The organism is Vibrio sp. Vb0304 (assembly GCF_033338995.1).
Lineage (GTDB): Bacteria > Pseudomonadota > Gammaproteobacteria > Enterobacterales > Vibrionaceae > Vibrio > Vibrio alginolyticus.
In genome coordinates, this window is record NZ_JAWOTT010000028.1 from 1 (window position 1) to 50285 (window position 50285).

Annotated in this window: 47 protein-coding genes and 3 tRNA genes; 31 read left to right on the plus strand and 19 right to left on the minus strand. The window is 44.9% G+C overall.

All coding sequences use genetic code 11. The features are described from left to right. Positions 1–2: 2 nt before the first annotated feature. The 6 genes from R7P35_RS21020 to lolB all read right to left on the minus strand — a co-directional run bounded on the left by R7P35_RS21020 (position 3) and on the right by lolB (position 4684). Positions 3–76, minus strand: a tRNA-Met gene (locus tag R7P35_RS21020). A gap of 284 nt (positions 77–360) precedes the next feature. Then, positions 361–1452 (minus strand): redox-regulated ATPase YchF, encoded by a 1092-nt coding sequence (gene ychF, locus R7P35_RS21025; RefSeq protein ID WP_005393178.1) that lies wholly within the window; start codon positions 1450–1452, stop codon positions 361–363. Positions 1453–1462: 10 nt separating this feature from the next. After that, positions 1463–2053, minus strand: a complete 591-nt coding sequence (pth, locus tag R7P35_RS21030) for an aminoacyl-tRNA hydrolase (RefSeq protein WP_042524127.1) — start codon at positions 2051–2053, stop codon at positions 1463–1465. A 151-nt stretch (positions 2054–2204) separates the two neighbouring features. Beyond that, positions 2205–3149, minus strand: a complete 945-nt coding sequence (locus R7P35_RS21035; protein WP_005393176.1) for a ribose-phosphate pyrophosphokinase — start codon at positions 3147–3149, stop codon at positions 2205–2207. Between the two features lie 27 nt (positions 3150–3176). Beyond that, on the minus strand, positions 3177–4049 hold the full coding sequence (gene ispE, locus R7P35_RS21040; protein WP_042524125.1) for a 4-(cytidine 5'-diphospho)-2-C-methyl-D-erythritol kinase: 873 nt from the start codon (positions 4047–4049) through the stop codon (positions 3177–3179). After that, a complete protein-coding gene (gene lolB, locus R7P35_RS21045) occupies positions 4046–4684 on the minus strand; it encodes a lipoprotein insertase outer membrane protein LolB (protein ID WP_017634843.1) in 639 nt (212 codons plus the stop codon). The genes ispE and lolB overlap by 4 nt, the downstream gene beginning before the upstream one ends. Before the next feature lie 134 nt (positions 4685–4818). Between lolB and hemA the strand changes: the two genes are divergently transcribed. The 8 genes from hemA to ybaK all read left to right on the plus strand — a co-directional run bounded on the left by hemA (position 4819) and on the right by ybaK (position 12674). After that, positions 4819–6075, plus strand: coding sequence for a glutamyl-tRNA reductase (gene hemA, locus R7P35_RS21050; RefSeq protein WP_005384104.1), 1257 nt, complete (start codon positions 4819–4821; stop codon positions 6073–6075). A 29-nt stretch (positions 6076–6104) separates the two neighbouring features. Beyond that, the gene (gene prfA / locus R7P35_RS21055; protein WP_005382222.1) at positions 6105–7193 is read left to right on the plus strand and encodes a peptide chain release factor 1; all 1089 of its coding nucleotides are present in this window, start codon (positions 6105–6107) and stop codon (positions 7191–7193) included. 3 nt (positions 7194–7196) lie between these two features. Then, positions 7197–8051 (plus strand): peptide chain release factor N(5)-glutamine methyltransferase, encoded by an 855-nt coding sequence (gene prmC / locus R7P35_RS21060; RefSeq protein WP_042524123.1) that lies wholly within the window; start codon positions 7197–7199, stop codon positions 8049–8051. A 40-nt stretch (positions 8052–8091) separates the two neighbouring features. Then, positions 8092–8475, plus strand: coding sequence for a SirB2 family protein (locus tag R7P35_RS21065; RefSeq protein WP_005382225.1), 384 nt, complete (start codon positions 8092–8094; stop codon positions 8473–8475). Positions 8476–8480: 5 nt separating this feature from the next. Next, positions 8481–9290 (plus strand): SirB1 family protein, encoded by an 810-nt coding sequence (locus tag R7P35_RS21070; protein ID WP_042524122.1) that lies wholly within the window; start codon positions 8481–8483, stop codon positions 9288–9290. A gap of 53 nt (positions 9291–9343) precedes the next feature. Beyond that, the gene (gene kdsA, locus R7P35_RS21075) at positions 9344–10195 is read left to right on the plus strand and encodes a 3-deoxy-8-phosphooctulonate synthase (RefSeq protein WP_005384095.1); all 852 of its coding nucleotides are present in this window, start codon (positions 9344–9346) and stop codon (positions 10193–10195) included. Positions 10196–10415: 220 nt separating this feature from the next. After that, positions 10416–12098 (plus strand): bifunctional UDP-sugar hydrolase/5'-nucleotidase UshA, encoded by a 1683-nt coding sequence (gene ushA / locus R7P35_RS21080; protein WP_005382230.1) that lies wholly within the window; start codon positions 10416–10418, stop codon positions 12096–12098. A gap of 102 nt (positions 12099–12200) precedes the next feature. Then, positions 12201–12674: a Cys-tRNA(Pro) deacylase gene (gene ybaK, locus R7P35_RS21085; RefSeq protein ID WP_005382231.1), complete on the plus strand. Its 474-nt coding sequence runs from the start codon at positions 12201–12203 to the stop codon at positions 12672–12674. Between the two features lie 64 nt (positions 12675–12738). Here ybaK and rluF read toward each other — a convergent pair whose 3' ends face one another. From rluF to R7P35_RS21100, 3 genes are all read right to left on the minus strand, one after another. Beyond that, the gene (gene rluF, locus R7P35_RS21090; RefSeq protein WP_042524120.1) at positions 12739–13896 is read right to left on the minus strand and encodes a 23S rRNA pseudouridine(2604) synthase RluF; all 1158 of its coding nucleotides are present in this window, start codon (positions 13894–13896) and stop codon (positions 12739–12741) included. A 94-nt stretch (positions 13897–13990) separates the two neighbouring features. Next, positions 13991–14572, minus strand: coding sequence for a DNA endonuclease SmrA (gene smrA / locus R7P35_RS21095; protein WP_005382233.1), 582 nt, complete (start codon positions 14570–14572; stop codon positions 13991–13993). Positions 14573–14704: 132 nt separating this feature from the next. Continuing rightward, complete coding sequence (locus R7P35_RS21100; protein ID WP_005382236.1) at positions 14705–14845, minus strand: DUF3149 domain-containing protein; 141 nt, start codon at positions 14843–14845, stop codon at positions 14705–14707. 259 nt (positions 14846–15104) lie between these two features. On the opposite strand from R7P35_RS21100, the gene R7P35_RS21105 reads away from it, so the two are divergent. Continuing rightward, a tRNA-Pro gene (locus tag R7P35_RS21105) sits at positions 15105–15181 on the plus strand. A gap of 186 nt (positions 15182–15367) precedes the next feature. Here the strand turns inward: R7P35_RS21105 and R7P35_RS21110 are convergent. Beyond that, positions 15368–15751: a hypothetical protein gene (locus tag R7P35_RS21110; RefSeq protein ID WP_005384085.1), complete on the minus strand. Its 384-nt coding sequence runs from the start codon at positions 15749–15751 to the stop codon at positions 15368–15370. Between the two features lie 151 nt (positions 15752–15902). Further along, positions 15903–16775, minus strand: a complete 873-nt coding sequence (locus tag R7P35_RS21115; RefSeq protein WP_005382001.1) for a TraB/GumN family protein — start codon at positions 16773–16775, stop codon at positions 15903–15905. 494 nt (positions 16776–17269) lie between these two features. Between R7P35_RS21115 and R7P35_RS21120 the strand changes: the two genes are divergently transcribed. Both R7P35_RS21120 and R7P35_RS21125 read left to right on the plus strand, forming a co-directional pair. Continuing rightward, complete coding sequence (locus R7P35_RS21120; RefSeq protein ID WP_065274243.1) at positions 17270–19921, plus strand: beta-N-acetylhexosaminidase; 2652 nt, start codon at positions 17270–17272, stop codon at positions 19919–19921. Positions 19922–20359: 438 nt separating this feature from the next. Next, a complete protein-coding gene (locus R7P35_RS21125; RefSeq protein ID WP_005382004.1) occupies positions 20360–21052 on the plus strand; it encodes an oligogalacturonate-specific porin KdgM family protein in 693 nt (230 codons plus the stop codon). 65 nt (positions 21053–21117) lie between these two features. Here the strand turns inward: R7P35_RS21125 and R7P35_RS21130 are convergent, their stop codons facing one another. After that, positions 21118–21567, minus strand: a complete 450-nt coding sequence (locus R7P35_RS21130; RefSeq protein WP_005382005.1) for a DUF411 domain-containing protein — start codon at positions 21565–21567, stop codon at positions 21118–21120. A gap of 21 nt (positions 21568–21588) precedes the next feature. Beyond that, the gene (locus R7P35_RS21135; protein WP_042522772.1) at positions 21589–24285 is read right to left on the minus strand and encodes a heavy metal translocating P-type ATPase; all 2697 of its coding nucleotides are present in this window, start codon (positions 24283–24285) and stop codon (positions 21589–21591) included. 477 nt (positions 24286–24762) lie between these two features. Here R7P35_RS21135 and chiP point away from each other — a divergent pair, with 477 nt between their 5' ends. The 4 genes from chiP (at position 24763) to R7P35_RS21155 (ending at position 29812) form a co-directional block, all read left to right on the plus strand. Beyond that, on the plus strand, positions 24763–25884 hold the full coding sequence (chiP, locus tag R7P35_RS21140; RefSeq protein WP_005382007.1) for a chitoporin: 1122 nt from the start codon (positions 24763–24765) through the stop codon (positions 25882–25884). A gap of 123 nt (positions 25885–26007) precedes the next feature. Continuing rightward, complete coding sequence (locus tag R7P35_RS21145; protein WP_170897213.1) at positions 26008–26604, plus strand: DUF2057 domain-containing protein; 597 nt, start codon at positions 26008–26010, stop codon at positions 26602–26604. A 177-nt stretch (positions 26605–26781) separates the two neighbouring features. Beyond that, complete coding sequence (gltX, locus tag R7P35_RS21150; RefSeq protein ID WP_005384075.1) at positions 26782–28209, plus strand: glutamate--tRNA ligase; 1428 nt, start codon at positions 26782–26784, stop codon at positions 28207–28209. Positions 28210–28849: 640 nt separating this feature from the next. Continuing rightward, positions 28850–29812, plus strand: coding sequence for an OmpA family protein (locus tag R7P35_RS21155; RefSeq protein WP_005382010.1), 963 nt, complete (start codon positions 28850–28852; stop codon positions 29810–29812). A 114-nt stretch (positions 29813–29926) separates the two neighbouring features. Here R7P35_RS21155 and R7P35_RS21160 read toward each other — a convergent pair whose 3' ends face one another. From R7P35_RS21160 to R7P35_RS21170, 3 genes are all read right to left on the minus strand, one after another. Continuing rightward, positions 29927–30433 carry a hypothetical protein gene (locus R7P35_RS21160; protein ID WP_005382011.1) on the minus strand — a complete coding sequence of 169 codons (507 nt, stop codon included), beginning with the start codon at positions 30431–30433 and terminating at the stop codon, positions 29927–29929. Positions 30434–30712: 279 nt separating this feature from the next. Next, positions 30713–30789, minus strand: a tRNA-Arg gene (locus tag R7P35_RS21165). Positions 30790–30964: 175 nt separating this feature from the next. Beyond that, positions 30965–32098 (minus strand): flagellar assembly protein FlgT, encoded by a 1134-nt coding sequence (locus R7P35_RS21170; RefSeq protein ID WP_005382012.1) that lies wholly within the window; start codon positions 32096–32098, stop codon positions 30965–30967. A gap of 169 nt (positions 32099–32267) precedes the next feature. On the opposite strand from R7P35_RS21170, the gene R7P35_RS21175 reads away from it, so the two are divergent. Both R7P35_RS21175 and flgP read left to right on the plus strand, forming a co-directional pair. Further along, complete coding sequence (locus R7P35_RS21175) at positions 32268–32906, plus strand: FlgO family outer membrane protein (RefSeq protein ID WP_005382013.1); 639 nt, start codon at positions 32268–32270, stop codon at positions 32904–32906. 9 nt (positions 32907–32915) lie between these two features. After that, positions 32916–33347 carry a flagellar assembly lipoprotein FlgP gene (flgP, locus tag R7P35_RS21180; protein WP_005382014.1) on the plus strand — a complete coding sequence of 144 codons (432 nt, stop codon included), beginning with the start codon at positions 32916–32918 and terminating at the stop codon, positions 33345–33347. A gap of 103 nt (positions 33348–33450) precedes the next feature. Here flgP and R7P35_RS21185 read toward each other — a convergent pair whose 3' ends face one another. The 3 genes from R7P35_RS21185 to flgA form a co-directional block, all read right to left on the minus strand. Next, a complete protein-coding gene (locus R7P35_RS21185) occupies positions 33451–33876 on the minus strand; it encodes a flagella synthesis protein FlgN (RefSeq protein ID WP_005382015.1) in 426 nt (141 codons plus the stop codon). A gap of 27 nt (positions 33877–33903) precedes the next feature. Next, the gene (gene flgM, locus R7P35_RS21190) at positions 33904–34218 is read right to left on the minus strand and encodes a flagellar biosynthesis anti-sigma factor FlgM (protein WP_005382018.1); all 315 of its coding nucleotides are present in this window, start codon (positions 34216–34218) and stop codon (positions 33904–33906) included. 116 nt (positions 34219–34334) lie between these two features. Next, positions 34335–35081, minus strand: a complete 747-nt coding sequence (gene flgA / locus R7P35_RS21195; RefSeq protein WP_005382020.1) for a flagellar basal body P-ring formation chaperone FlgA — start codon at positions 35079–35081, stop codon at positions 34335–34337. A 76-nt stretch (positions 35082–35157) separates the two neighbouring features. Between flgA and R7P35_RS21200 the strand changes: the two genes are divergently transcribed. The 14 genes from R7P35_RS21200 to R7P35_RS21265 all read left to right on the plus strand — a co-directional run bounded on the left by R7P35_RS21200 (position 35158) and on the right by R7P35_RS21265 (position 49778). Further along, entirely contained in the window at positions 35158–36084 is a 927-nt protein-coding gene (locus R7P35_RS21200) for a chemotaxis protein CheV (protein WP_005382022.1), read from the plus strand. An 11-nt stretch (positions 36085–36095) separates the two neighbouring features. Then, a complete protein-coding gene (locus tag R7P35_RS21205) occupies positions 36096–36923 on the plus strand; it encodes a CheR family methyltransferase (protein WP_005382024.1) in 828 nt (275 codons plus the stop codon). A gap of 303 nt (positions 36924–37226) precedes the next feature. After that, on the plus strand, positions 37227–37622 hold the full coding sequence (flgB, locus tag R7P35_RS21210; RefSeq protein ID WP_005382026.1) for a flagellar basal body rod protein FlgB: 396 nt from the start codon (positions 37227–37229) through the stop codon (positions 37620–37622). Between the two features lie 5 nt (positions 37623–37627). Beyond that, the gene (gene flgC, locus R7P35_RS21215) at positions 37628–38041 is read left to right on the plus strand and encodes a flagellar basal body rod protein FlgC (protein WP_005393132.1); all 414 of its coding nucleotides are present in this window, start codon (positions 37628–37630) and stop codon (positions 38039–38041) included. Between the two features lie 17 nt (positions 38042–38058). Beyond that, complete coding sequence (flgD, locus tag R7P35_RS21220; protein WP_065274246.1) at positions 38059–38769, plus strand: flagellar hook assembly protein FlgD; 711 nt, start codon at positions 38059–38061, stop codon at positions 38767–38769. Between the two features lie 30 nt (positions 38770–38799). Beyond that, a complete protein-coding gene (gene flgE / locus R7P35_RS21225; protein ID WP_005382030.1) occupies positions 38800–40113 on the plus strand; it encodes a flagellar hook protein FlgE in 1314 nt (437 codons plus the stop codon). Between the two features lie 331 nt (positions 40114–40444). Beyond that, on the plus strand, positions 40445–41194 hold the full coding sequence (flgF, locus tag R7P35_RS21230) for a flagellar basal-body rod protein FlgF (protein ID WP_005382031.1): 750 nt from the start codon (positions 40445–40447) through the stop codon (positions 41192–41194). A gap of 18 nt (positions 41195–41212) precedes the next feature. Next, positions 41213–42001 (plus strand): flagellar basal-body rod protein FlgG, encoded by a 789-nt coding sequence (gene flgG, locus R7P35_RS21235; RefSeq protein ID WP_005382032.1) that lies wholly within the window; start codon positions 41213–41215, stop codon positions 41999–42001. A 30-nt stretch (positions 42002–42031) separates the two neighbouring features. After that, entirely contained in the window at positions 42032–42811 is a 780-nt protein-coding gene (gene flgH / locus R7P35_RS21240; protein WP_005382033.1) for a flagellar basal body L-ring protein FlgH, read from the plus strand. 43 nt (positions 42812–42854) lie between these two features. Further along, a complete protein-coding gene (locus tag R7P35_RS21245; RefSeq protein ID WP_005393118.1) occupies positions 42855–43946 on the plus strand; it encodes a flagellar basal body P-ring protein FlgI in 1092 nt (363 codons plus the stop codon). Positions 43947–43962: 16 nt separating this feature from the next. After that, positions 43963–44889 carry a flagellar assembly peptidoglycan hydrolase FlgJ gene (gene flgJ, locus R7P35_RS21250; protein WP_065274247.1) on the plus strand — a complete coding sequence of 309 codons (927 nt, stop codon included), beginning with the start codon at positions 43963–43965 and terminating at the stop codon, positions 44887–44889. A 159-nt stretch (positions 44890–45048) separates the two neighbouring features. Beyond that, positions 45049–46989 carry a flagellar hook-associated protein FlgK gene (gene flgK / locus R7P35_RS21255; RefSeq protein ID WP_065274248.1) on the plus strand — a complete coding sequence of 647 codons (1941 nt, stop codon included), beginning with the start codon at positions 45049–45051 and terminating at the stop codon, positions 46987–46989. Positions 46990–47002: 13 nt separating this feature from the next. Further along, positions 47003–48196, plus strand: a complete 1194-nt coding sequence (flgL, locus tag R7P35_RS21260; protein ID WP_005382037.1) for a flagellar hook-associated protein FlgL — start codon at positions 47003–47005, stop codon at positions 48194–48196. Positions 48197–48623: 427 nt separating this feature from the next. Further along, positions 48624–49778, plus strand: a complete 1155-nt coding sequence (locus tag R7P35_RS21265; protein WP_005382038.1) for a flagellin — start codon at positions 48624–48626, stop codon at positions 49776–49778. The last annotated feature ends 507 nt before the right edge of the window (positions 49779–50285 follow it).

Consider the following 50285-nt stretch of genomic DNA (forward strand, 5'->3'; position numbering starts at 1 on the left):
GGTGGCTACGACGGGATTCGAACCTGTGACCCCATCATTATGAGTGATGTGCTCTAACCAGCTGAGCTACGTAGCCAAAACCATATTTTTTGTTCTCAACGCTTTGTTGCCTTGTCGTTGGGAACGGCGCGCATTATGCGAAGTTGAGTGAGATCCGTCAACAGTTTTTTTTAATAAATTTCGGAAAAAACCTCGTTCGCTTCCTTTTTAAACAAAGAGGCGTGTTTATGATCTAAAACTGGAAATAAATTAGCTTGTAGTTGCGTAATTTATTTTTGTTCATTTACTTAAGGTATTAAAAAAGCCAGCTTAACAGCTGGCTTTTAGTGTAAATGAAGTGTTTAGAATTCATTCATTTAATTAAACATTGAAGCGGAAGTGTACAACATCACCATCTTTTACGATGTAGTCTTTACCTTCTAGACGCCATTTACCTGCGTCTTTTGCGCCATTTTCACCATTGAATTGGATGAAATCGTCGTAACCGACTACTTCTGCACGAATAAAGCCTTTCTCGAAGTCAGTGTGGATCTTACCTGCCGCCTGAGGCGCAGTTGCACCAACAGGGATTGTCCAAGCACGTACTTCTTTAACACCTGCTGTGAAGTAGGTGTGTAGAGTCAGTAGTTCGTAACCAGAGCGAATTACACGGTTCAGACCTGGCTCTTCGATCCCCATATCTGCTAGGAATTCTTCGCGATCTTCATCTTCTAGTTCAGATAGTTCAGATTCGATAGCTGCACATACAGGTACAACGACATTGTTTTCTTTTTCTGCGAACTCACGAACCGCATCTAGATATGGATTATTTTCGAAGCCATCTTCGTTTACGTTTGCAATGTACATAGTTGGCTTCAGTGTTAGGAAGTTTAGATAGCCGATTGCTGCTAACTCTTCTTTAGATAGCTCAACTGTGCGTGCCATGCCGCCTTCAGTTAGTACTGGTAACAGTTTTTCTAGTACGGTTAGTTCAAATTTTGCGTCTTTATCGCCGCCTTTTGCCTTCTTCGCGTTACGTTGAATCGCTCGCTCACAAGAATCTAGGTCAGCCATTGCAAGTTCGAGGTTGATCACTTCGATATCTTCGATAGGTGAAACTTTACCTGAAACATGAACAATGTTTTCGTTTTCAAAACAACGTACAACGTGGCCAATCGCGTCTGTTTCACGGATGTTAGCTAGGAATTTGTTACCTAAACCTTCACCACGTGATGCACCAGCAACAAGACCAGCGATGTCCACGAACTCCATCGTCGTTGGAAGAACTCTCTGTGGGTTAACGATCTTAGCTAGTGCGTCTAGACGTAGATCTGGCACAGGAACCACACCAGTGTTTGGTTCAATGGTACAGAACGGGAAGTTTGCTGCTTCGATACCCGCTTTAGTTAGTGCGTTGAACAGAGTTGATTTACCTACGTTAGGTAGACCAACGATGCCACATTTAAAACCCATGATAGTAACCTTATTCAGCTTTGAACGTGTGGAGGCGATTTTGTGCTTTAGATAGGCCATCCTTAATCAGGATATCTAGACAACGAACAGCCTCATCAGCTGCTGCATCTAAAAGCTCTTGCTCTTTAGCTGGCGCTTTACCTAATACAAAACCCGCCACTTTATCTTTGTGTCCCGGATGACCAATGCCAATACGAAGACGATAAAAATCTTTGTTATTGCCCAGTTTGCTAATGGTGTCACGCAGACCGTTGTGTCCACCGTGACCCCCACCTTTTTTAAACTTAGCGACACCTGGCGGTAAGTCTAGCTCGTCATGAGCAACCATGATCTCTTCAGGTTTAATTTGATAAAATTTCGCAAGCGCAGCGATCGATTTACCTGATAGATTCATGAAGGTGGTTGGGATAAGCAAACGGAGATCCTGGCCATTGACCATAATGCGTCCTGTTAGACCAAAAAACTTTGGTTCGTTCTTCAGTGTAACGTTGTGAACGCGTGCTAATTCTTCTACAACCCAAGCGCCCGCATTGTGACGAGTTCTGGCGTATTCTGGTCCCGGATTAGCAAGACCAACAAGAAGTTTGATTGGTTGAGTCAAGGTTAGGATCTCTCTGGAATCTCAAAAAGCGCAGTATGATAGCACAGAATTCTCGCAGTGGGCGACCAAGGGATTTTCTGCCTATCGATACAAATAAAAAAACACCCCAAAGAGGGGTGCTTTTGAAATCAGTTTAACTGAAATGTTCGTATTAGTTGAACATTGCAGATATTGACTCTTCGTTGCTGATACGACGAATCGCTTCAGCTAGCATGCGAGATAGGCTTAGTGTTGTCACTTTACCTGTTGCAGCCATCTCTTTAGACAGAGAGATAGAGTCAGTCACGATAACTTGGTCAAGAACTGAGTTCTTAATGTTATCCGCAGCGTTGCCTGAGAATACTGCGTGAGTAGCGTAAGCGAATACACGCTTAGCACCGCGCTCTTTTAGTGCTTCAGCTGCTTTACATAGTGTGCCACCTGTGTCGATCATGTCATCAACGATCACACAGTCACGACCTTCAACATCACCGATTAGGTTCATTACTTCAGAAACGTTTGCACGTGGACGACGCTTATCTACGATTGCGATGTCGATGTCGCCTAGTGCTTTTGCTGTTGCACGAGCACGAACAACGCCACCTAGGTCAGGAGATACCACTACAGGGTTATCTAGACCGCGAGCCTGCATATCTTCAAGTAGCACTGGCGTGCCGAAGATGTTGTCTACAGGTACATCGAAGAAGCCTTGAATTTGCTCTGCGTGTAGGTCGATAGTTAGAACGCGGTCAACACCAACGTTAGATAGGAAATCAGCAACAACTTTTGCAGTAATTGGCACACGCGCAGAACGTACACGACGGTCTTGGCGAGCGTAGCCGAAGTAAGGGATAACTGCAGTGATACGGCCTGCTGAAGCACGGCGCATTGCATCAATCATAACAACCAATTCCATTAGGTTGTCGTTAGTCGGTGCACAAGTGGATTGAATGATGAAAACATCGCTACCACGAACATTCTCATTGATTTGAACTGCAACTTCGCCATCAGAAAAGCGAGAAACAGATGCATCACCAAGAGAGATGTAAAGACGATCAGCAATACGTTGGGCTAGTTCAGGTGTTGCGTTACCAGCAAATAGCTTCATATCAGGCACGGTGGAAACCTCGGGTTTGCGTCCAGTTTAAATAGGTCGGTGTGAGGCTGATTGGTATTCAGCCAAAGTCTCTTTTAATGGCGAAATATTGCGCCCTTGAGCGACAAATGCCGAGACTTTATCAGAGAGTTGTGCAAGGATAGTTTCTGCTTCAGATTTGCTCGAAAATTCAGCAAAAACGCAAGATCCTGTCCCCGTCAATCTTGACGGCGCGTATTGTAGCAGCCAAGAAAGTTGCTTATCAACCTCTGGGTAGAGCATTCGTACAATTTTTTCGCAATCGTTTACGCTTGGCGTATTTAAAAGTGTTTCTAGATCTCGTTTTGGGGTGTTTCGCGTTAGATCTGGATGACAAAAAACGTCGACGGTTGCGATAGATACATTCGGTCTGACGACTAAATACCACTTTTCTTCGGGATAAGCAGGAGAGAGTTTTTCACCAACACCTTCAGCAAAAGCTGCAAATCCGCGCACAAATACGGGCACGTCTGCGCCTAGTTTTAAACCTATTTCAGCCAGTTCGTCGTCAGTTAGATTCAGTTGCCATAAGTAATTCAGTGCCACTAATGCTGTAGCAGCATTCGATGAGCCCCCACCAATGCCTCCACCCATAGGCAGCACTTTCTGTAGCTCAATATGCGCGCCAAAAGGGCAGTTTGAGTAAGCTTGAAGCGCGGTTGCTGCTTTCCAAATTAAATTGTCTTGAAGGGGCACACCTTCTATGTCTGGAGAAATCGTAATATCACCAGAATGGTTCGCTTGAATGGTGAGCTCATCGCCGTGATCGACGAATTGGAATAACGTTTGTAACTCGTGGTAGCCATTCTCTGTACGGCCGTTGATATATAGAAAGAGATTCAATTTCGCTGGTGATGGCCAGCGTGTTGAAAGTTCAATCATTGGGTGATGTTCCATTTTGTGATCACTAGATTTATTTTGACATCAGCTGTGGTGAGTTTCAGCTTATTTGGCAGAGGGAGAGACTGTTCATGCCATTGAACGTCGCCATATCGTTGATATGCAATGCTCCAATCATTTAAACCAATTTGTTTGTTTAACGCTTGCAGTGTATTGGTTGGAGACAGTTGGAATTTGTCGGCATCGGTCGGTAGACCTAATAGCCAGTCAGGCATGTGATCGACGGGCATCATCAACCCTGTAAGACGGTAAATCAGCTGGTTAGCACTGCGAGAAGAAAGGACCTGATCGTCGTAAGTTTCTACTGTGGCGCCTTGTGGGGTGATGGTGAGCTTTAATGCCGTTTGTCCGAGAATCGTTGTTAAACGCAACTGGCTTAGTGCTGAAGAATGTTTCCAGTAGAAGTTTAAATTTTGTCTTTGGTCTGGGCCAATATAACCAAGTTTCCCCGTTGCTTGAAAATCTTGGATGGTTTCGAGTCGCTGCTCATGAGCTTGCCATTCAACGCTGGTAACACTTTCAGGAACGGACGAACAACCAGCGAGCAGTAAGCTCGACAAGAAAAAAAGAATAAAGGAGCGTAACGTCATGTTTGATGGCTTATTAATCAGTTTCATCGGGAATCGCTCACAACTATAGCATTGAAAAGTCGCACTTAGGAAAACAAATCCGGCTTACCCTTTCAATAAATGCGTGCTTACAGTAAAATTCTGGACCTATTTTATAACCTATCCCAGAGATACCACGTTAGATGTCCTTGCTTGCTATTGGAATTAATCACAATACAGCGTCTGTCGACTTGCGAGAGAAGGTGGCGTTTGGTCCGGATAAACTCGGCCCTGCACTCGAGCAACTTAGAGAGCACGAAGCAGTTAACGGCAGTGTGATTGTTTCAACCTGTAACCGAACTGAGTTGTACTGCGATGTTAAGCAAGGAGCGCGAAACAAGTTGATCGATTGGCTTGCTCAATTTCATCAAGTGAGCCGCGAAGATTTAATGCCGAGTTTGTATGTTCATGAAGAGCAAGCAGCAATAAAGCATTTGATGCGCGTATCGTGCGGTCTTGACTCTCTGGTGTTGGGTGAGCCTCAAATTTTGGGGCAGGTAAAGCAAGCATTTTCTGACTCGCGAGATCATCAAGCCGTCGATGCCTCGATTGATAAACTGTTTCAAAAGACGTTCTCAGTCGCCAAACGGGTAAGAACAGAGACAGATATTGGTGGTAATGCCGTGTCCGTGGCTTATGCGGCATGTACACTGGCAAAACATATTTTTGAGTCGTTATCAGATTCAACCGTGCTTTTGGTTGGTGCGGGTGAGACGATTGAATTGGTCGCGAAGCATTTAGCGTCCAACGGTTGCACAAAAATGATTGTCGCGAACCGCACTAAAGAGCGCGCGCAAGGCTTAGCGGACCAATTTGGCGCAGAAGTGATCAGTTTGAACGAAATTCCTGAACATTTGGCGAAAGCGGATATTGTGATTAGCTCAACGGCGAGCCCATTGCCTATTATTGGCAAAGGTATGGTCGAAACGGCTCTAAAGCAGCGCCGGCATCAACCTATCTTGTTGGTCGATATTGCGGTGCCGCGAGATGTAGAGTCGGAAGTCGGTGAACTGAACGACGCATATCTGTATTCTGTTGATGACTTGCAATCTATCATCGACAGCAACATTGAGCAGCGTAAAGTCGAAGCGATTCAAGCTGAAGCGATTGTTAGTGAAGAAAGCGCTGCATTTATGACATGGTTGCGTTCACTGCAAGCCGTCGATAGTATTCGCGACTATCGCAAATCAGCCAACGAAATTCGTGAAGAGTTACTGAGCAAAAGTTTGCAATCTTTAGCGGCAGGCGCAGATCCGGAGAAAGTGCTGCGCGAGCTGAGTAATAAACTCACCAACAAACTGATTCACGCTCCAACTCGCGCATTGCAAAGTGCAGCAGAGCAAGGCGAACCAGCAAAATTAACGATTATCCGCCAAACACTTGGCTTGGATGATCTATAACTCACGCTTTTTATTAAGAAAACGACACTATGAAAGCCTCTATTCTGACTAAGCTAGAAACGCTAGTAGAACGTTACGAAGAAGTTCAACATCTTCTTGGTGATCCTGATGTAATTGGAAATCAGGACAAATTCCGTGCTCTATCAAGAGAGTACTCTCAGCTAGAAGAAGTAACCAAGTGCTTCCAAGCTTATCAACAAGCACAAGAAGATCTTGTCGCCGCTGAAGAGATGGCAAACGAAGACGACGAAGAAATGCGTGAAATGGCGCAAGAAGAAATCAAAGAAGCGAAAGCGACGATTGAGCGTCTTACTGATGAGTTACAGATTCTTCTTCTGCCAAAAGATCCGAACGATGATCGTAACTGTTTCCTAGAAATTCGTGCAGGTGCGGGTGGCGACGAAGCGGGTATCTTCGCGGGTGATCTATTCCGTATGTACAGCAAGTACGCAGAAAAGCGTGGCTGGCGCATCGAAGTCATGTCTTCAAACGAGGCTGAGCACGGTGGTTACAAAGAGATGATCGCAAAAGTGAGCGGCGACGGTGCATACGGCGTGTTGAAATTTGAGTCAGGCGGTCACCGTGTACAGCGTGTTCCTGCAACTGAATCTCAAGGCCGTGTGCATACTTCTGCTTGTACAGTAGCAGTAATGGCGGAAATCCCTGAAGCGGATCTGCCTGAAATCAAAGCAGCAGACCTGAAAATCGATACGTTCCGTGCATCTGGCGCGGGTGGTCAGCACGTTAACACCACGGATTCTGCAATTCGTATTACCCACTTACCAACGGGTACGGTAGTAGAGTGTCAGGATGAGCGTTCACAGCACAAGAACAAAGCGAAAGCAATGGCTGTTCTTGCTGCTCGTATCGTTCAAGCGGAAGAAGAGCGTCGTGCCGCAGAAGTGTCTGATACACGTCGTAACCTTCTAGGTTCTGGTGACCGTAGTGACCGTATTCGTACATACAACTACCCACAAGGTCGTGTGTCTGATCACCGTATCAACCTAACCATCTATCGTTTGAACGAAGTGATGGAAGGTGACCTGCAGAGCTTGATTGATCCTGTGATTCAAGAGCACCAAGCAGACCAACTTGCGGCGCTCGCAGAGAACGGCTAATCGATGAGCCAAGTTCAATCGATTGAGCAAGCACTGAAAAGTGCGACGGCGAAACTGGCAGAAGGCGGCAAAGAGTCGCCTTCTCTCGATGCAGCTGTACTCCTTTGCCATGTCCTTGGCAAACCACGAACTTATCTACTGACCTGGCCAGAAAAAGCATTAGAAGCAGAGCAACAAGCAAAATTCGACGCTCTACTTGAACGACGTTTAACTGGTGAACCCGTCGCTTATATTATTGGTGAGCGAGAGTTTTGGTCTTTACCGTTCAAAGTTTCTCCCTCTACCTTGATCCCAAGACCGGATACAGAACGTTTGGTCGAAGTTGCACTCGATAAGACCTACGAGCAGACTGGGCCTATTTTAGATCTTGGAACGGGGACGGGGGCAATTGCTATCGCACTCGCATCTGAAATGCCAAAACGTCAAGTAATGGGCGTAGATCTCAAACAAGAAGCGAAAGCACTTGCAGAGTACAATGCTGAGCAGCTAAACATCAAAAATGTGACCTTTGCTCAAGGCAGTTGGTTTGAGCCTATTACAGAAGGTACGAAGTTTGCTTTAATTGTCTCCAACCCGCCATATATTGATGAAAAAGATCCACATTTATCCCAAGGTGATGTGCGCTTTGAGCCAAAATCTGCATTAGTTGCTAAAGAGAATGGCTTAGCTGATATTCGTCATATCTCGGATCTTGCTCGTCAGTATCTTGAAGTGGGCGGTTGGCTGGCATTTGAGCATGGTTATGATCAAGGTGAGGCGGTGCGTGAGATAATGCGTGGCTTTGGTTACCAACAGGTCGCTACGGAAAAAGATTATGGCGGTAACGATCGAGTAACACTTGGTTGTCTGGCCAGTTAATCATGGAAGTCAGCAAACACTAACTAAAAAGAGAAGAAAAATGTACGTAGCTCTAAAACACATACACTTAGTGACGATCGCTCTCAGCGCGACGCTACTATCGATCCGATTCGTGTTAATGATGATGAACTCACCGAAGCGAAATAATCGCTTTTTGAAAGTGTTTCCCCACATCGTTGATACTGCATTGCTAGTGTCAGGTATCGCGCTTATTTTCATTACTGGTTTCATCCCGTTTACCGATGCCGCACCGTGGTTAACAAACAAAATCACCTGCGTACTGGCGTACATTGCGCTTGGATTCTTCTCATTGAAACTTGCGAAAAACAACCTACTGAAGATATTTGGCTTTTTCGGCGCATTAGGTTGGTTGGTCATGGCTGCAAACATTGCTGTGTCTAAGAGCCCTACGTTATTTGGATAGACGTCATGTTAGAGTTTTTTGACGAAGATTTTGACAATATACCGTTGGTGGAAGGTGCGCTTGAGCTAAACAAAGCGATTAACCCAGAAACCAAAGTACATTGGGCGAAACAAGAGTTAGAGCGTCTTTACAAAGATGCAGAAGCCACGCTTGTTCATGAAACCGATGAAGAGCAACGATTTGATGCATTCCTACGACTGTTTTTCCACGAGTGGGGATTCAAAGGCGACGAGCAGGAATACTTTATTTCGGACAACAGCTTCATCGATAAAGTGTTGGAGCGCAGAAAAGGTATTCCTGTGAGCTTAGGTTCGATTTTGTTATACCTAGGCAAAAAGCTGGGGTTCCCGTTGAAGGGAGTTACTTTCCCTACTCAGTTCCTGTTAAAAGTCGACTGGATGCATAAGAAGCCAGACTACATCAACCCATTTAATGGTGAGTATGTAGGTGAAAGGATTCTTCAAGCTTGGCTTATTGGCCAGGAAGGACCGCTAGCTCAGCTAAAGGCTGAACATTTTGAGGAAGCTGACAACCCAACAATTATTGGTCGCTGGTTGGCATTGATTAAAAGTGCGATGTTGCGTGAAGAGCATTATACGCTGGCATTACGTTGTACAAATCTTGCTCTAACGTTTGTGCCAGATGACCCATACGAAATTCGTGACCGTGGTTTTATTTTCCAACAGCTAGAGTGCCCTCAAGTAGCGGTATCAGATTTTCAGTACTTTATTGACCAATGCCCTGACGATCCGGCTTCCGAGCTACTAAAATCACAAGTTAATGTGATGAGTGAAACGCACGTCACACTTCACTAATTTTATCGATGTGCCGAACTGTGGCGTATCGTGGACAGAAAAAGAGAATCAAAATGGAACAGAAAATCGTTAATATCGGCGACATTCAGGTTGCTAACGACAAGCCATTCACCCTATTTGCAGGTATGAACGTTCTTGAGTCTCGTGATCTTGCGATGCAGATCTGTGAGCACTACGTAAAAGTAACGGAAAAACTTGGTATTCCTTACGTATTTAAGGCGTCGTTTGACAAAGCAAACCGCAGTTCTGTTCATTCATACCGCGGTCCAGGTCTGGAAGAAGGTATGAAAATCTTTCAGGAGCTGAAAGACACTTTTGGTGTAAAGATCATCACGGACGTTCACACTGAAGCGCAAGCTCAACCTGTCGCTGACGTGGTAGACGTTATTCAGCTTCCTGCATTCCTAGCTCGCCAAACTGACCTTGTTGAAGCTATGGCCAAAACAGGTGCGGTTATCAACGTGAAGAAACCTCAATTTATGAGCCCTGGTCAAGTGGGAAACATCGTTGAGAAGTTCGCAGAGTGCGGTAACGACAAGATCATCCTATGTGAGCGCGGTTCTTGCCACGGTTACGATAACCTAGTTGTAGACATGCTTGGTTTTGGTGTGATGAAAAATGCTTCGAAAGGTAGCCCAATCATCTTTGACGTAACGCACTCACTACAAATGCGTGACCCATCAGGCGCAGCATCTGGCGGCCGTCGTGAGCAGACGGTTGAGCTTGCAAAAGCGGGTCTAGCGACAGGCATCGCAGGTCTATTTATCGAAGCGCACCCAAACCCAGACCAAGCGCGTTGTGATGGCCCATCTGCACTGCCTCTAGACAAGTTAGAGCCATTCTTAGCACAAATGAAATCGCTTGATGATCTGATCAAGAGCTTTGCAGATATAGATATCAAGTAAACGCCAGATGACTGGTGGTAACAAATACTATAGCCAACCGAGTGTTGGCTATTTTTTTATCTGAAAAGCCGTGAATTCTCAAACTTGTTACTGATGAATTTGTTATTGCTAAACAATGCATCATAATTATTAAATCAATGTGTTAGGGTGCACGTGGTTTTCAAATAGATCGAATGCTTAAAATGTGCTTCAGTAATCCCAATAAGAAAAAGGTAAATAAATGAATCAGCGTCTGATGATCAAAACTGTTTTGAGTGCCGCTATCTTGGCCTCGTTAGCTGGGTGTGCTACGCAACCTGCACCAGAATGGAATGCCGATACAACCTATAAATTGACCGTGTTGCACACTAACGATCATCATGGTCGCTTTTGGCAAAATCGATACGGTGAATATGGCATGGCGGCGCGTAAAACGTTAATCGATGATTTGCGCGAAGAAATACAGGCTGAGGGGGGCAGCGTGTTACTGCTTTCTGGTGGTGACATCAACACAGGAGTACCTGAGTCTGATTTACAAGATGCCGAGCCGGATTTTAAAGGCATGAGCAAAATTGGTTACGATGCGATGGCTCTAGGTAATCATGAGTTTGATAATCCATTGGACGTGCTATTCAAGCAGCAAGAGTGGGCAAACTTTCCGATGTTGTCTGCCAATATTTACGATAAAAATACTGGCAAGCGTTTATTCCAACCATATGCGATGTTTAAAAAGCAGGGCATTAAAATTGCGGTCATTGGCCTTACAACCGAAGACACAGCGAAACTTGGCAACCCTGAATTCATTGAACAAATTGACTTCCGTGACCCAAAAGAAGAAGCCAAGAAGCTGATTGCAGAACTGAAAGAAACAGAGTATCCAGATCTGATTTTTGCTGTCACGCATATGGGACACTATGAAAATGGTAATAGAGGCATCAATGCTCCTGGCGATGTGGCGTTAGCTCGTTATTTGAATGACGGCGATCTCGACATGATCGTTGGAGGACACTCACAAGAACCTGTGTGCATGGAAGGTCCAAACGTTATCAAAAAGAACTTTAAACCAGGTGATGAATGTCAGCCCGATAAACAAAATGGTACCTTTATTGTTCAGGCACATGAGTGGGGGAAATATGTGGGACGCGCCGATTACGAGTTTCGTAATGGCGAACTCTCGATGGTGAGCTACGATCTAATCCCTGTAAACTTGAAAAAGAAAGTTAAAGTTGATGGTCAGTCGCAACGAGTCTTGATCCAAGATGAGATTAAACAAGACGAAATGATGCTTGAGTTTCTTCGTCCTTATCAAGAAAAAGGTCAGGGCAAACTAAACGTGAAGATTGCAGAATCTAACGGTAAGCTTGAGGGTGACCGCAATGTGGTTCGTTACCAGCAAACAAACTTAGGTCGATTAATTGCAACGGCTCACATGGAACGTGCGAAAGCAGATTTCGCCGTAATGAATTCTGGCGGCGTTCGCGATTCGATTGCAGCAGGTGAGATTACCTACAAAGATGTGCTGACTGTTCAGCCATTTGGCAATATGGTCTCTTACGTTGATATGACGGGCAAAGAAGTATTGGATTACCTAAATGTCGTTGCAACTAAACCTGTCGACTCTGGAGCTTACGCGCAGTTTGCCGGCATTGCGATGAGTATCAATAATGGTGAGGTAACCAATGTGTTCATTGGTAATAAGCAACTTCGCTTAGATGGTAATTACCGCTTTACCGTACCAAGCTATAATGCTGCTGGTGGAGATGGTTACCCTAAAATCGACGATCATCCAGGGTATGTAAATACAGGTTTTACCGATGCTGAGGTTTTGAAGGATTATTTAGAAACACATAGCCCTATTGATGTTAATGAGTATGCCCCTTCAGGTGAAATCACGTATTTAGTTGATACGGCGATTGATCAGTAACCCAACAGATAAAAAGCGATTGACTCAAACTCGCTGATATCATTAACTAAAAGCGCAGATCCAATTCAATCTGCGCTTTTTGTTTTTATGAGGAGAATCTTGATGACTCCGGCCATTAATCTTGCGAAAAAGAAAAAAATTCCACACACGATTCATCAGTATGAGCATGACCCTAGAGCCGATAGTTATGGCTTGGAGGCTGCTGAAGTACTGGGGCAGGATCCGAAAACAGTATTTAAAACCTTGCTGTTCTGCTTGAACGGGGAGCCAAAGAACCTTGCGGTTGCGATTATCCCTGTTGATCAAAAGCTGAACCTAAAACTGGCGGCGAAAGCAGCGAAGGGCAAAAAGGCCGATATGGCTGATCCGGAAATCGCCCAAAAGACCACAGGTTATGTCGTTGGTGGAATTAGCCCACTAGGGCAGAAGAAAGCCTTACCTACTTTTTTGCACGAAAGCGCAGCAGAGCAAGACACAATCTGTGTGAGTGCTGGTAAACGTGGTTTAGAAATTGAGTTAGCCCCGAGAGATTTGCTGAGCTTAACTCGCGGTCAGTTTGCACCTCTTTGTTTGTAAACTCATGACAAATAAAAAGGACGCTCATGAGCGTCCTTTTTTGATCTTGCCTGTCAGTGAAGCGTTACTTCTTCAGACTCAATGTACCACCAGTGCGTTTAGCTGGTTTACTTGGTTTCGCGGCATTTGGGTTCATGTAATGCTGCTTGGGCTTACTCGGTGATTGAGGCTTGTTTACTGAATGCGTATTGCTTGATGCATCTGGTTTACGGTGTGATTTACCATGCTCGCCTTGCGGTCTGCTGCGTTCACCTTGTGGTTTCGCTTTGTAATGTTCTTTAGCTGGACGTCCGCCTTCATCATCACGCTGACGACGCTTTTGTTGACCTTTTTTCGAGTTTGGTGCATGACGGAATTCATCAGCATTGTTACCGCGGAAAGTTCGTGTCTTCTGGTTACGACGAGCAGTAGAATCTTGGTTTTCTTCACGGCTATCAAACAGCTTCGCGTCGGTCGCTTTACGAATGTTGCGACCTCTAGAGTCTGTTTTTGATGCTTCTTCTGTACCTACCGAGCCTTCACACATTGCTAGGATCTCTGCCACTTCTTCGTCACTTAGATAACGCCATTTCCCATTGGGAATACCATCAAGAGAGATATTCATGATGCGTACGCGACGCAGCTTGAATACTTCATAGCCCAGCGCTTCACACATGCGACGGATCTGACGGTTAAGTCCTTGAGTGAGCACAATACGGAAAGAGAATTTAGTTTCTTTCGTTACCTTACAAGGTAGGGTGACTGTGTCGAGAATCTTAACGCCACTCGACATCTGTTTGAGAAACTCGCCTGTAATTGGCTTGTCCACGCGTACGACGTACTCTTTTTCGTGGCTGTTGCCTGCGCGAAGGATTTTGTTCACGATGTCGCCATCGTTGGTCAAAAAGATCAGACCATCAGAGGGTTTGTCTAAGCGGCCGATCGGAAAGATACGTTTTTGGTGGCCGATGAAATCAACGATGTTTCCAGGGACGTCTCTCTCAGTTGTACAGGTGATGCCTGTTGGTTTATTGAGAGCGATGTAAATCGGCTTCTCTTTTGCTGCCACTGGCTTACCATCCACACAAACATCATCACCAGGTAGCACTTTTGTCCCCATTTCAGGTTTGTTGCCATTAATGGTGACACGGCCTTGCTCAATCAGTCTGTCTGCTTCACGGCGTGAGCAAAACCCCGTTTCACTGATGAATTTATTTAATCGTTTAGCGTTGTCTTGTGACATTTTTGTCTCCTAACGTTTCACAACGGCGAATGAAGCTCCCTTCCTTTAAGGGGAAGGAAGAATAAGGGCGGGCATTCTAGCATTAGGGTGAAATTTAGCCTAACCGTTTTTGGTGACGTTCGCGGGTTTCTAATTTCTTTTCCGCACTTTTTCTAAGTAGGACGTAAACGGCTCCAGTTCCACCGTGAAAGCGTTGCGCACTATGGACGCATTGGACTTCCTTTATTTGTCGTAGCCAACTGCTAACAAAGCTTTTCATCATTGCAGGTGGATTTGAGCGTTCTCCTCGACCATGGACGATAACGACCGTTCTAATGTCCATTGATAGGCATTGCTTTAAAAACGTCACGACTTCATCACGTGCTTCTTTCAATGTTTTACGGTGCAAATCCAAGCGAGCTTGGATTGGATACTTACCAAGGCGAAGTTTGCGGTAAACCCCGTCCTGTACACCATCACGTTTGAACTCAACAAAGTCCTCTGGCTTGAGCATTTCAGCGTGATCAAGTGATAGGTATTCTGGGTCATCTTCCGTTAACCAGATTGCTGCTTCTCGTTTTGCGAGCTGTGCTTCTGTTACTTGGTGTACTTTTTTGTGTTCGGTGGTGTCTTGAGTGATTGGCTTTACATCGCCCATCATCTGTTGAAATAGATCAAAATCGTCGTCGTGAGACATAGCAGTAATCTCATTAAGAACAGGGAAGAATAATAGGATTATATCAATGAGTGGTGCATTGAGATCAAATAAAAAACCGGAGTAGGCAAGTAACCGACTCCGGTGCAAAGCGTTTCTAGAGCTAAGCGAGATCTAGTGAGGAGATTTGTCGTTCATGATCTTGTATATGAAGAAACCGCCGTAAAATAACATCAGACCAATTGCCCCAAAAATTACTATCATTGACGATAGACCCACTGCATTACCAAATAGGAGATCAAGCCAAAAGTCCATACGTTTCCTCCAAGATGTTCCCGACAGGAATAAACTAAATGGCGGTGTCTTGTTGCACACTGATCTGGATCAATTATGTTGCTAAGGTTAATAAACTGTATTTTGTTGTGAGTTATCAGTCACATTTTACGTGCTAGTGTTCAGTTATTCATCAAACGAATTAAGACCTAAGGTTTTTTTGTAAAAAGCACTTGCGCCACAGTTCAGAATCCGTAATATACGCATTCGTTGACGGGGACAATTCCTCAGTTAAACATCTCGGTGAATAGCGCAGCTTGGTAGCGCATCTGGTTTGGGACCAGAGGGTCGGGGGTTCGAATCCCTCTTCACCGACCACTTTTAGAAAGCCTGCTCAATGAGCAGGCTTTCGTCGTTTTTAGCGCTAGTAATTTTAGACTTCAATAGTATCGAATCAAATTGGGGTTCGCCTGATGTTCGAATATGGCACTTCACCGACACGTATTGAGAGGAAGGCTCTACAGAAATGTAGGGCCTTTTCATTTTTTAGAGTGAGTAAATTTATTACTTGATGTCACACGAGATAGTATTGATAGGAGTTTCAGAAGTAGTGAAGCAGACATAAGCGGTCTTTGGGTGATTTGGACCAATCTTGACGTAACCCGCTTTTAAATCGTCTTCATCAAACGTTACTGAGTGAGATTTGCTTGTATTTCCATCATAGTAAACCGCTTCAAAGCCTTGGTTCATCATATGTGCAACGCGATTTCGAGTGTGGGCTGTTGAAAACGTGATGTTCGCGCAACGCATCATTGGTTTTTCGGTAATAAGAAATTGACCACTCTCTTTATCTAAAACACCGCCTTTTACTTCCGGAGTTATATCAATAGCTTGAAAAGCTTCTACGTTGCATGGCGGTTTAGCATAAGACAGCGAAGAAGTGAGCATAATTCCAATCGTGTATAGGAATAAATATTTAAATTTCATATGAGTTGTTTTGTATCCACTTAGCTTAACGGCGTTTTATAAGAAAGTTTGAATGAATTTTAAATGGTTGTATTTAAATAATTGTATTTAAATGGCATTTTTCAAACAATCACTAGATATCACAATTTGCTTGGCGCGTCTTACCCAGTGGTTTGATGTTAAATCCCCGATTTTTAAGCAGTTCAATCAGGTTATCTTTACCTACTAAATGCAAGCCACCAACAACAACGGTGTAACGACCCGATTGCTGAGGTAGAACACTGCCAGTGTCGAGTTTTTTAGCCCAATCTCGATTACGCTCGTATAAAAAGGCTTGGTTAAACTCTTCTGTTGTATGATCGGTCAAAGAGGCTTCGACCAACATGCTACCATCACCACTCTTCCAACTCTCTATCAAGCATTGAACCAACTCTTCTCCGCCATCATATTCTTCAATTGATGAGAGAAGTATCTCTTTACCGCCTTCTGATTGACCTGCGATTAAATCGATTTGGAATTGCACGGACTCCAGTGGAATGACCGGGATTTGCTTTTTATCAGCGAGTCCTATTAAGTGCATGTCGACCCCTTTATCAGAGACATACCCCAGTTTGTTGACTAAAGCGAGTTGGATGGTGAATGCTGCCATCCAAGGTGGGGAATTTAGGAGTTGAGTTTCTGGCAAACCTAAATCTTGGGCAATTTCAATTAAGTGGCGACGTTGAGCTCTGTCTAAAACATCTTTAGAAAGAATGGTTGTTTGTGGGTAAACCAAGCCTTCAGAATTCCTGACGTCTGCTTCAATAATCAACCCTGCGCTTTGGCTTAAATGCTGGATGACCGTTCTAGGGAGTGGGTACATCGTTTTATCCCCCACATGTACCGAGCCAATAATCATAAGTTCGGTTTCCCCTTTTTTCGCTAACCAATGCTGTGGCTCTGCATAAGAGGAAAAAGGAGTCAAAGTAACAAGTAGAGATGATATGAGCGTCAAGAGACGAAACATAGAATGGTCCTCAGATAAGATACCTTTAAACTTTATACGCAAAATAGCGTGAGGTTAAGTGCAATTTCTCCAGTGGGGTATTCGACAAAATCGTCATTTCTAAAAATATTGACGAGTTTTGACGACGAATAAATGAGAGTCACTTCACGAAAGGTAAATAGGTAATTCGCTTACTAATGGTTCACAAAATAATTAGGCGTGATCCAAATCTTACAAAATCAGTCGTAACTCATGAATATAAGTGACCTAGATCGCAGCAAACTCGTCAAAACAAGTTGTTCGATTTTGACGTGTATTGTAACTCCATGAAAATTAGATTTTTATTGTTTTTGCTGAGTGTCATTTTTTGAGCTGGATCACTTCCTATTTCTATTTATTTTACGCTTAGAAATAACAGGTTGTATGTTGAATGTAACGGTTAGATACCTCGCATTTGAGGGGCCGAGATTTTTATCATTGTCGTTTTGAACCACTGACTTTTTTGGGGAAGTAAGATGTTTAAACCTAGTCTGATTGCTGTTTCTGTTATCACTACATTAGCAGGTTGCTCTGCGCTGCAAAGCTCTGAACAACAAGTTGTAAATTCGTTGGCTAATAATCTTGATATTCAATACCAAGTGTTGACTAACCACGGTGCAAACGAAGGTCTTGCTTGTCAGGACTTAGGGGCTGAGTGGGCGTCTTGTAACAAGGTAAACATGACGCTGGTTAACCAAGGTGAAGCGGTTGACTCAAAAGATTGGGCTATTTACTTCCATAGCATTCGTCTGATTCTGGATGTTGAAAACGAACAGTTTAAAATCTCTCGCGTAACGGGTGATCTACACAAACTAGAACCAACAGATAAGTTTGATGGTTTTGCTGCGGGTGAAGAGGTTGTGCTTCCTCTTGTTGCTGAATACTGGCAGCTATTTGAAACTGACTTCATGCCAGGCGCTTTCGTTGCTGCACCAAATGCAGAGCCTAAGATGATCGCTTCTCTTAACACAGAAGACGTTGCATCTTTCGTGACTGGCCTTGAGGGTAACAACCTAAAACGTACGCCAGATGACAACAACGTATTTGCGAGCGCTGTGTCTCGTTTCGAGAAGAACGAAGATCTAGCAAAACAAGACGTATCAACCACGTTACTACCAACGCCAATGTCTGTTGAAGCAGGTAAAGGTACGGTAGATATCGCGGCGGGTATTGCACTGCCTAAAGACGCATTCGATGCGGCTCAATATGCAGCAATTCAAGGTCGTGCAGAAGTGGTAGGTGTGGATGTTCGTGGTGATCTTCCTGTAAGCATCACTGTTGTTCCTGCAGACTTCACCGGTGAATTGGCAAAATCTGGTGCTTACGAAATGAGCATCAAAGGCGACGGTATTGCGATTAAAGCGTTTGACCAAGCAGGTGCTTTCTACGCAGTACAATCTATCTTTGGCCTGGTAGATAGCCAAAATGCTGATTCTCTACCACAACTGTCTATTAAAGATGCGCCGCGTTTTGATTACCGTGGTGTGATGGTGGACGTGGCTCGTAACTTCCACTCTAAAGACGCGATTCTTGCAACGCTTGACCAAATGGCCGCGTACAAGATGAACAAACTACACCTTCACCTAACGGATGATGAAGGCTGGCGTTTAGAAATCCCGGGTCTGCCTGAGCTGACTGAAGTGGGTGCTAACCGTTGTTTCGATTTGGAAGAGAAAAGCTGTTTACTGCCTCAGCTTGGCTCAGGTGCAACGACAGACAACTTTGGTTCTGGCTTCTTCAGCAAAGCAGACTACGTGGACATCTTGAAGTACGCGAAAGCACGTAACATCGAAGTGATTCCTGAAATCGATATGCCAGCACACGCTCGTGCAGCAGTGGTATCAATGGAAGCACGTTACGACCGTCTAATGGAAGAAGGTAAAGAAGCAGAAGCGAACGAGTACCGCCTGATGGATCCTCAAGATACATCGAACGTAACGACGGTTCAGTTCTACAACAAGCAAAGCTTCATCAACCCATGTATGGAATCTTCAACTCGCTTTGTTGATAAAGTGATTTCAGAAGTAGCAGCAATGCACCAAGAAGCGGGCACGCCGCTAACAACATGGCACTTTGGTGGTGACGAAGCGAAGAACATCAAGCTAGGCGCTGGTCTGCAAGACATCAACGCAGAAGACAAAGTAAGCTGGAAGGGTAACATTGATTTGTCTAAGCAAGACAAGCCATTCGCACAGTCACCACAATGTCAGACGTTAATTGCAGACGGTACGGTAAGCGATTTTGCTCATCTACCAAGCCACTTTGCAGAAGAAGTGTCGAAGATGGTGGCAGAGAAAGGCATCCCAAACTTCCAAGCTTGGCAAGATGGCCTTAAGTACAGTGAAGGTGAGAAAGCGTTCGCAACAGAAAACACGCGTGTTAACTTCTGGGACGTTCTTTACTGGGGTGGCACATCATCAGTGTACGAATGGTCTAAGAAAGGTTACGACGTTATCGTTTCTAACCCAGACTACGTATACATGGACATGCCGTACGAAGTTGACCCGAAAGAGCGTGGTTACTACTGGGCAACGCGTGCAACAGATACTCGTAAGATGTTTGGTTTTGCACCAGAGAACATGCCTCAGAACGCAGAAACCTCTGTAGACCGCGATGGTAACGGCTTCACTGGTAAAGGTGAAATCAAAGCGAAACCTTTCTATGGTCTATCAGCACAGCTGTGGTCTGAGACAGTACGTAACGACGAGCAATACGAGTACATGGTATTCCCTCGCGTACTGGCAGCCGCTGAACGTGCATGGCACCGTGCTGATTGGGAAAACGACTACAAAGTGGGTGTTGAATACTCGCAAAACTCTAACCTAGTAAACAAAGCTGCGCTAAACCAAGACTACAACCGCTTTGCGAACGTACTTGGCCAACGCGAACTGGCTAAGCTAGAAAAAGCGGGTATCGACTACCGCCTACCTGTACCAGGCGCGAAAGTTGAAGAGGGTAAACTGGCAATGAACGTTCAGTTCCCGGGTGTGAAGCTTCAATACTCTCTAGACGGCAAGAACTGGCTAACTTACGTAGATAATGCTCGTCCAAATGTGAAAGGTGAAGTGTTTATCCGTTCTGTGTCAGCAACCGGTGAGAAAGCAAGTCGAGTGACCAGCGTGAAATAACTCGATTCTTGTAAGTTAATTTTTTGGCAAAGCCTCAACATCATGTTGGGGCTTTCTTTATTTTTTTAGGAAATTAAGCGTGATCGATGTCTAATTATTTTTCATTGATAAATAAGTTTTGGGTTGTAATGGTCAAGGTTATTGTGAACCGGATCGACTTAATCTGATAAATATCAATAAATTATCTGTTTACGATCACACTTCTATTTTTTGATAATTTTATAAAAATACGGTAAGTGCCTGTATTTTCCATGTTTTTATCAGGGTTGTTGAGCTTCGTTTTGAACAAGATCACTTTTTAAAATGTTTTATTTTCCATCGCGAATTAATTGAAACAATATTGCGAACGCCAAGGAGGCACATTCCAAAGTTTGCGATAAAAGGGAAGAGATGCCCTCTAAAACTATCGCATAACGTGAATAAATAAAGGCAGTAATTATGAAAAACATTTTTGCACTGAGTGCTCTTTCTCTCGCTTTCGCTTCTAGCGCTTTTGCTGGTTCTTCTTACGTAACAGGTAATGTTCAATTCCACGATGATGGTCGAATTCATGGTTCGGACGTTACGTCTACACTGGAAGCTGGTCATACTTTTGATAACCAATTCGGCGGCTTTACGGTTTACACCGAATTTGATGGTATTCAGTTGGGTAAACTGGAAACAGAAAACGGTGGCGCAGGTAACACAACACCAGCAATCACTGTGGGTGGTGAGCAGTCATTTAATATTACCGATCATTTATGGGTTGCCGCGGGTTACCAACACCTGTTCTCTGCTGGCGAGAATGTACAGTACCGTCCATTGGTTAAGATCGGTTACAACTTCGATAACGGCATCTCCTTAAGTAACCGTACTCGTGCGCACATTGATGCGACAGACGCAGATGCGGATACAGATTACCGCATGGACAACCGCATCGGTTACGTGATGAATGAGGATGTGACGCTAAGCTACAACAACGTCTACATGATTGAAGCGGAAACCATGGACCACGAGCTTCGTGCAACGTGGACTCGTAAAGGTGTTCAACCTTACTTTGAGTTCCGTAGTCAAGCACACGGTGCAGAAAACGCGAGTGGTGACAGCCTAGTGAATAACGCTTTTGTATTTGGTGCCTCTTACGGCTTCTAATTTTATATTTGTCTTAACTGTCCATTAAGAAAAAGCCCAGCGGTTTATCTCGCTGGGCTTTGTTTTTATTGGTCGTTGCCTTCGTGGTGGCTATATTCGAACACTTGGCCTTTTTCGTTAAAGGCGTAAACGGTGTAGCTGTCTTTTTTGTCGCCATATTCCATACCAGGGGAGCCCATTGGCATGCCTGGTACTGATAGGCCTTTTGCGTTACGTGGTGGATTTTTCAAAAACGCTTTAATGTCTTCGGCTGGAATGTGACCTTCAAACAGATAGCCGTTGATCTCTGCCGTGTGGCAAGAGTAAAGCTGTTCATTCTTGATGCCTAGATCGCGTTTGATGGCGTTCATGTCATCGTGCAATTTTTCTTCGACCGTAAAGCCGTTCTCTTCCATGTGTTTTGTCCATTCTCCACAACAGCCACAGTATGGCGATTTATGGTTAATGACATCGGCTGCCAATACGTTGGCGGACACGGTCGCAAGCATTGCAAAGGTCAATAGTTTCAACTTCATAATACCCTCAAAAAGAAGTGGTTATTTTACTGAAAACAGTCGTAGTCGATTTGCATTACTAACGACAGTAATTGAAGACAGTGCCATTGCCGCTCCTGCGACAACAGGACTGAGCAAAAATCCAAACGCTGGGTAAAGCACACCAGCGGCAACTGGAATACCCAACGAGTTGTAAACAAAGGCACCAAATAGGTTTTGCTTCATGTTCTTAAGTGTAGCGCGAGAGAGTTCAATCGCATGTACTACCGCCATTGGTGACGTGTTCAGGATGGTCATTTGCGAACTTTCAATGGCGACATCACTGCCGCTACCCATGGCAATACCTAGGTTGGATAACGCGAGAGCAGGGGCGTCGTTAATGCCATCCCCCACCATTGCCACGACATGTCCTTGAGATTGAAGTTGCTCAATGTGCTGAGCTTTCTCATCTGGCATTACTTGGGCAATCACTTCATCAATACCAAGTTCTTGGCCGATAGCATTGGCAACGTGTTGGTTATCGCCCGTCAGCATTACCGTTTTGATGCCTTGCGATTTTAATGCAGAGAGCGCTTGCTTCGCATCTGATTTGATCGGGTCGGCAATGGCGATCAGACCGATCAGTTCGCCGTTCAATGCCACAGCTACCGGAGTCCACGCATTTTTTGCGCATTCATCGATGGCAGGTTTTAGTGCGCTGGTCTCGACGTTCTCTGCTTGCATAAATTGAAGCGAACCAATGAGTAGCGGTTTATCTTGATACGTCGCCCAAATGCCGCGCCCGCGAACGTTCTCAAACTTGTCTAATGAGACATCCTTTGCGTCGTGTCGTTTGGCGTAATCACATACCGCTTTTGCCAGTGGGTGCTCAGACTGACGCTCTGCCGCATACGCTAAAGCCAATAGATCTTCTTGGCTGGTGGCGTGAGTAAACACTTTCTGAACGCTAGGTTTACCTTGGGTAAGCGTGCCAGTTTTGTCGAACACAACCGTGTCGACTTTGCTTGCCAATTGCAGGGCGTCGGCGTCTTTGATCAGAATGCCGAGCTCTGCGGCTTTACCCACTCCCACCGTGACAGAAAGCGGGGTTGCTAAGCCTAGAGCGCAAGGGCAGGCGATGATCAGGACGGTTGTGGTGACCACCAGCATATAACTCGCTTTTGGCTCTGGGCCAACGGCAAACCAAACGAGCGCGGCCAGTATTGCTATGCCAACAACGACAGGGACAAACACCGATGAAATCTGGTCTGCCAGTTTCGCGATGGCTGGCTTACTGCTTTGCGCTGTGCGCACCATGCGGATGATACGAGCCAGCATGGTATTTGCGCCAATGCCCGTTGCCTCAATGACTAATCCACCATCGGTATTTAATGTACCAGCAGACACTTGAGCCTCTTGCGCTTTTAACACTGGTACTGGTTCACCAGTGAGCATCGACTCATCAATGTATGATTCACCTTGAATCACAACACCATCAACAGGCACTTTCTCGCCTGGTTTGATACGCAGTTTCATGCCTAGCGTGATTTGCTCAACCGTTATTTGTTGATCGCCTTGTTCCGTGATTACCGTAGCTTGCTGAGGTTGCAGGTTAATCAGAGCTTGCAATGAGCGTGTTGTGTTTGCTTTGGCTTTTGCTTCTATATAGTGACCAAGAGAAATTAAGCCGATGATCATTGCACTCGCTTCAAAGTACACGTGGCGTGAAGCAAGAGGGAACCAGCCTGGGAAAATCACCACAAGCATCGAATAGAACCACGCTGCGCCAGTACCGAGCGCGACTAACGTGTCCATGGTGGCGCGCTTGTGAGTAGCAGCTAACCAAGCGTTACTGAAGAAGTGTTTCCCTGCTGTGGCAAGAAGGAGTAAACATACGATACCGATCACTCCCCAAGCTAATTGGTCGTTGGTGTTGCGAATCATCATATTGCCGCCAGCAACGCCCCAAATCATTAAAGGGGCTCCGACGACAAGGCCAGCAATAGCATCCAGTTTAAAGCGTTTTTGTTGCTGACGTTGTTGCTGTGCTTGCTTTTCTTGCTGGGTTGCGGCGTCTTGTAGGATCTCTGCTTGGTAACCGGCTTGTTTTACCGATTCAACAATTGCGTTAAGGAGGTCATCAGAGTCTTGGCTTGCGAATACTAGTGCGCTTTGTTCTGCAAGGTTGACCTGTGCTTTCTCAACACCTTCCACGTTAGTAAGTGCTTTCTCTACTGAAGATACGCAACTCGCACACGTCATGCCTTGAATCAGCATTTGCAATTGAATACTCGCTGGTGGCACCTGCGTATCTTTAATATTGCTTTGCTGTTCTACCTGTTCGGTCTCTGGTGAGCTTTCGTTCTCTACTTCAACAGAATCAAGGTTGGCGGTATAGCCGAGTGTTGCTATTAAGTCGATCACTTGTTGCTCGGAGAGGAGGGTACGAATCTCTAAGTGCGTTGTTGAAGCCTCAAAAGAAATAACGTCTTGATTAGATTCTAATAAAGATGAAAGTTTTTTGACGCAACCGCCACAGCTTAAGCCTGAAAGGTTTAGTTCGTAGTGATTTCCTGCTTGGTAACCAAGAGATTCAATCGACGAGACGAGCTCTTTAAGAGAAGACTCGGTTTTGACCTCTACTTGCGTCGGGGACAAATTGAGGATCTCCACATCGTGATTCGCATGTAAAGCATTCTCAACTTTTCTCGCACAGCCCATGCAGTTGAGCCCTGATAAAGGTATAACTAACTGATACATAATCTGCACCTCAATAGTAGTGATGCTATGAGCTTAAACCTTCCTGCAAGGGTAAGGTCAATACCCATTTGCTACTCACAACAATTTCGTCAAAATCTCTCGAATCCCACAAGTGCACGGTCATTTTACTTGCGAGTGATCTCAAGGTTTTTTCTCTTTGAATATAAAGTTCCGTTAAAACACCTAAAAGATGAATGAAGTCGCTCACGTTTTTAGATGCTCTCAATGTCAGTTCAGTGTCAAAACGTACTTTTAACGTTTTTTATTTTTTATATTTGATTTTAACTAATTGTTTTTTATTGATTTATTTTATTTTTGATCTTCTCATTTTGAAGTCGCTCAGATTGCTGTAGGGAAAGTTTTTTAGTGCGAAAAAAGTTTGTCATATTTGCCCCGTCCAAACACTGTTTCAAGTTCCTGCCATGTCCTAGTTAGTGAATTTGAAAATGGAAAAAACTAAAAATATAGGGGTTTATAATGTCTTACCTAAAGAAAAGCCTACTTGCCACGGCAATTACCGGCATGATGTTCAGTGGTGCTGCATTTGCTGATGGTGCAAACAGTGACGCAGCAAAAGAGTTTCTAACCAAAGATTCATTTTCTTATGAAGTTTACGGAATCATCGCGATGCAGGCCGCGTACCGCGATTACGATTCTGGCAGCAAAGCAACGGACGATGATTTGGGTGGCATGCAGCTAAACAACGAGTCTCGTATTGGTTTCCGTGGTAAAAAACAATTTGCTAACTTCGACCCTACTTTTATTTGGCAAATCGAAGGCGGTTATGTAGACCCTAGCTTTGGTGGCGAGGGCGCAGGTCTTGGTGAACGTGACACATTCGTCGGTTTTGAAAGTGCATCTTGGGGGCAAATTCGCCTGGGTCGCGTTTTGACACCTATGTACGAATTGGTTGACTGGCCAGCATCTAACCCTGGCCTCGGCGATGTATACGACTGGGGTGGTGCTATTGGTGGCGCCAAGTACCAAGACCGTCAATCAAACACTATCCGCTGGGACTCTCCAATGTTTGCTGACAAATTCTCCCTAGATATCGCAGCTGGTGCAGGTGATAAAGCAGGTCTAGGTGAAGGGGATGACTACTGGGGTGGTATCGCAGCACACTACAAAATTGGTCCTATCCAGTTAGATGCGGCATATGAAGGTAACCGTAATATCAAGATGGAAAGCCAAACGTGGGAAAACAACACGTACTTGGTAGGGGCACAAGGCTGGTTTGATAACGGGATCTCTTTCTTTGCGCAATACAAATACATGGAAGCAGACGCAAGCAATGGTGTGAGTGAAAAGCAAGATGCAATGTCTGCCGCTATCATGTACACCACGGGTGATTGGCAATACAAACTGGCTTACGCCGCTAACTTTGATCTCGAGCGTGATGGTAAGAAAATTAACGATACAGCGGACGATGTGTTATCTGCACAAGTTATGTATTTCGTAGACCCATCGGCAGTGCTGTACGTACGTGCTCGTACTCTAGACTTTGGCGACGGTGCGTCTCAATTAGATAAACCAACAGAAGCACGTTGGAAGTCTGCTGACTACGACGAGTTCTCTGTAGGTGTTGAATACTACTTCTAACTAAAGAAGCAGCTAAAAGGGCGGAAACGCCCTTTTTATCTTGATACTTATTCAAATAAGCCTTTGAAATGACTGGCCTGTAAATTTTAGAGGCTTATCTAAATTGGTATAAAGTGAGAAACCATGATGAAAAAAACAACGACACTTCTCGGACTTTGCGCAATGCTTTCGGCGCCAGCTTTTTCTGCTCAACTCACTCTGCAATCTGAATTAGTTCCTCGCGTTCTCAACGGCGAGTTCGTCTACCCTGAGTGGATATCCAAGAACAACAGCATCGAGTTAAAGGATGGGGAAAACCAATTGGCGGTAACGGTTGGACAAATCGTATTTGAAGATGGAAAGCGCCGTAAATTCGATTCGCAGCCGCTGGTATTAGAGTTTGATGCAGAAAAAGACACCGAGCTTTCTCTGACTTATCAAACATTCCGTACTATTGAAGAGGCGAGAGCGTTCGAACTCGATCCTAAAGTGGTATTGAAAGACAAAAACGGAAAAGAAGTGGCATTCTCTATGGTTCAACTTCGTAAAGGTGGTTTGCAAGGTTTTCGTGATTATGAACGAGAAGTTGCCGACTATAATAACGCAATGAATAAAGAATCGACTAAGGCAAGCATTGCGTCTTCTCCAGCGGAAACCAAAACAATCAAAGCATCGTTTAATGAATTGAGCCGTGAAGAGCAGCAAGAATTTATGCAATGGGCAATGCGTAACCTGAAGTAATTTCGTCTCGTGCTTTAACAGTAAATAGCAGGGCTGTGCCTTTTTGGTTCTGCCCTGTTTTTATTTCTGTTGTCAAACCGATTGTAGAATTGACTTACGGTGGTAAAATGTCGCCACTTTTATCCTTGACATTACAACGAGAGATCTCTCGTTGCTCATTACCCCTAAGGAACTCAAATGACGGTTAAAACTCGTTTTGCTCCTAGCCCAACTGGCTATCTACACGTTGGTGGTGCGCGTACTGCACTTTACTCTTGGCTATACGCTAAAAACCAAGGTGGTGAATTCGTTCTACGTATCGAAGATACAGACCTTGAGCGTAACTCTCAGGAAGCGGTTGATGCAATTCTTGAAGGCATGGAATGGCTAGGCTTGGAGTGGGATGAAGGTCCTTACTACCAAACTCAACGTTTTGACCGTTACAACGAAATGGTTGATAAGCTTCTTGCTGAAGACAAAGCTTACAAATGTTACGCGTCTAAAGAGCTGCTAGATGAAATCCGTGCAGAGCAAGAAGCAAATAAAGAAATGCCTCGCTACGATGCTAACCATCCAAAAATCAAAGCAGCAAACGAAGCGGCAAAAGATGGTGATCCATGTGTTATCCGTTTCCGTAACCCGAAAGAAGGCAGCGTAGTATTTGATGATCAAATCCGTGGTCGCATTGAAATCCGCAACGATCAAATGGATGACCTAATCATTCGTCGTACAGACGGTTCACCTACTTACAACTTCTGTGTAGTAGTGGACGACTGGGACATGGGTATCACTCACGTTGTTCGTGGCGAAGACCACATCAACAACACGCCTCGTCAAATCAACATCTACGAAGCACTAGGTGCGCCAGTACCTACATTTGCACACTGTGCAATGATCCTGGGTGATGACGGCGCGAAACTGTCTAAACGTCACGGCGCTGTATCAGTCATGCAATACCGCGATATGGGCTACCTGCCTGCGGCACTAAACAACTACCTAGTACGCCTTGGTTGGTCTCATGGGGACCAAGAAATCTTCTCTCAAGAAGAGATGATCAATCTATTTAGCCTAAACGCAGTATCTAAGTCAGCGTCTGCTTTTAACACTGACAAACTGCAATGGTTGAACAACCACTACATCAAGAACTCAGATCCTGCGTACGTTGCTGAGCATCTACAATGGCATCTAGACCAACAAAAACTAGACGTAACGAATGGTCCTGCTATTACTGACGTGATCAAGCTGGTGGGTGAGCGTTGCAACACACTAGTTGAGCTAGCTGAGCAAATCCGTTACTTCTATGAAGATTTCTCTGAGTTTGAAGCGGGCGCAGCGAAGAAACACCTGCGTGGCGTGGCTAAAGAGCCTCTAGAACTTGCATTAGCGAAAGTGGAAGCACTAACTGAATGGACGACAGCGAACATCAAAGATGGCGTTATCGCAGCAGTATGTGAAGAGTTGGAAATCGGCATGGGCAAAATCGGTATGCCATTACGTGTTGCTGTAACAGGCGGGGGTCAGTCTCCTTCTGTCGATGCAGTAATGGAGCTGGTTGGAAAAGAGCGCTGTATTGCTCGCATTAAGATGGCGCTTGAGTTCATTGCTGAGCGTGAAGCAAACGCATAATTGCTTTGAACTGAACGTTCTTTTGAATAAATAGTCACAAAGCCGCGGTGAGCAACCGCGGCTTTTTTGTATCTTCAATTTAGATAACGAGAAACTTTCTCTCATATTGGTGAATGAAGAGATGGTTTCACCTGTAATTTACCTCAATATGGATAAGATTTTTTAATCCAAATATCGTTGGCATGAATAAAAAACGAGCGATTATATATCAAATATCTGATTGATTTTTATCCATGTTCCTTAAAGTTCCATTTTATTTGTCTCATTTTTAAGAAAAATCTTTGCTTTAGCTATGTTGTTCCAAAAATTAAAGCAAACGTTTGCGTCGTGGTTGCGTGGGGATTTTTTTGCTTAAGATCACATGTTGTCGAGATTTTTGATGACAATAAATTGACAGAATTGGGATTTTTCTCGCGATTTCTTAGCGTTATAGTTCATCCCGTCAGCGATACCGAGATGGCGATATGTATCACTGAACAGGAAATGTACGTAAGTTGCTTCCATAAAAAAAATGCATGTGCATAAAAAGAAGCTGACTAAGTATCTCACTCAAGGAATGAATAAAAAGAATTGAAATACAACGTCAGTCAGACGGCGCATTTCGGCATCTAACAAAAGAACTTCTTTAGAGGAATCAATAATGAAAAAATTAGCAGCGGTAATTTCAGCGTCTCTACTTATGGCTTCAGCAGCACAAGCAGAAGTATACGTTGGTGGTAAGATGGGTAAGTCATGGATGGAAGACGCGTGTGTAGCGGGCCAGGCTTGTGACAAAGACGATTCTACTCTTGGCGCTTTTGTTGGTTACGAAATGAATAAATACTTCGCAGTAGAAGCGGGTTTCGACAACATCGGTGATTTTAACCAAACTTCTTTCGGTGGCCACGTAGAAGCGATCACTCTTGCTCCTAAATTTAGCCTACCAATCACTGAAGACATCGCACTTTACGGTAAAGTGGGTGGCGCTTACGTAATGTTTGATGGCAAAGATGATTACTCTTACCTAGGCGCAGCTGGTCTTGAATTCAACCTAAGCCAAAACGTAACAGCTCGTGCGGAATACCAAACACTGACTGACATCAGCAACGATGTAACTCGTGCGACAGGTAACACTGCAACACTAGGTGTTTCTTTCAAATTCGGCGGCAACGATGAGCCAGTAATCGTAGAAGAGCCAGTTGTTGTTGAAGAAGTGGTTGTAGAAGAAGTGGTAGAAGAGCCAGTTGTAGTTACGAAAACATTCGAAACTCAAACAATTGGTACAGGTAGCTTCGATCTAAACAGCACAACTCTAAAACCAGAGAGCGCTGCAAAACTTGATAACCTAGTTGCTTTCCTAAACGAGCACCCACAAGCGAACGTTGAAGTTGTAGGTTACACAGATACGTCTGGCCCAGCAGCTTACAACCTAAAAGTTTCTGAGAAACGCGCTGAGTCTGTTGCTAACGCACTCGTTGAAAAAGGTATTGATTCATCACGTATCCAAGCTCGTGGCGAAGGTGAAAACAACCCAATCGCTTCAAACGACACTCGTGAAGGTCGTCAACAAAACCGTCGCGTAGAAGTCGTTGTTCCAGAATTTGAATACCAAGTTCAGCAATAAGCTCCTATTCGACCGTAGTATAGAAGACTGAAGCTGAAAGCCCCAAAGAGTTCGCTCTTTGGGGCTTTTTATTTCTCTTTAAAAACTGACTGAAATGTTCAAAGTGGCCAGGTATTATTTAAGATCAATGCTGTTTAAACGCCCCATGAATGTCAGGATCTCCAAGTTATCTTTATGTGCTTCTAACAACGCTTTTTTGGTTTGCATGTAGGCGGCAAGTTTGCCGTACTTACTAATAGAGCGAACCACCGTTTTATATTTATACTCACCGTCATCATTGAACTCTCGCCACTTGGCGATGTAACACGTATCTCGGTTGTCAGGGTTTTCAAGAGTAGGGTTAGGCTTGTGAACGATTTTAGGCTCAACGCTATGTGGAAGCCTGGTCATTAGGTAAGGGTCTTTCAAAAGACGTCGCCAGAATTTGCCCCACATTTGCCGGCCTAACTCGTTTCTCAGCTTAATGGCTTTTTGTAAGCCTTTCTTTTCTCCAATACGAACAAATCCTACCGAGCGGTGTAGTACCGTATCCTCGGGGGTATGGATATGTATCTTAAAGGCTGTCTTGCCTTTAGAAATAAAGCGGTGTCCAGTGTTAGTTATTAAATTGCTCTTAGACATAGTGCTAACTAATAATTTTATTAATAGCTAAAAGGGTAAGCAAAACTCATAGATAATTAAAGTAATAAAATACAAAACTGTAAATAGGGCTTGTTGAAATGATTTCAAGGGGAAGAAGTCAGATCAGTAGAAGGGTTTATCCCGTAACCGAAACACCCGATCCGATCATATTGATTACTGGGAAGATTATCTAACACGGTGTACTAGGGGGAGCAGTGCGAGGCTTGAAATTGAAGATACAAAAAAGCCTTAGCTCAAGTGGGAGCTAAGGCTATGATATGGCGCCCCCAGTAGGATTCGAACCTACGACCTGTCCCTTAGGAGGGGACTGCGCTATCCAGCTGTGCCATGGGGGCGTAATACCAATAGTTGCAGTTCATTGCACTGTTTTACTGAGTTCAAATCTAGCAATCTACCAGATCTGTATCAGCATCACGTTGAACGATTCGCTACGGTCATTGGTATAATCAAATAAGATGCGCTGCCTATGATATTCAAAAGTGAGCATATCTCAAGACTTAATGTTTGCTTTTATAGGATCTTGTTCATTACGTCGCCAATTTGAACGCTAGATGCTAAATTTGGCTGATCAATCGTCAGTTCCGCTTCGTGTTCGTATATGCGTGATACCGTTAATGTAATTTCGCTTTGCGAGACTTTGTTTCTTGGCAATCCATTTTGGTCGATAAACGACGCGGTGTGCCAAAGCTGCAATTTGTCTCCCTCTTTTACGCCGTGCATACGGCCGAGATCCATCGTTACGGTATTACCGAAGACTGCCACAACCTCTGGCAGTGTAATTTTGCAAGATAGCTCCGACTCCAGATCCAACATAATATTGCGACTAACGCGAAGCATCATCTCGCCATAGGTCGATGCCCAAAAACGTGCACTACGAGTGTCCACTTGACTCGTCTTAGCAAATGGCCAACGCGCGACCTCACGGTAGGCTTTGTTGAAGATTTCATGGCCAGTTTTACCATCAAATACTTTCATTTCTAACGCAAACTGACGATTGATGATGTCATCTTGCAATAGTTGAGATTCGACCGTTGCAGTGAGATCGGTAATGACCCCTCCAATGATGTATTGTGCGCCATTGTCTTGCGCGATCATTTGAGTGCGAGCAGGATAGTTGCTGCTTATTGAGTAGTCCGTTGTACCAACAGACACAAAGCTGCGTGAGGTTTGATCAAGTTGACGGTTCACTACGTGGCTAAAATCGTCACCAACTTGATAAATTTGTCCCATCACTGCTTGTTGTGGTGATGCGACCTCAATATTGCCGACCAGCATTGTCTTTTTGTATTGATCGGTGTGGCAACCCGTTGCCGATGGATAAATATCAACGCGGATTTTTACCTCGACTTTACCGCGACGTTTGCGTTCAGACTCCACCAAAATGTAACGGACTTCATGATTGGTAAACTGGTATTCGTTGCGACTTTCTTCTAATAGCGGCATCAAGTTGCTAATACTGCCAATATCTGCGCCCGAAAAATTGACGGCTTTGAACAGCGCGTCTTCCAACGCATGGAGCCTTGCCGTCTCTTCTGAAGAAACGATGGTGGCAACGCCTGTGACTTCATACCAAGATGCCATTACCTTAAAAGGCACAAGCATCACTAAAGTGATTGAAAACAGACTGTTTAATATTTTTTTCATTGGTTACAACCGTTCGGGTATAAATATTGCTTTAACAAATTCAGTGAAGTTTGGTGGGTTTTTCTTCGTTAGGCAAACAAAGAAAAGCAAAGACTGTTCCAATATTCACTTTCTTGGAAAGGAATTAATAAAGAACGGTATCACCTAAGATTATCTGGAGAATCAAACCATGAAAAAGTGGCTTGTCGCTGCATCGATGATGACGCTTCTGACATCGTGCGCGTACTCACCGATTTACAATGGTAAAGAACCTTACTCGGGAAGCCAGTTCATGCTGATGGATAGTCCGCGTCATACGATGGACTTTTTCATTGAGAGCATGACAGAAGACCTGATGGTTTCTAATGTGGCAGTATCAGCGCGGACACCGATTGCGATTACCTCGTTTGTTGATCTACAAAATATGGATGCAACAAACTGGTTAGGTAACTCGGTCTCTGAAGGTTTTATCCATCAGTTTCAGCGCCGAGGGTTTAAAGTGGTTGATTTCAAAACTACGGGCTCTATTCAAGTGACGCAACAGGGCGATTTTGCTTTAAGTCGTGATTGGCAAGATTTAGCTCAAGAGCAGCAAATTCAGTATGTATTGACCGGAACGATGCTGCGCCAAGAGGGGGGAGTGCTTGTCAATGCACGCGTGGTTGGCATGCAAAGCCGTGTAGTTGTAGCGACAGCGCAAGGTTTCCTTCCGGCTGACCGTATTGGGCGTGACTTAGATACGTTAAATAGCATCCGCACACAAGATGGTGTGTTGATTCGTTCTGACCCTACCATTCGTCAGCCGTACACTGTGATTCTCCGTCCATAGGATAGAAGCATGAAGAAGTTATTATTTATTGTTGCCACACTGATATTGGTTGGGTGTCAGCCATTACAACAGATGCGTCAAGATGAAATCTTAGTGGCGGTGGGCTACGCCAGCGTCAGTGAGCAAACAGGCCGCACAGTAGAAGAAAAGCGTGTACGAGCAATGCGCGCATCAAAAATTGATGCTTATCGTGAGCTAGCAGAGCAAGTTTATGGCATGCGTGTTAGTGGACGTGCAGAGCTGCAAGACCAGCGTTTGGGTATTGAAAGCACCACTGGTGCCGTCGATGGTGTAATTCGTGGTGCAGAAGTTGTGCGTAGTTATCTTGTTGAAGACAGTTATGTGACTGAGCTGCGTCTGGATATCCGTAAGATGGATAAGCTACGTGATTATGGAGAAGTTCAGCAGGTACCTGAGAAGCGTCAGCAAACCTTGTTTTAAACCATTTCACTAGACAGATAATCTTTTTGAGCGGCTGATTGGTAACAATGAGTCGCTTTTTTTATATCTACGTGAGCGCGGGAATTGAGGGTAGGAGTGACGTTTAAGCTTTTATATTGGTGCCAAGCGTCGAGATGGTGTGGGTTTTTCCGCCCGCATTGTAGGTCATGCCAACTTTGCCATGAGTTCGCTGAAGCATGTTGTTGAGTTTATTGAAGCTCAGCTGTGCGCGACTAAGCGATTCGCCATTTACTTGGTTAACTTGTTGACAGTCGAGGACGATCGATTGGATTTGAGCAACAACCTGACTTAGGTGCTCATCTTCAGTAAGTTGATTGACGTGCGGGTGAGAGGCGATTCGCTGATCAGTTGTTCTGAGCTGATCAATGAGCGTCATCTTCTGTTTGGCAATGTTCTCAATCTCGGTAGAGACACGCGCCGTTATTGCTTGTGTTTCTTGGCGTAAAACAGCGGAAAGTGCCTTAGCATTTTCTAGCTGGAAATTAACGAGATCGACTAATGCTGCCATAAAATACTTACCTTCGGCCTAAGTCAGTTAGCTTTTGCCTTGCAATTCGTTTTCAAACTTAATCATGTTGTCAGCCAATTTTTCAGGATCGACTTTGTATGAACCGTTTGTGATAGCTTCTTTGATTGCTGCAACTTTGGCGCTGTCATATGCCGGAGAAGCTGCCATATCCTTCTGGAGTTTACTGACGGCTTTACTTTGCTGGCTGAGTGATACTGCGTCTTGTTGCGCTGGCGCCTTTTTTGATTCTGTCGTGCTGGTAGCATTGGAATCGTTACGTGCAGGTGCGCGACTTGTTGTCGTCATCATTTGCCCTGAACGTATATTATCTATACCTGCCATGTTTAACCTTTGCCTTGTATCGTAATACTGGTATCCAGACTATCGACCAGCGCAAAAATAACTTTAGTCATTTTTTGCATTTTTATTGATCAGTTTAAACACGCTACCAGTGGATATTAAAAATTAACAGTGATTTCCGCAATGTCAGTCACTATGCCTTCTATTATACGTTGTGACTTATCATTTTTCACTCTTACTTGATCGCCAGCTGAACCATCCTGCAATGCTGTGCCTTGCGTTGTGATCGTCATGCCAGAATTCACCGCTTTGATAATGACCTTTTCATTTCGGCATACCACACAAACATCATTTCTCTCTACGACATCGCCTAAACGAACATTACGCTTTAGCTTTGCCCCAACCACTTGATCGTAGCTAGAAAATCCATCTTTACGAAAGCGCTGTAGCTCGATCATGGAAGTGGTAACATCCGATGCGCTGACGATTTCTCCTCTCCCTAATGTTCGTGTCGCGACGATCATTGGTACTGATACCGAGATCCTCACAGGGACATAGACTTTCCAGTCATCCGGTTGGCATTCCACTAACACATTGATGTTACTTCTCGTGCTGCTGGTGGAAGAGGCAGATGTATCTAACGGAACAGGGCAATCCGTTGCTTTTATTCTCGAGTCGATCTCTGCCGCATTAACAGATAGCTCGCCACCATCAGGCTGATCAACCGTAGCAAGAATATGTTGTTCTGCTGCTGTTTTTATTTGCTCGATCTGATTATCTGAAGCTGAATGAACAAAAAAGCTAAACATACTGAGCAAAATGCCGATAGACTTAGCGTACTTTGTAATTAGCGCTCTACATATTGTCATAGTCAATGGTGTCGAAGTGAAAGTGAAATACGCCATACTGTCTCCCTGGTATCGTGCTTGCCAGTGGTAGAGTATCATTTAAAAACAAAAAGTTTGAGATGGAGATGAGCATATGACGGGGATTCTTGACTCGGTGAATCAACGTACGCAACTCGTCGGTCAGAACCGATTGGAATTATTGACCTTTCGACTGATGGGCCGACAGCGCTACGGCATTAACGTATTCAAAGTGAAAGAAGTACTACAGTGCCCTAAGCTGACTTCAATGCCAAATCTACACCCTCTGGTTAAAGGTATCGCTCATATCCGCGGCCATACCGTGTCCGTTATTGATTTGAGCCTGGCAATTGGTGGCCGCCCAACCACTGATTTAGATAAATGTTTTGTTGTTATTGCAGAATTTAACCGTACGATCCAAGCATTTTTGGTATCATCGGTTGAGCGTATTATCAATATGCATTGGGAAGCGATTTTGCCACCGCCAGACGGCGCAGGTAAAGCGCACTACTTGACTGCCGTTACAAACATTGACAATGAGCTGGTTGAAATCCTTGACGTTGAAAAAATCCTGGCAGAAATTGCGCCAGTTGATGAAACGATGGATTCCGCTATTGGCGAAGAAATCGCACAAGCAGAACAAGAAAAGCCTATTGTACGCCGCATACTGATTGCTGATGACTCGACGGTCGCGCGTAAACAGGTAGAGCGTGCGATTACATCCATCGGTTTTGAGGTCGTATCTGTCAAAGACGGCAAAGAAGCGTACAATAAGTTGATTGAAATGGCTCAAGAAGGCAATATCTACGATCAAATTTCGTTGGTTATTTCCGATATTGAAATGCCAGAAATGGACGGCTATACCTTAACGGCTGAAATTCGCAGACATGCCGATTTGAAAGACCTTTATGTTATCCTCCATTCTTCATTAAGTGGTGTATTCAACCAAGCTATGGTTGAGCGTGTAGGTGCCAACACCTTCATTGCGAAATTTAACCCAGATGAGTTGGGTAACGCGGTTAAATCTGCATTAACACAATAAAAGAGACATTAATGACTGCTATTACAATCAGTGATCAAGAGTATCGTGACTTTAGCCGTTTTCTAGAATCGCAATGTGGCATCGTGTTAGGTGATAGCAAGCAATACCTCGTGCGTAGCCGACTGAGTCCTTTAGTGACGAAGTTTAAGCTCGCATCGTTATCAGATTTGCTACGTGATGTTGTTACAGGGCGTAATCGAGAATTACGAGTCGCCGCTGTGGATGCGATGACGACTAACGAAACCTTGTGGTTTCGAGATACTTATCCGTTCACGGTTTTAGCTGACAAATTATTGCCAGAAGTAGCGGCAAGCAAGCGCCCAATTAAGATCTGGTCTGCTGCCAGTTCATCGGGCCAAGAACCGTATTCTATTGCAATGACGATCCTGGAAACGCAACAGCGCAAGCCGGGCTTGTTACCAAACGTGTCCATTACAGCCACAGATATTTCGGCAAGTATGCTCGAGATGTGTCGTGCAGGGGTGTACGACAACTTGGCTTTGGGTCGCGGGCTTTCACCAGAACGTCGTCGCACCTTCTTTGAAAATGCGGACGGTGGTCGCATGAAAGTCAAAGATAACGTCAAGCGTTTGGTGAACTTTCGTCCACAAAACCTGATGGACAGTTACGCACTGATGGGTAAGTTCGACATCATTTTCTGTCGTAACGTATTGATTTACTTTTCTCCAGAAATGAAATCTAAAGTGCTTAACCAAATGGCGAGCAGTTTAAACCCTGGTGGCTACTTGCTGTTAGGGGCATCAGAGTCGCTAACTGGTCTGACTGATAAATTTGAAATGGTGCGCTGTAATCCGGGCATCATTTACAAGCTTAAATAGCGGTATCTCTTCATTGATAGAAAAGCCTGACTTCGTGTCAGGCTTTTTTGTTTGTTACCTTTCTGCGCCGAGCGCTTCATGTATCACTCAATTAGTTGAAGCGCGTTTTTGCCTTGTGCCCTCAACACGGTGTATCTTTATTAAGTGAGCAAAGTGATACGACATGACATTCCAGTTACTTTGGCTCACTTATTGCTATTTCAATTCACGGTAACCACTAGGTTGGTGTAATGCTTTAGGTTTTGGCATGCTAATTGCTTTTTGGTTATCAATCACGGTCAGTTCTTAATTGTAGAGGCAAACATGGCTATATCTTTTGACAATGCACTAGGCATCCACCAGCACACGGTGGGCGTACGTGAGCGCAATGCAGAGGTGATTTCCACCAACATCGCACAAGCAAACACGCCTGGTTACAAAGCAAGAGGTTTAGACTTTGCGAAGGAATTGCAAGCGGCAACATCTGGGGCAAGCATTGGTCTTAGTCGCACAGATGGTCGGCATATTCCTGCCACTACAACGTTGGTTGGGGACAAGTTATATCGTCTTCCTACGCAACCAGATACGGGAGATGGCAACACGGTAGACTTGGATTTAGAGCGTAACTTGTTTATGCAAAACCAAATCAGACACCAAGCATCACTCGACTTTCTAGGCAGCAAATTCAAGAACTTAACCAAAGCAATCAAAGGGGAATAATTTAGATGAGCTTATTTAACGTTTTCAATGTGACAGGTTCCGCAATGAGCGCTGAATCCGTTCGTCTGAATACTACCTCAAGCAACTTGGCGAACGCCGACAGTGTCAGCAGCTCTGCGAAAGACACTTACAAAGCGCGTCATGCAGTGTTTGGTGCAGAGTTAAGTAACGCCATGCGTGGCGGTGATACGGTGCCAGTGAAAGTGATGGGTATTGTAGAAAGTGATAAACCGCTGAGTGCGGAGTACAACCCAGACCATCCCCTTGCAAACGAAGAAGGCTACATTTACAAGCCTAACGTCAATGTAATGGAAGAAATGGCAAACATGATTTCAGCTTCTCGTGCATACCAAACTAATGTACAGGTCGCTGATTCTAGTAAACAAATGCTGCTGCGTACGCTGCAGATGGGTCAATAAGGATAAGGGGGTAGCGTATGGCCGGAATTAACAACGTTGGTCAAAGCGGCTTGTCCTATATCGACCAGCTTAAAAGTCTACAAGAGAGTAACAAGAAAGCGGAAGAGAGCACGGGTAAGCAGGATCTAAAACAGGAAGACTTCTTATCATTGCTCACGAAGCAACTGTCTCAGCAAGACCCTTTTAAGCCGGTAAGTAATGACCAGATGATTGCGCAAATGGCTTCATTTGCGACCGTTGATGGCATTGGCAAGATGAACACTCAGTTTGAGAGTTTGAATTCGTCAATGACATCAAATCAAGCGTTACAAGCTTCCTCTTTGGTAGGGCGTGACGTATTGGTCCCAGGAGCAGCAGGTGTGAAGCAGGACGACGTGCCAATGGCGGCAATGGTTAAGCTTTCACAATCTATCGATAATCTGTTTGTTCGTGTAGAGGATGAAGCTGGCCAACTGGTTCGTACCTTTGAGGTAGGGGCGAAACCAGCCGGCGACACGCGTGTGCTTTGGGACGGTAAAGATGAAAGCGGAAATCCACTGCCAGCTGGCAAATACAAAGTGAAAGCGTCTGGCTTAGTTGAAGGGGAGTCGCAAGAGTTCCCAGTATCGACGTATGCCAACGTAAACAGCGTATTGCTTGGCAAAGGTGACGGAAACGTATTACTCAATCTGGCTGGTTTTGAATCGCCAGTTCGACTTGCAGAAGTATTGGAAGTCGGCAAAGCGTAGTCATAGCTCGCTAGATTAGGAGATTTTGGAATGTCATATGTATCTTTAAGCGGTTTGTCCGCCGCCCAACTGGATTTGAACACCACCAGTAACAACATTGCGAACGCCAACACTTACGGCTTTAAAGAGTCCCGTGCTGAGTTTGCTGATGTCTACTCTAACTCTTTATTTACTAACGCAAAAACCACACCGGGTGGTGGTGCGCAAGCAAGCCAAGTGGCACAGCAGTTCCATGAAGGCTCTAGCATTTACACCAACAACCCAATGGATTTGCGTGTTTCGGGGACAGGTTTTTTCGCTGTAGCGAAAGAGCGTCTAACTCCACAACAGAATGAACTGACACGTAATGGTGCATTTCACTTAAATAAAGAAAACTACATGGTGACCGCGAACGACGAGTTCTTATTAGGTTACCAAGTGGACCCAAGCTCTGGTGAGGTTTCTTCATACGAGCCACAACCCATCAATATTCCTGCTGAATTTGGTAAGCCAAAACAAACAGCAAACATTGAAGTGGGTGTGAACTTGCCAGCGAACGGCGATTTGAAAGATCCAACGCAGTTTGATTTTTCAGACCCAGATACATACAACCGTTCAACCTCTTCGACAATTTATGACTCGATGGGTCAGTCTTACAAGCTAACGACGTATTACTTGAAAGATCAGACTCAGCCAAATACATGGAACACTTACTACACCGTGACAGATAAAGAAGGTGAAAAGCCTTTAAATGTTGCGGCTGGTGATGCGCAAACGCCAACAGGTCATGTGGGGCATACCATGAAGTTCAACAACGATGGTACGTTGGCGAGCTTGAACAATGGTCAGCCAATCACTTCTGTGGCTCTGGGCGATCCGGCGACGAACACGACACCAGTCGATATGAATGGTGCCGATCCTGCGCAGACGCTTAACTTCGGCTTAGGCTCAGCAACACAGTTTGCGGCTCCGTTCGAACTGACTAAGTTTGACGAAGACGGTGCAACGACGGGCTTCCTAACCAAAGTTGACTTCGATGAAAACGGCAGCGTATTGGGAACTTACTCAAACGGTGAAAACGTTACATTGGGTCGTGTTGCTCTCGTACGTGTTCCAAACGAGCAAGGTCTGGATAAGAAAGGCGGCACTCAATGGGATTCAACGCAGTTCTCTGGTGACAAGATCTGGGGTGAATCAAATAAAGGCTCTTTCGGCACCATCAATAACGGTATGCTGGAACAGTCAAACATTGATATGACGCAGGAGTTGGTGGACCTGATCTCTGCTCAGCGTAACTTCCAAGCAAACTCACGTTCGCTAGAAGTACACAACCAACTACAACAGAATATCTTACAGATCCGCTAGAGCACTAGCTGGGTCATTCGATACTCTGCTTGAGTAAGCAATGGCGTGTGATTGCTTCTTAGTAATTACCGCTTTGTTCATTTTCATCATGACATTCATCTGATGCTTAGCCTGAATACACCTCACTCAGGCTAAGCATGCTTTGATCTACGATTTGCCGCTGTTGCCGCCGTATGGATCAAAACCTTGCCTCTCGTTACAGTTTTCTGCCTCTATTGACCTCTTTTCATTGTTGATTTTTAATTCAAAGTATTGATTAATAAGTCTATTTTTGTTTTGGCATAACTATTGCTTTCTACTCCGTGTACAGAGAGATTTTTTGGAGTAATTTATGGATCGCGCACTGTTTCTCGCAATGAGTGGCGCCAAGCAAAATATGCAGGCACTACAATTGCGCGCTAATAACTTGGCTAACGTAAGCACGACCGGATTTCGGGCTGATTTAGCACAGGCTCGCTCAATGCAGGCTTATGGTGAAGGCCATCCTTCACGTGTATTCAGCATGACAGAGCGTCCAGGGCATAACTTTGCTCAAGGTAGCGTGATTACAACAGGGCGTGATCTGGATGTGACGATTGAAGGCAGCGGTTGGATATCGGTACTCGATCATACAGGGAAAGAAGGGTTGACCCGTAACGGCAACCTAAAAGTCGATCAAAATGGCATGCTTACCAACGCAAGTGGTCATTTGGTGCTGGGTGAAAACGACGCGCCGATTACTTTGCCTATCCCTCTCTCCAAAATTGAAATCGGTCGGGATGGCACCATCTCTGTACTTCCTCAAGGTGCCCCGGCAGAAGAATTCCAAGCGGTTGATCGCATTAAGCTTGTTAAGCCTAATGATCAAAGCTTGTTTAAAGACACCAATGGCTTATTTCGCCATAAAACTCCAAACCAACCTTACGAAGCAGACGCGACTGTTAGCCTCCAGACGGGAGCGATAGAAGGCAGTAACGTGAATGCCGTAGGTGAAATGACCGCATTGATTGACTTACAACGTCAGTTTGAAATGCAAGTCAAGATGATGAGCACAGCTGAAGAAATGGATAAATCTTCAGATTCACTGCTTCGTATGAGTTAACAGAGTTAGAGGTTCACTATGCATCCAGCACTATGGGTAAGTAAAACAGGTCTAGACGCCCAACAAACCAACATTGCCACGATTTCGAACAACTTGGCGAACGCCTCTACTGTCGGCTACAAAAAGAGCCGTGCAGTATTCGAAGATCTGTTCTATCAGAACATCAACCAGCCTGGCGGCCAGTCATCTCAGAACACGGAACTGCCAAGTGGCTTGATGCTAGGTGCGGGTTCTAAAGTGGTTGCGACGCAAAAAGTGCACACGCACGGCAATGCACAGACAACGACCAACGCACTGGACATGATGGTGGAAGGCGACGGCTTTTTTCAAGTGACATTGCCGGACGGCAACATCGGTTATACCCGTAACGGTCAGTTCACGCTAAATGGTGAAGGCACGTTAGTCACGTCGGGTTCTGGCTACCCTGTAGAGCCTGAAATTGTGATTCCAGAAGATGCGATTTCTATTACTGTCGGTACGGATGGTGAAGTGTCGGTTCGCGTCCGAGGGCAGCAAGACAACCAAGTCGTTGGTCAGTTAACCATTACAGATTTTGTTAACCCGGGTGGCCTAGAGCCAATTGGTCAGAACCTTTACTTACCAACGGGTGCCAGTGGCGATCCACAAGAGGGTGTTCCAGGTTTGGACGGTTTGGGTGAAATTCGTCAATCCATGCTGGAAGCGTCCAACGTGAATGTAACGGAAGAGTTGGTCAACATGATCGAAGCCCAGCGCGTTTACGAAATGAACTCAAAAGTGATCTCGTCAGTCGATAAAATGATGAGCTTCGTTAACCAGCAATTGTAACGATTAAGAGCAAGATTTGAGGAGCTCACGATGAAACGTATTTGCCTACTCGCTTTGATTGCTACGATGTCGGGATGTGCCATGTTGGAACCGATTGAAACGGATGAAGTGACACAAGCAACCACTGTGGTCGACGCAGTAGAAGGCGATAAATCGAAAGAAGAGAGCAGCGGTATTGTAGATACTTTACGTGGTAGAAGTGATCCGGTTGCTGGCGACCCTGCTTGGGCTCCAATTCATCCGAAAAACAAACCTGAGCATTACGCTGCTGCAACAGGTTCGTTGTTTAGCGCCGAGCACATTACCGATCTATACGACGATTCTAAACCACGTGGTATTGGCGACATTATTACCGTAACACTGGATGAGACAACCAGTGCGACGAAAAGCGCAAATGCCGATTTATCGAAAACCAATGAAGCGCAAATGGACCCGCTTCAAGTGGGCGGAGAAGAGCTGCAAATTGGCGGAAAATATAATTTCTCTTATGACCTAAACAACTCCAACTCATTTGCAGGTGACTCTTCTGCAAAACAGAGCAACAGCATCAGTGGTTACATCACTGTTGAGGTGATCGAAGTACTGGCAAACGGCAACCTCGTGATCCGCGGTGAGAAGTGGATGACGCTAAATACGGGTGATGAGTACATACGTTTAAGTGGCACTATTCGTCCGGATGATATTAATTTCGACAACACCATTGCATCAAATCGCGTTTCTAACGCAAGAATTCAATACTCAGGGACTGGTTTGCAACAAGATATGCAAGAGCCAGGCTTCTTGGCACGATTCTTTAATGTAGCGCTATAACACGCCGTGCTGACGGCAATTTGACTGCAAGAGATAAGTAAGCATGAAAAAACTCCTTTTAGTACTGATGAGCGTTGCTCTGTTTTCTACCGTAGCCCAAGCCGCACGTATCAAAGACGTCGCGCAAGTGGCAGGTGTACGAAGCAACCAACTCGTGGGTTATGGTTTGGTTTCAGGCTTACCTGGTACGGGTGAAGCGAACCCGTTTACAGAGCAAAGTTTCGCCGCCATGCTGCAAAACTTCGGCATTCAGATGCCGCCGGGCACAAAGCCAAAAATTAAAAACGTTGCCGCAGTCATGGTTACGGCAGAGTTGCCGCCTTTCTCTAAACCGGGTCAGCAAGTGGACGTGACTGTCTCTTCCATCGGAAGTGCTAAAAGTTTGCGTGGTGGTACGCTACTACAAACGTTCCTCAAAGGTCTCGACGGTCAAGTTTACGCGGTTGCTCAAGGTAACTTAGTAGTGAGCGGCTTCAGTGCTGAAGGCGCTGACGGTTCTAAAATCGTAGGTAACAATCCAACCGTTGGTCTTATCTCTAGTGGTGCGACAGTAGAGCGAGAAATTCCAAACCCATTTGGTCGTGGTGATTACATCACGTTCAACTTGCTTGAGTCAGACTTCACAACGGCTCAACGTATGGCGGATGCTGTAAACAACTTCCTTGGCCCACAAATGGCGAGCGCTGTTGACGCGACATCAGTGCGCGTGCGTGCTCCTCGTGACGTCAGCCAGCGTGTTGCGTTCTTATCGGCAATCGAAAACCTAGAGTTCGACCCAGCAGATGGTGCAGCCAAAATCATCGTTAACTCTCGCACGGGCACCATCGTAGTTGGTAAGCATGTGCGTCTTAAACCAGCAGCAGTAACGCACGGCGGCATGACGGTTGCGATCAAAGAAAACCTGAATGTTAGCCAACCTAACGGCTTTTCTGGTGGGCAAACCGTAGTCGTACCAGACTCGGATATCGAAGTCAGCGAAGAGCAAGGCAAAATGTTTAAGTTCGAACCAGGCTTAACGTTGGATGATTTGGTCCGTGCCGTGAACCAAGTCGGGGCTGCGCCTTCGGACTTGATGGCAATTTTACAAGCATTGAAGCAAGCTGGTGCCATTGAAGGCCAGTTGATCATCATTTAATGGTTAGGAGGTAGGTATAATGAACAATCCTAACGACATTGGTTTTATCCATGACATCAGTTCTCTGGATACTCTGCGTCAAAAAGCAGTGAAAGAGGGAAAAGATGGCGAGCAAGAAGCATTGCATGCGGCTGCTCGTCAGTTCGAATCGATCTTCACCTCCATGATGTTGAAATCCATGCGTGAAGCCAATGAGGGCTTTGAGTCCAACATGATGAACAGCCAAAACGAGAAGTTCTACCGACAAATGTTGGATGAACAGATGGCGAGTGAATTGAGTTCGTCTGGTTCAATGGGACTGGCCGATATGATTGTTAAGCAATTAACGGCTGGGCAAGGGAACGACAAAAAAGAAACGGCTATGCGTGATGCGGCAAACAATGCTGCGGAATATCGTCGTGTTGACCCGAAAAAAGCGCGCGAGATTGAACAGCGCTTGATTGAATCTGGTCAATTATCTCGACCAAGCAATGAACCCACTCGATTCGATTCACCAGAATCCTTTGTTAACTCGATGAAGCCATACGCGGAGAAAGCTGCGAAAGCCTTAGGTGTCGAGCCATCTTTGCTACTTGCGCAAGCCGCTTTGGAAACGGGGTGGGGACAAAAGGTCGTGAAGAACGCGCGTGGCAGCAGCAACAACTTATTTAACATCAAAGCAGATCGAAGCTGGCAGGGTGACAAAGTGACGACTCAAACTTTAGAGTTCCACGATAACACGCCAGTGAAAGAGACGGCAGCATTTCGCTCCTACTCAAGTTACGAAGACAGCTTTAATGACTTTGTACGATTTTTGAATGACAACCCACGTTACGAGACAGCATTGCAGAAACGCGGGAGTTCAGAGTTGTTTATTCGCGGTATCCACAGTGCGGGTTACGCGACCGATCCGAACTACGCAGATAAAGTCCTGCAGGTGAAGGATAAAATCGAAAGTATGTAATGTCTCTGCGAAAATTTATGACGTTCTCGAAGGCTTGCCATAGTGCAAGCCTTCACTTTATCTGAACATCTACGCCTTTCTATCACTTGGCACATCTTTTGCTTTTAATGTGTCTAGGTGATCGGTTTGCCGATTTATATTTCGTTTTCGGGGGCATGTATGGCGTCAGATCTTCTGAATGTAGGTACTCAAAGTGTGCTTACTGCTCAGAGACAATTAAACACCACTGGTCATAACATTTCTAATGTTAATACAGAGGGTTATAGCCGTCAGTCTGTTATCCAAGGCACGAATGATCCGCGCATGTTTGGTGGTTCTACCTACGGCATGGGTGTGCATGTGGAAAATGTTCGCCGCTCGTGGGATCAGTTTGCCGTGAATGAACTGAACCTGTCGTCGACCAACAATGCCAACAAAACGGATACCCAAGACAATCTTGATATGCTCTCTAGCATGTTGAGCTCCGTGGCATCGAAGAAAATTCCCGAGAACCTGAATGAGTGGTTCGATGCGGTAAAAACCATGGCAGATACCCCGAACGATTTAGGGGCACGAAAAGTGGTATTGGAAAAGGCGAAAATCTTCTCTGATACATTAAATGATTTCCACGAAACCGTTCGACTGCAATCTGATGTCACCAATAAAAAATTGGATATGGGCATTGAGCGCGTTAACCAACTTGCGTTGGAAATTCGCGATATTCATCGGCTGATGATGCGCACCCCCGGCCCACATAATGACCTGATGGATCAGCATGAAAAGCTGGTTACTGAGCTGTCAGAGTACACCAAAGTTACCGTAACCCCACGCAAAAATGCGGAAGGGTTTAATGTTCATATCGGCAATGGACACACACTTGTTTCTGGCACGGAAGCAAGCCAGCTCAAAATGATCGATGGCTATCCGGATGTTCATCAAAGACGATTAGCAATGGTGGAAGGGAATGGCATTAAAGCGATCAAGTCTGATGATATGGATGGAAAAATCGGCGCTTTACTTGAAATGCGCGACAAACACATCCCACAACTGCAAGATGAAATGGGCCGTTTAGCAACGGGCTTCTCCTACAAAATTAATCAGCTGCAATCTCAAGGTCTGGATCTCAACGGTAAGATAGGTAAAGACGTATTTACCGATGTGAACTCTGAGCTGGTGGCAAAATCTCGAGTTTTTGCTGCGCCTGACTCTCAAGCTGATGTTGCGGTTTACATCGAGGATATTTCCGCGATCAAAGGTGGTGAATATTCGCTGCGTTATGATGGCGACCAATACAGCGTGACAACACCGAAAGGTGAGCAAATGTCGTTGAACATCGACCGTTCGGATTCGTCGTTTGTTCTGGATGGTATGAAAGTGCAAATTGGTGAAGGCCTTGCCGCCGGTGAGCGCGTATTGCTACGCCCAACGAGAAGTGGTGCAGCCATCATAAAGATGGAAACCAATGACGCAAAAGCTATTGCCGCACAAAGTTATGAAGCCTCAACCACTTTTGCCCAAGGTAACGCCAAGTTTAAAATTCGTGAGGCGGGGGATGTTAAAGAGTTTGAGGTTACCGTACAACCAGCCGACGAGAAGCATGATAAGCCGTGGTTAAAGATCACGGATAACAAGGGTAATTTACTATCGGACAAATACTCATACCCGTTAGATAAAGATAACCCGATGATTGAAATATCAGTGCCGAAAAGCCATCCGCTGTATAAAAACGGCGATGCAACCGTGTTTGAGTTGAGCGAAGGCGCTCTGATGAATGATAAATTCACCGCAAACTTGGTGCCTTCTGAAGGTGGTAACGGCAACTTGAGAAAAATGCAGAAGATCCAAACAGACAAGATGATGGATGGAAAATCCAGTACCTTGATCGATGTTTATCATAACCTCAATACCGAAGTTGGACTGAAGTCTTCTACAGCAAACCGTTTAGCCTCCGTCGCTCGTTTAGAGCATGAAGCGGCGCAAGAGCGCGTTGCTTCTATTTCTGGTGTTAACCTCGATGAAGAAGCGGCCAACATGATGAAGTTTCAACAAGCGTACATGGCTTCATCACGTGTGATGCAAGCGGCGAATGATACCTTCAATACCATTTTACAACTGAGGTAAGGAGAAGAGATAAGTGCTAACCCGAATTTCTAGTTTCCATAACTATCAGTCCGTACAAAATGATCTGCGTCGTCAAGAGAATAAGGTTCACCACAACCAAGAGCAACTTGCTTCAGGGAAAAAGTTACTGAAACCTAGTGACGACCCCCTCGCTGCGCATTACATCCAAAACATTAGTCAGCAACAAGAACAGCTACAACAATATCTTAGCTCGATAGTGTTGGTGCGTAATCGTTTAGAAAACCACGAAGTTAATATCGCCAATGCGGAGAATTTTGCCGACGAGTCGAAGCGCTTAACGATGGAGATGATTAACGGTGCCTTTTCTGCTGAAGACCGACAAGCAAAGAAGCGTGAGTTAGAAGAGATTGCGAACAACTTCCTTAACTTAGTGAACTCGCAAGATGAATCTGGTAACTACGTGTTTGCGGGCACTAAGCCAAAAAGTCAACCATTCTATCGCGATAAAGACGGTAGTGTTCAGTACGCTGGAGACGATTATCAGCGCAAAATGAAAGTCTCTAGCATGCTCGAGATGCCAATGAACGATCCTGGCAGCAAGCTGTTTATGGAGATACCAAACCCATTTGGCGACTATCAGCCGAATTACGATCTACAAAACGGCTCTGAGCTGTTGCTAAACAAAGCCACTAACGTTGACGCGAAGGATGATGCCGCGTATCGCGTGACATTTGTCGATATGAATAACGGCAAATTTGGTTACCAATTAGAGCGTAACGGCAAAGTAGTGGATGCCGATGAGTTTTCTCCAGAGAAAGGGATTGAATACAAAGGCCTGAAAGTGCACGTAAAAGGCCAAATTACGCCTGGTGACAGCATTGAGATCGAAAAGCGGGCAGAGTTCAGCATTTTCGATACCTTCAAGGATGCAATGGCATGGTCAGACAAATCGGTTTCGGATACGTCGGCGACTGCTAAATTGCACCAAATGACAGAAGAATTCCACGCTGCTTTTATCCATTTGAATAAAGCGCGTACAGATGCCGGTGCTCGATTGAGTACGCTGGATATCCAAGAGCAAAATCATGAAGACTTTAATTTGTCTCTGGCAAAAGCGAAGAGCAACTTTGAGGACTTGGATTACTCTAAAGCCGTGATCGAGTTCAGTGAAAACTCGCGAGCGTTACAGGCATCGCAACAAGCATTCGGTAAGACCAAAGATCTAACGTTGTTTAACTACATCTAGTATGACACTCATACGCATTGTCTGATTTTGATGCCTTATGTGCAAAGCCTTAAGCGCGATAAGTCGACGTAACCTGAGAGTCTGAGATGTCATGCGGCACGATTTTACCCAAAGCGGCAATGATGCGGGAGGCAAGTCGGGCGGCAACAGGGCAGCGTTCAATACCCTTGGGCTAAGATGAGTCTGACAAACCGGAAATAGCTTAATGATAAAGCTAACTTATTGTTTATTTGATTCTTTTAAAAGTAGTTAAATAATTTACGCAAGTTGGCACACAAATTGTATTGAAAATATCAGAACAGATTTAGAGATTCTAAACCCTGCGTTTAAGGCAGATTTAGCAAGTAACTTTTACGGTCAGTGCTTATCCAAATGAGAGTAAAGCTGGCCGCTTCGCAAAAGCTTGCGAACTCAACAGGAGAGCAAAATGGCTGTAACAGTTAGTACTAACGTCTCCGCGATGACCGCGCAGCGTTACCTAAACAAAGCGACTGATGAATTAAACACGTCGATGGAGCGCTTATCTTCAGGACATAAGATTAACAGTGCAAAAGATGATGCGGCAGGTCTACAGATCTCTAACCGCTTAACTGCACAGTCTCGTGGCCTAGATGTCGCAATGCGTAACGCGAACGATGGTATCTCGATTGCACAAACCGCTGAAGGTGCGATGAATGAGGCAACCTCTGTCATGCAACGAATGCGTGACCTTGCGATTCAATCATCGAACGGTACTAACTCTCCAGCTGAGCGTCAGGCGATCAACGAAGAGTCAATGGCATTGATTGACGAGCTAAACCGTATTGCAGAAACCACTTCATTTGGTGGTCGTCGTCTATTGAACGGCTCATTCGGTGAAGCAGCATTCCAGATTGGTGCGAGCTCAGGAGAAGCCATGATCATGGGACTCACCAGCATTCGTGCGGACGATACTCGCATGGGCGGTGTGACCTTCTTATCTGAAAATGGTAAAGATAAAAACTGGAGCGTTGACCCAGCTAAATCTGACTTGAAGATCACGCTACCAGGTATGGGTGAAGACGAAGACGGCAATGTTGATGATCTAGAAATCAACATTAATGCCAAAGCGGGCGACGACATCGAAGAGCTTGCCACTTACATTAATGGTCAGTCTGATATGATTAATGCGTCTGTAAGTGAAGATGGCAAGTTGCAAGTTTTTGTCGCGCATCCAAACGTTCAGGGCGAGATTTCCATTTCTGGTGGATTAGCATCTGAGCTTGGCCTGAGTGATGAACCTATCAGAACGTCAGTACAAGATATTGATATGACCACGGTACAAGGTTCTCAAAACGCGATTTCTGTGCTGGATTCGGCACTGAAATACGTAGACTCGCAACGTGCAGACTTAGGTGCGAAGCAAAACCGTTTGAGTCACAGCATCAACAACTTGGCGAATATCCAAGAAAACGTTGACGCATCGAACAGCCGAATTAAAGATACAGATTTTGCGAAAGAAACCACGCAAATGACCAAAGCACAAATTTTGCAACAGGCAGGTACATCGATTCTTGCTCAAGCGAAACAGTTGCCAAACTCTGCAATGTCACTATTGCAGTAGTTTACTTAGCCTGTACTCAATACATTCAGACGTGGATGGGAATGCAGGCTTTTGGCAAGCAGCTTTACAATAGAATGAGCGGCTCTCTCATCTCTCACCTGCCAATCATTTTCAATGTAAAGTTGCACTCGGTATGCCGGAAATGTGTTCATTTCTCTTGATCTCCACATAGGCTCTGGCGACCAACCTAGCCCCAGTTCTCTCAAAGGAAAAGGGGCTTTTTCTTTTCTAATTTTCACGTCTATCGTCTGCGAACTTACCTTTAATTGTTTCCTTTTGCTGGTTTTCTATACAATTTAGCCCTCTCGGCTCGATTTGTGGAAACTTGAGCACTTTTTCTTACTTTTCTTCAATTTTATTAGCTAAATCTCGCAATGTTATTTTTTTAAACTTTTTTCTAAAGCTTCTGAATTTGGTGTCGTTAATAGAGGTAACTTTGAGAGAACTACTTGGTTTTCCGAGACGTCGGAAACCGCTACACCGGAAAATCAATTGGAGAAATCACCA

What these genes read in the sequence shown, in the direction of transcription:
- ychF (WP_005393178.1), bottom strand. Translation starts at nt 1,452, where the DNA reads ATGGGTTTTAAATGTGGCATCGTTGGTCTACCTAACGTAGGTAAATCA.
- ispE (WP_042524125.1), bottom strand. Translation starts at nt 4,049, where the DNA reads ATGATTGAACTTTCAACACGCTGGCCATCACCAGCGAAATTGAATCTC.
- lolB (WP_017634843.1), bottom strand. Translation starts at nt 4,684, where the DNA reads ATGAAACTGATTAATAAGCCATCAAACATGACGTTACGCTCCTTTATT.
- hemA (WP_005384104.1), top strand. Translation starts at nt 4,819, where the DNA reads ATGTCCTTGCTTGCTATTGGAATTAATCACAATACAGCGTCTGTCGAC.
- prfA (WP_005382222.1), top strand. Translation starts at nt 6,105, where the DNA reads ATGAAAGCCTCTATTCTGACTAAGCTAGAAACGCTAGTAGAACGTTAC.
- prmC (WP_042524123.1), top strand. Translation starts at nt 7,197, where the DNA reads ATGAGCCAAGTTCAATCGATTGAGCAAGCACTGAAAAGTGCGACGGCG.
- R7P35_RS21065 (WP_005382225.1), top strand. Translation starts at nt 8,092, where the DNA reads ATGTACGTAGCTCTAAAACACATACACTTAGTGACGATCGCTCTCAGC.
- R7P35_RS21070 (WP_042524122.1), top strand. Translation starts at nt 8,481, where the DNA reads ATGTTAGAGTTTTTTGACGAAGATTTTGACAATATACCGTTGGTGGAA.
- kdsA (WP_005384095.1), top strand. Translation starts at nt 9,344, where the DNA reads ATGGAACAGAAAATCGTTAATATCGGCGACATTCAGGTTGCTAACGAC.
- ushA (WP_005382230.1), top strand. Translation starts at nt 10,416, where the DNA reads ATGAATCAGCGTCTGATGATCAAAACTGTTTTGAGTGCCGCTATCTTG.
- ybaK (WP_005382231.1), top strand. Translation starts at nt 12,201, where the DNA reads ATGACTCCGGCCATTAATCTTGCGAAAAAGAAAAAAATTCCACACACG.
- rluF (WP_042524120.1), bottom strand. Translation starts at nt 13,896, where the DNA reads ATGTCACAAGACAACGCTAAACGATTAAATAAATTCATCAGTGAAACG.
- smrA (WP_005382233.1), bottom strand. Translation starts at nt 14,572, where the DNA reads ATGTCTCACGACGACGATTTTGATCTATTTCAACAGATGATGGGCGAT.
- R7P35_RS21100 (WP_005382236.1), bottom strand. Translation starts at nt 14,845, where the DNA reads ATGGACTTTTGGCTTGATCTCCTATTTGGTAATGCAGTGGGTCTATCG.
- R7P35_RS21110 (WP_005384085.1), bottom strand. Translation starts at nt 15,751, where the DNA reads ATGCTCACTTCTTCGCTGTCTTATGCTAAACCGCCATGCAACGTAGAA.
- R7P35_RS21115 (WP_005382001.1), bottom strand. Translation starts at nt 16,775, where the DNA reads ATGTTTCGTCTCTTGACGCTCATATCATCTCTACTTGTTACTTTGACT.
- R7P35_RS21120 (WP_065274243.1), top strand. Translation starts at nt 17,270, where the DNA reads ATGTTTAAACCTAGTCTGATTGCTGTTTCTGTTATCACTACATTAGCA.
- R7P35_RS21125 (WP_005382004.1), top strand. Translation starts at nt 20,360, where the DNA reads ATGAAAAACATTTTTGCACTGAGTGCTCTTTCTCTCGCTTTCGCTTCT.
- R7P35_RS21130 (WP_005382005.1), bottom strand. Translation starts at nt 21,567, where the DNA reads ATGAAGTTGAAACTATTGACCTTTGCAATGCTTGCGACCGTGTCCGCC.
- R7P35_RS21135 (WP_042522772.1), bottom strand. Translation starts at nt 24,285, where the DNA reads ATGTATCAGTTAGTTATACCTTTATCAGGGCTCAACTGCATGGGCTGT.
- chiP (WP_005382007.1), top strand. Translation starts at nt 24,763, where the DNA reads ATGTCTTACCTAAAGAAAAGCCTACTTGCCACGGCAATTACCGGCATG.
- R7P35_RS21145 (WP_170897213.1), top strand. Translation starts at nt 26,008, where the DNA reads ATGATGAAAAAAACAACGACACTTCTCGGACTTTGCGCAATGCTTTCG.
- gltX (WP_005384075.1), top strand. Translation starts at nt 26,782, where the DNA reads ATGACGGTTAAAACTCGTTTTGCTCCTAGCCCAACTGGCTATCTACAC.
- R7P35_RS21155 (WP_005382010.1), top strand. Translation starts at nt 28,850, where the DNA reads ATGAAAAAATTAGCAGCGGTAATTTCAGCGTCTCTACTTATGGCTTCA.
- R7P35_RS21160 (WP_005382011.1), bottom strand. Translation starts at nt 30,433, where the DNA reads ATGTCTAAGAGCAATTTAATAACTAACACTGGACACCGCTTTATTTCT.
- R7P35_RS21170 (WP_005382012.1), bottom strand. Translation starts at nt 32,098, where the DNA reads ATGAAAAAAATATTAAACAGTCTGTTTTCAATCACTTTAGTGATGCTT.
- R7P35_RS21175 (WP_005382013.1), top strand. Translation starts at nt 32,268, where the DNA reads ATGAAAAAGTGGCTTGTCGCTGCATCGATGATGACGCTTCTGACATCG.
- flgP (WP_005382014.1), top strand. Translation starts at nt 32,916, where the DNA reads ATGAAGAAGTTATTATTTATTGTTGCCACACTGATATTGGTTGGGTGT.
- R7P35_RS21185 (WP_005382015.1), bottom strand. Translation starts at nt 33,876, where the DNA reads ATGGCAGCATTAGTCGATCTCGTTAATTTCCAGCTAGAAAATGCTAAG.
- flgM (WP_005382018.1), bottom strand. Translation starts at nt 34,218, where the DNA reads ATGGCAGGTATAGATAATATACGTTCAGGGCAAATGATGACGACAACA.
- flgA (WP_005382020.1), bottom strand. Translation starts at nt 35,081, where the DNA reads ATGGCGTATTTCACTTTCACTTCGACACCATTGACTATGACAATATGT.
- R7P35_RS21200 (WP_005382022.1), top strand. Translation starts at nt 35,158, where the DNA reads ATGACGGGGATTCTTGACTCGGTGAATCAACGTACGCAACTCGTCGGT.
- R7P35_RS21205 (WP_005382024.1), top strand. Translation starts at nt 36,096, where the DNA reads ATGACTGCTATTACAATCAGTGATCAAGAGTATCGTGACTTTAGCCGT.
- flgB (WP_005382026.1), top strand. Translation starts at nt 37,227, where the DNA reads ATGGCTATATCTTTTGACAATGCACTAGGCATCCACCAGCACACGGTG.
- flgC (WP_005393132.1), top strand. Translation starts at nt 37,628, where the DNA reads ATGAGCTTATTTAACGTTTTCAATGTGACAGGTTCCGCAATGAGCGCT.
- flgD (WP_065274246.1), top strand. Translation starts at nt 38,059, where the DNA reads ATGGCCGGAATTAACAACGTTGGTCAAAGCGGCTTGTCCTATATCGAC.
- flgE (WP_005382030.1), top strand. Translation starts at nt 38,800, where the DNA reads ATGTCATATGTATCTTTAAGCGGTTTGTCCGCCGCCCAACTGGATTTG.
- flgF (WP_005382031.1), top strand. Translation starts at nt 40,445, where the DNA reads ATGGATCGCGCACTGTTTCTCGCAATGAGTGGCGCCAAGCAAAATATG.
- flgG (WP_005382032.1), top strand. Translation starts at nt 41,213, where the DNA reads ATGCATCCAGCACTATGGGTAAGTAAAACAGGTCTAGACGCCCAACAA.
- flgH (WP_005382033.1), top strand. Translation starts at nt 42,032, where the DNA reads ATGAAACGTATTTGCCTACTCGCTTTGATTGCTACGATGTCGGGATGT.
- R7P35_RS21245 (WP_005393118.1), top strand. Translation starts at nt 42,855, where the DNA reads ATGAAAAAACTCCTTTTAGTACTGATGAGCGTTGCTCTGTTTTCTACC.
- flgK (WP_065274248.1), top strand. Translation starts at nt 45,049, where the DNA reads ATGGCGTCAGATCTTCTGAATGTAGGTACTCAAAGTGTGCTTACTGCT.
- R7P35_RS21265 (WP_005382038.1), top strand. Translation starts at nt 48,624, where the DNA reads ATGGCTGTAACAGTTAGTACTAACGTCTCCGCGATGACCGCGCAGCGT.